Here is a 54666-nt window from a genome sequence, read left to right on the forward strand (position 1 = left end):
CGGCAACACCGGGTTTGCGCGGCAGGATCACCGTCAGGGGCCCGGGCCAGAAGGCCTGCATCAGTCGGCTGGCGAAAGGCGGCACGCTGGCGGCGTAGTCACTCACCTGCGCGGGTTCGGCCACATGGACGATCAGGGGGTGGTCAGTGGGCCGGCCCTTGGCGGCGAAGATGCCGGCCACAGCCTGGTCGCTGGAGGCGTCGGCACCCAGGCCGTACACCGTTTCAGTGGCAAAGCCGACCAGGCCGCCGGACTGGATCACCCGGGCAGCCTCGGCAATCGCCGCAGGGTCATGGCCGTTGCGAATCATTCCAGCTGGTCCAGGCCGGGCAGCGCCAGGATCTGTGCGGCCTGGCGCGCAACCGCTTTCACGCCTGCGATGTCCGCGCCGGTGATGGTGAGGTGGCCCATCTTGCGGCCGGCGCGCGCTTCGAGCTTGCCGTACAGGTGCAGGTGTATGCCCGGCAAGGCCAGCACGGCCTGCCAGTCGGGCGTGCGCAACTGGCCTGCAGCGTCAAACCACACATCGCCCAGCAGATTGAGCATGATGGCCGGCGAATGCTGGCGTGGCGCAGGCAGCGGCAGGCCTGCCATGGCATGCACCTGCAGGTCGAACTGCGACACATCGCAGGCGTCCATCGTGTAGTGGCCGCTGTTATGCGGGCGCGGCGCCATTTCATTGACCACCAGCGCGCCGTCGGCGCTGCCGTCGTCGATCACAAAAAACTCCACGCACAGCACGCCCACATAGCCAATGTGACTTGCTATCGATTCAGTAGCTGATCGCGCCCGTAGCGCAAGGGCTGAAGGCATATTTCCTTCATAAGCCGCGGTGACGGCGAGGATGCCGCCCACATGCACGTTGTATTGCGGCGTGAAGCCGGTGATGGCGCCGTCCCAGCCGCGCGCGACGATGACAGAGCACTCGGCCTTCAGCGGCAGCAGCTTTTCCAGCACGCAGGGCACGCCCTTCAAATCAGCCCACGCCGCCGTGAGCTCGGCCATGTTGGCAACGCGCACCTGGCCTTTGCCGTCGTAACCCATGCGCGCGGTTTTCAGGATGCCGGGCAGCAGGTCGGCCGGCACGGCCGCGAGCTGTGTCGGCGTTTCGATGACGGCGTAGGGCGCGCAGGTGACACCTGCCACACCGGCGCTGGCCGTGAAATGGGCTTTTTCCTCGATGCGGTTTTGCGCAATGGCCACGGCCGCCGCATCGGGTGCGACCGGCCGGCTGACGGCCAGCGCCTGCAGGGCATCGGCCGGCACGTTTTCAAATTCGGTGGTGACGGCGGCGCACAGCGACACCAGTTGCTTCAGGCCCTTGCCGTCGCTGTAGCCGGTCTGGATGTGGTGGTGGCTGACGCAGCCCGCGGGGCTTTGCGGGTCCGGGTCCAGCACCGCGGTGAAGTAGCCGAGGCGCTGCGCGGCATGCACGAACATGCGGCCGAGCTGGCCGCCGCCCATCACACCCAGGGTGGCGGGCTGGCCAGATGCATCGACAGAGCCCGGAAAAATCGGCGAAAAGCTCATGCAGGTGGCAAAGTCATTGCACGAGCCGCGGCGGTCTGCTCGGCACGGAAGGCCTGCAGCTTGTCGGCCAGTGTTTTGTCATGGGTGGCCAGCATGGCGACGGCAAACAGGGCGGCGTTGGCGGCGCCGGCGTTGCCGATGGCAAAGGTGGCGACGGGCACGCCTTTGGGCATCTGCACGATGCTGTGCAGCGAATCGACGCCCTGCAGGTGGTTGCTGGCCACCGGCACACCCAGAATGGGCACCGCGGTTTTGGCGGCCAGCATGCCCGGCAGGTGCGCAGCGCCGCCGGCACCGGCGATGATGGCCCGCAGCCCGCGCCCGGCAGCCTGTTCGGCATAAGCAAACAGCTCGTCGGGCATGCGGTGGGCCGAGACCACACGCGCTTCATGCGCCACGCCGAACTGCTGGAGGATCTGCACGGCGTGCTGCATGGTGGTCCAGTCGCTGCTGGAGCCCATCACCACGCCTATCAGCGGCGCCTGTTGGTCTTGTGTTGTTGTCATGTGTTGCCTTCCGGGCTCATCTGTGCCGTCTATGCCGCCAATCGTTCAATGCCAGCGGCGATTTTACGGTCTGGGGGCCTGCGCCCCGGCACCAGGCCCCGCGCCGCGTGCTATCGTCCCTGCGCGGCACACGCCTGCCGGTTGAAAACACCCCGACCCACCCCTATTTGCCCAGCATCATGATCGACGTCACCATTGCCAATTTTGAAGAGGAAGTCGTTGCGGCCTCCATGACCACCCCCGTGCTGATTGATTTCTGGGCGCCCTGGTGCGGGCCCTGCAAGTCCTTGGGCCCGATTCTGGAGAAGGTGGAAATCGCCTACGGCGGACGCTTCAAGCTGGTGAAAATCGACTCCGACCAGGAGCAGCAACTGGGCGCCGCTTTCGGCATTCGCAGCATCCCGACCTGCATACTGATGATCAACGGCCAGCCGGTCGATGGTTTTGCCGGCGCGCTGCCCGAGGGCAAGGTCAAGGAGTTCCTCGACAAACACCTGCCGCCGGCCGAAGAGCTGCCACTTGCCGAGGAAGAAATGGCCGAGCCGGAAGACACCAGCCCGGCGGCGGTCCTGGAAAAACTGCAGGCGGCCGTCGCCACCGACCCGGCCAATGACAACGCCCGCTTCGATTACATCCGCCTGCTGCTGCAGCACGGCCAGGTCGAGCACGCCAGAACCGCTTTTGCACCGGTGGTCAGCAAGGCGCCGGCGGTGCGCAAGTTCGAGGCCCTGCAGCACTGGTTCAATGCTATCGAATCAGGAGCTGCTCGTGCAGATCCGGAAAGGGCCCAGGCCGAATTTGATGCAAAACTTGCAGCCAACAAGCGGGATTTCGACGCACGCTACGCGCTGGCCCAGCTGCACATGAGCCAGCAGCGCTGGGTGCCGGCGATGGACGAGTTGCTGGAAATTTTGATGCGCGACAAGTCCTGGAACGAGGAACTGGCACGCAAGACCTTTGTCTCCATCCTCGAGATCATCGAGCCGCCCAAAGTCAAGGTGGCGGACGGGCAGATTCCACCGGATGATCCGGTAGTGGCTACTTACCGGCGGCGGTTGAGCAGTGTTGTGTTGAGCTGATTTCTTTGCGGCATCACGCTGCGCCTGCGGTGCATCCGCGCGCACACATGACGGTCCCGTTATGCCGACATGACGCGCTGCGCGCGTCATGTCTCCCCGCACCCGAACCCGCATTCGTTTCCCCGCCCGTCGGGCTGGGCCGAGGAGCACAGCCGAAAACGGATCAGGGCGAGCGATTGTCTGAGCCGAAGGCGGGTTCGAGCTCGACCCCGCTTTCGGCGAGCACCGGAGGTTGCCCCGGAACGCAGCGCAGGGGACCCAGACCATCGGGTCGCCTTTTTCTTTGCTTACTTTCTTTTTGGCGACGCAAAAAGAAAGTGAGTTGCCGCCGGGCAACCCCCGGCTTGTATGAAGATCCACAGCCGCGGGAAGCTTGCACAGGCTTCGACAGGCTCAGCCCTAACGGGAGTGATGTGCAGACATGGATCAAGCCCGGGATGACAGCATCTCAGGCCGCTTCTTTATAAAAGAACCCACGCTGAATACTCCGAGGCGCCAGCGGCTCAACCGCCTGGTGAATCGCCCCGATGTGCTCCGGCGTAGTCCCGCAGCAACCGCCCACGATATTGACCAACCCTTCGTCGGCAAACTCGCGCAAAAGGCGAGAAGTCACGTCGGGCGTTTCGTCGAAACCGGTGTCGCTCATCGGGTTGGGCAGGCCGGCGTTCGGGTAGCAGCTGATGAACGTGTCGCCGGCCGCCCGCGCCAGTTCCTGGATGTAGGGGCGCATCAGCGCCGCACCCAAGGCGCAGTTGAGGCCCACGGCCAGCGGTTGGGCGTGGCGCACGCTGTGCCAGAAGGCGGTGACGGTCTGGCCGCTCAGGATGCGGCCCGAGGCATCGGTGACCGTTCCGCTGATGATGAGCGGCAGGCGCTCGCCGCTGTTGTCGAAATATTCGTCAATCGCAAACAGCGCGGCCTTGGCGTTGAGGGTGTCGAAAATGGTTTCCACCAGCAGCACGTCGGCGCCGCCCTTGACCAGCGCTTCGGTCTGCTCGTAGTACGCCTTGCGCAGCTCCTCAAAACTGGTGTTGCGCGCGCCGGGGTCATTCACATCCGGGCTGATGCTGGCGGTTTTGGGCGTGGGGCCGAGGGCGCCGACCACAAACCGGGGTTTCTCCGGCGTGGAGAACTTGTCGCAGGCGGCGCGCGCAATGCGGGCGGACTGGTAGTTCATCTCGACCGCGAGCTCGGCCATGTCGTAATCGGCCTGGGCCACAGTGGTCGCGCCGAAGGTGTTGGTTTCGATCATGTCGGCGCCGGCGGCCAGGTAGCCTTCGTGGATGTCCTGGATGACGTCGGGGCGCGTCAGGCTCAGCAGTTCGTTGTTGCCCTTGACGTCCTTGGGGAAGTCCTTGAAGCGCTCGCCACGGTACTGCGCTTCATTGAGCTTGAAGCGCTGGATCATGGTGCCCATCGCGCCGTCGAGGATGGCGATGCGTTTTTCCAGGATGGCAGGGAGCGCGGCTCCGCGGGTGTAGATGGCTTGCTTCATGATTGCATTTTAGGACGGCGGCCCTGCACGTACAAACTCTGCGGGCATTGGGCCGTTCGCCCGGCTCCGGCTTTGCCTGACAATAGCGAATAGCGTGTCCGTCTGAATCCTCACCATGAAACACCTCCAACCCAAAGAAGCCTGGGACTACCTGCAGCAGCACCCCGACGCCCTGTTTGTCGACGTGCGCATGGAAATCGAGTCGCTTTACGTGGGCCGCCCGCCCGGCGTGGTGAATGTGCCCTGGTACGAGTACCCCGACCTGACGCCTGACGCGCAAAAGTTTGCGGCAGCGGTGGAAAGCGAAGCCAGCAGCAAGACGCAGCCGGTCCTGCTGATCTGCCGCTCGGGCCAGCGCACGCTGGCGGCGGGCCAGGCGCTGGAAGCCGCGGGCTTCAGCGAGGTGATCAACGTGGTGCACGGCTTTGAGGGAGAGCTGGACGAGCAGTTCCAGCGCTCTACCCTGAGCGGCTGGCGCTTTGACGGTTTGCCCTGGGAGCAGATGTAGCCGATTTCCTGAACGAAATCGGGCCTCAGCCCTTATTGCACGGGCGCAAGCAGCTACTTTTTTCATAGCACCTCACCGCCCACCTTAACACCCCTACCTTGCCGCACCCCACGCCACACCCCTCTCCGCTGGACATCCTGGGCCAGGTTTTCGGTTATTCGGACTTTCGCGGCCCGCAGCAGGCCATCGTCGACCATGTGGTGCAGGGCGGCGACGCGCTGGTGCTGATGCCCACCGGCGGCGGCAAGTCGCTGTGTTACCAGATTCCCGCGATTGCGCGGCAAAACGCCGGCCATGGCGTGACGGTGGTGATCTCGCCGCTGATCGCGCTGATGCATGACCAGGTCGGCGCGCTGCACGAAGCCGGTGTGTCCGCCGCCTTCCTCAACTCGACGCAGACGCAGGAAGAAAGCAGCGCCCTCGAAAAGCTGCTGCTGCGCAATGAGCTGACCCTGCTGTACGCCGCGCCCGAGCGCATCAACACGCCGCGCATGAAAGGCCTGCTGGGTTCGCTGCACGAGCGCGGCCTGCTGAGCCTGTTCGCGATCGACGAGGCGCATTGCGTGAGCCAGTGGGGCCACGACTTCCGGCCGGAGTACCGGTCGCTGAGCCTGCTGCACGAGACCTTTCCCGACGTGCCGCGCATTGCGCTGACGGCCACCGCCGATGCACTGACGCGCCAGGACATGATCGAGCGGCTCAAGCTGGAGGACGCGCGCGAGTTCGTCAGCAGCTTCGACCGGCCCAACATCCGCTACACCATCGTCGAAAAGACCGACGCCACGCGCCAGCTGCTGCGCTTCATCGAAAGCGAACACGCGGGCGAGGCCGGCATCGTCTACTGCCAGTCGCGCAAGCGGGTCGAGGAAGTGGCCGATATGCTGCAGGACGCCGGCTTGAAAGCCATGGCCTACCACGCGGGCTTGGACAGCGCGCTGCGCCAGCAGCGGCAGGACCGCTTCCTGCGCGAAGAAGGCATGGTGATGGTGGCGACGATTGCCTTCGGCATGGGCATCGACAAACCCGATGTGCGTTTTGTCGCGCACCTGGACATGCCGAAAAACATTGAAGGTTATTACCAGGAAACCGGACGCGCCGGACGCGACGGCCTGCCGGCCAATGCGTGGATGACCTACGGCCTGCAGGACGTCGTCAACCAGCGCCGCATGATAGACACCAGCGATGCGTCCAGCGAAGAGTTCAAGCAGGTCATGCGCGGCAAGCTCGACGCGCTCCTGACCCTGGCCGAAGACACGCGCTGTCGGCGTGTCAGCCTGCTGCATTATTTCGGCGAAGACAGCCAGCCCTGCGGTAATTGCGACAACTGCCTGCAGCCGCCGGTGGTGTGGGACGCGACCGAAGCGGCGCGCAAGATGCTCAGCTGCATCTATCGCGTGCAACAGGCCAGCGGCATCAGCTTCGGCGCCGGCCACCTGATGGACATCCTGCGCGGCAAGGCCACCGAAAAAGTGCTGCAGCACAGCCACGACAAGCTCAGCACCTTCGGCATAGGCGCGGACCTGGCCGAAGTGCAGTGGCGTGGCGTGCTGCGCCAGCTGATCGCCAAAGGCATGGTGCGGGTCGATCCCGACGCCTTCAACACGCTGCAGCTGCTGCCCGATGCGCGCCAGGTGCTCAAGGGCGAAGTCAGCGTGATGCTGCGCGAGCAGTCTGCCGGCGGCGCAGGCGAGCGGCGCAAGAGCAGCAAGAAGAGCACCAAGACATCGGCCAGGGGCCTGGCGGAAGCGTCGCTCAATGCAGGTGCCCTGGAGCGTCTGGCCCGCCTGAAAGCTTGGCGCGCCGATGTGGCCCGCGAGCACAACCTGCCGGCCTTCGTGATCTTTCACGACGCGACCCTGCGCGCCATCGCCGAGCGCGACCCGCAGGGCATGGGCGACCTCGAAGGCATCAGCGGCATCGGCGTCAAAAAGCTCGAAGCGTATGGGGCCGAGGTGCTGCGCGTCTGTGCCGAAACAGCCTGAAAACCCGCCCGTCAGAATGCGCGGCGATTACCTCAAAGCGTATTCCGGATCTCGATGCTGTCTATGGCAGCGCGCGCGGGGCGCTGCGGCGTCAGCAGTCCGCGCACCAGGCCCGCAGCGTTGAAGCACCACGACACGACGGAAAACACGGCTTTTCCGGCACTGCGCTTTCGCCACGCCATCAGCACCACCGGTGCCGCCGCGATGCCCGCAAAGGCAGCCACGCGCAGCGTCCAGGGCATGGGCAGCACCAACACGGTGAGCAACACAGCCCACCACCCCAGTACGGCGACATACAGGCGCAGCTCGCGCACCCGGGTCAGCACCAGACCCAGGTGCGACTCGCCCCAGGCCGCGCGCAGCACTTCGCCCAGGCCACAGATGTAGCGGCTGCGCCAGCGACGCACCAGCAGCTGGTAGGGCGGCGCATCGTGGCCGTGATGGCGCACGGAGTCCAGGGCCAGACGCCACAGTTTCCAGCCCCGGGCATGCAGGCGCATGGCCAGGTCAAACTCTTCATAACTGTGCAGGTTGCGATCCGAAAAATACCCGGCCTGCTCCACCGCCGCCCGCCGGTACAGGCCGCCCATGTCCAGCCGGTCCACCTGGCCGGCCCGCATGTGGCCCAGACCGCGCTCCACGCGGGCGACATATTCCAGGCTGCTGGTGTTCATTTCAACCACCTGCCCGCCCACTCCGGCCACGTCAGGATGCGCCTGCATGAAGGCCAGCGCCTCAGGCAGGAAGCCGGGCAGCATTTCCATGTCGCCGTCCAGGATGTACACAAACTCGCCCGCCGAATGCTGGTACCCCAGCTGGGGACCGACGCCGCAGCAGCGTTCATCGGCACGTGCCAGCTGCACGATACGGATGGGATAGGCAAAAGCCAGGGCCACCGTGCGGTCGCTGGAGCAGGAGTCTGCCAGCACCACCTCGCCGCCGACCCTCCGGACCGCAGCCAGCGCACTTTCTATCGCAGCCACGATGCGCTTTTCCTCGTTCAGGGCCTTGATGACAATGCTCACCCGGCACAGGACAGTTGAAATGTCAGACGTGTCAGGGGGCAGCATCGCTTCCCCCGCGCAGGATGATGCGGGCCGGCACACCCACGGCGAGGGCGCCTGCAGGCACGTCGGTGAGGACCACCGCGTTGGCGCCAATGTCGGCATCGTCGCCGATGTGCACGGCACCCAGGATCTTGGCGCCGGCACCGATGTTCACGCGGTTGCCGATATGCGGCGCCTCCAGCGGCCTGTCCATGCGCCGGTTACCGATGGTCACGCCCTGGCGGATGATGCAGTCGTCTCCAATCACTGCCTTGCCATGCACCACAATCGCCCCGGAATGTTCTATCACGAGGCGCCTCCCGATCCGGGCCGAGACACCGATCGTGACGCCGCAGAAGATTTCAGCCAGCTTGGCGAGTACCAGGTGCAATGCCGCCAGCGGGTAGCGCACCAGCCTGGACTGGAAGCGGTAGCGCAGATGCCCCAGCCGGTACACCTGCAGGGCCCAGAAGCCGAGAGACAAAGCGCCCTCTTGCGCCGCACGCATGTCCTCGAAAAAAGCCATGGCTGTTGAGCTTTCATTCACGTGGTACCGGTACTGACAGGTGACAAGGCACTCGCGCGGTGCGGGCTCCAGCAGCTTGGGCTATCCGGAGTTCCCGGGAGAAGTCCGCGGCGGGTGCGTCGGAATCATGGCCGGATCGGAGGGCACCAAAAGGACACCCGATTTCAGGCCTGGACGGATAAACGCAAAATCCGTACCACCGAAACCGGTGCATGGCAGCCGCTCAAACGCCATCGCACACCGCTGGTCCAGCCCAGGCAGCGCAAAGGCCGGGCGTTCAAAGTGGCTGCGGCACAATAGCCGCGTGGAAGTCACCAAAAAGTTTGCTGCCGGAGGAGGGCTAACGGCTTTTGTACGAGCAGTGCTGGCGCTGCTCTGCCTGCAGGCCGCGCTGTCTGCCAGCCCCGCCTGGGCGAAGGCCGACCTGTTGACCCTGGGCAACGATGGCGGGCCGGTCGCGATGACTTCCTCGCTGGAGTTCTGGCTCGACGCCAAGGACCAAAGCCCGGTGGAAAAAGTCGAGGCCGGTGCTGACAGCCTGCCTTTTGCGGCGGTCAAACCCGGCCAGGCGCACCTGCTGGACAACGCCGCACTTTGGCTGCGTTTTGATGCCGTGGTCGAGAGCCCGCAGATCCAGTGGAAACTGGAGCTGCCCATGTCCGGCGTCGACAAGATCACGCTGTATTACCGGAACAGCCTGGGCCGGTGGGTGGTGCAGCAAGCCGGCGACAGCCTGCCCATCAGCGCATGGCCGCAACCCGGCCGTTACCCGATCCTGTCGCTCAGCCATGAGGTCGGGCAAACGGTTCGCTATTACCTTCGCGTCGAGCATGCCCGGATCCCCTTCTCGGCGCTGCCGCGCGCGGTGAGCGACGCCCAAGTCACCACGGCGCGCCAGCTCGATCACCTGCTGCTGGGTGTCTACTTCGGACTGGCGGCGCTGGTGACGGTGCTGGCCCTGATCAACGCCATGGCTTATCGGGACTGGGGGTTTGCCACGTATGCCTTCTACATGGCTACTTTTGCGGGCTCGCAGGCTGCGTTCTCCGGCGTGGCTGGCCTGTACCTGTGGCCGGAGCTGCCGAAGCTGAACAATATTTCCATTGTCCTGCTGCCCTTGACGGCTGCCGCTGCCGCCCTCTGGTTTGTCCGGACCGTCACCACCCCCAAGCGCTTTTCCCGGGCGCTGGACTGGTTCATCGTGGCACTGATGGGATTGCTGCCGGTGATCGCGCTCATCGATGCGGCCTTTCCGACCATCGAAAGCTTTGCCCTCATCAATGTCTTGATCAGCGCCGGCATGGTGGTTTTGTTGATGGTCGTCGGAGTGTCGCTGTTTGAAGGCGACCGCCATGCACGCTGGATGGCCATGGGGTTTTTGCCCATCATTTTGGCCACCCTCTTTCCCCTGCTGCGCAATTTCGGTGTGCTCGCGTCCAGTTTTCTCACCCAGAACGCGCTGATGCTGGGCTCGGCCGTAGAGGCGCCCATCTTGTTTTACGGTTTGTTGCGCCGTGTGACGCAGCGCCGCGAGTCCGCGACGCGGGCAACCACCCTGGGCACCACCGACCCGCTGACAGGACTGGGATCAGCCAGGCTGATGCTGGCCAAACTGCGTCAGGCCTTGCGCACGGCCGAGCGTTACCAGCAACCCTGCGCCCTGCTGGTTGTCAACCTGAGCAACCTGGCCGAGCTGCAGCAGCAGCATGGCCGGGAGACCGGCGACCGTGCCATGGTGCTGGCCGCGGCGCGGATTCGCACCGCGGCCCAAACCACGGACACGGTGGCCCGGGTCGGCGACAGCCATTTCGCCTTGCTCATGGAGGGGCCGATGACCAGCGACGGGGTCAACCAGGTGGCCACCAAGATCCTGGCCAGCGGCTTGCGGCCCTCCCGGGAGCTGCCCGATGCGGACCCGCTGCTTTTTCACATCGCGATCGGCTACATGGGCGAGCCCGCCAAGCTGGCCTCGACCCAGCCCCAGTCCTGCCTGGACCGGCTGATGAAGGTGGTGAAGGACATGAACGACGGTTCGCGCAAGGCGATCCGCATGGTTTATCTGTAGTTTTTTATTGAAAACTGCCATGAGCCCTTATCAGCAGGGCGTGAGCAGCTACCAATTCAGGAGCAGTTCAAGGTTTCTACTGGATGAAGCCCATGCCCCGAATGTCGCGCACATCCGGCTTGATGCGGTGCTCGGCCTCGAGCTGGCTTAAAAATTCATCCGCCGTGAACTCGGCTGCGAGGATGTCGGTCTGGCGCTTGACGGCGGCAAAGTCACCCGGGCAGAGCTGGTGCAGACGGCCCAGGCGCTCACGCAGGGCGGCGGTCAGCGCCGTGCCGTCGCCCGCCAGTGCTTCGGTGACAAACATCTGCTCGCGCTGCACCGACGTCAGGGGCATGAACTTGATCTTGAAGGTAAACCGCCGCAGCGCCGCCTGGTCCAGGCTTTCCAGCAGGTTGGTGGTGCAGACAAAAATCCCGCTGAAGCGCTCCATGCCCTGCAGCATCTCGTTGACCTCGGTCACCTCATAGGTCCGCTGTGCGCCGCGCCTGTCCTGCAGGAAGCTGTCGGCTTCGTCGAGCAGCAGCACGGCTTTCTCCGTTTCAGCCTCGGCAAACATGGCGGCCATGTTCTGCTCTGTTTCGCCCACGTATTTGCTCATCAGGTCGCTGGCCTGCTTGATGATCAACGGGCGGTCCAGCGCCCTGGCCAGGTGTTCTGCCAGTGCTGTCTTGCCGGTGCCCGGCGCGCCATAAAAACACAGCGTGCCGTGGTCCCGGGTCTTGAGCGCCTCCACGATACGCGGCACCTCGAACCGGGACTCCACATTCAGCATGGACAGATCGTAGGTCGTGACGTTGCGCCGCCCGCCGGGCGCGTCTGCCTTGTTGCCCAGGGCCTGGTCCGCATTCCTGAGCTGCCGCTCGATCAGCGACTCCATCAGCGCCGCGTGGCCGCCAGACAGCACGGCCTCCATGCCCGCGGCATCGGTGCTGGCGCCCGGCGTGCTTGCCAGCTTGGCAAAACGCACCGCCGTCCGGATTTGCGCCGGCGTCAGGCCCTTGCGCGCCGTGAGCCTGGCCATGAAGGCATCGCTGACCGGCACACCCTCCAGCGTCTTTCGCACCAGCGTCTCGCGCGCACCGGGTGGCGGCGACTTGAGCTCCAGGTGATAGGCAAAACGGCGCCGGAAAGCCGGGTCGATCTGCTCGATGCGGTTGGTCACCCACAAGGTAGGCACCGTGTTCGATTCCAGGATCTGGTTGACCCAGGCCTTGCCGTTGACCGAACTGTTGCCGGGAACTGCCATCTGGTCGGAGCGCGCCAGCAGCTGCGCCGCTTCGCTGGACAGGGCCGGGAAAACATCCTCCACCTCGTCAAACAGCAGCGCGGCATGAGCACTGCCCTTGAGGAAGACCTGCGCAATCTGCAGCGAGCGGTAGCGGTCGCGGCCGCTGAGGGAGTTGCCGTCGCGGTCGGCATACTCGACTTCGAACAGGTCGAGCCCGGCGGCCTGCGCCACCACCTTGGCCAGCTCGGTCTTGCCCGTGCCCGGCGGGCCATAAAGCAGCACGTTGACGCCCTGCTCCCTGGCGGCAACGGCATTGAGCAGCAGCGACACCAGCACCTGAACGTCCTCACGCGCAAAGGCGAAATCGGCCAGGCCCAGGCTGCTGCGATCCACCGGCCGGGTAAACACCGCCATCAGTTCGTTCTGGTCGCGGTATTCGCGCATCAGCACCGGCGGCAGTTTTTCACTGACCTTCATGAGGTCGGCCAGGTCGGTGATGTTGTGCTCGGAAATCAGGTTTTCGACCATGCCGATGCGCTCGAGCCGGGATCCCGCACGCAACGCTTCGGCGACCTCATTGGCCTTGACACCGGCGACCTCGGCAATCGCGGCATAGGCTTCGGGCGCGTTGCTGACCTTGAACTCCACCAGCATGGAACGCAGGTCACGCTGGTAGCGCGCCAGCGTTCCGTACAGCAGCAAGGCGCGTTCGGCCTGGTTGAGCTGCAGCAGGTTGGCCAGGGCATCGATGTTTTTTTCCACCAGCGTCGACTGCTTTTTCAGCGCGCTCGTCAGCCAGTCGCCGGTGGCGGACAGCACGGAGAGCAGGTCCTTGGGCTGGTCCTTGGCGTATTCATCGAGGTAGAAGAACAGGGTGCCTTCTTCATAGGGGCCGCGCCAGGCGCCGTGGCGGCCCATGAAGCCGGTGTCGCTCAGGGCCTCATGGCCTTGCCAGAATTCATTGTCCCGACAACGGCGGCCCAGGAATTCCCGCAGCCGCTGCAGGGCGGGTACAGGCCACACCAGATGGCGGCCCGAGAGCGACAGCAGGCTGTTCAGATCGCGCCGCACATTGAACTTGGCCCCCTGCCGGGCCGCCAGCGTCAGCACAAAATGCGAGCACATCAGGTCCAGCACCGGCGCCTCTTTCAGGCCGGGAGAAAGCAGCAGCGGACCATGCCTGTCAGCACTACCCGAACGCTTGCTCATTGAGACACCTCCGGCCCGGATGAAGGCCACAGCAGTTACATATGCACCCCAGATGACGTACGCCTAACCATAACGCAGCTTCATGCCCGATGGAAGACGCTAATTGAATACCCCCGTGTGAATTGCGCCACAAAACCGCGCCACAATCGGCACTTCTCCCGGAGGCCTTTTTCAATGCTTGCTTTGACCGATATTGAGGCTGCAGCGCTTCGCCTGCAAGGCCAGCTGCTCGACACGCCCTGCGTGGCATCCAAAACCCTGTCGCAAATTACCGGGGCGGACGTTTTTCTGAAATTCGAAAACCTGCAATACACCGCCTCGTTCAAGGAACGCGGCGCCTGCAACAAGCTGGCGCAGCTCTCGGCCGAAGAGGGCCGGCGCGGCGTGGTCGCCATGAGCGCGGGCAACCACGCGCAGGGCGTGGCCTACCACGCGCAGCGCCTGGGCTTGCGCGCCGTAATCGTGATGCCGCGATTTACTCCCGGCGTCAAGATCGAGCGCACGCGCGGCTTTGGCGCAGAGGTGGTGCTGCACGGTGACACGCTGGATGAGTCACGCAGTCACGCCCTGGACCTGGCCGAACGCGAAGGCCTGGTATTCATCCATCCTTATGACGATGAAGCCATTGTGGCCGGCCAGGGCACGGTCGGCCTCGAAATGCTGCACGCCGTGCCGGACCTGGACACGCTGATCGTGGCCATAGGCGGAGGCGGCCTGATCGCGGGCATGGCCACGGCAGCCAAGGCCATCAAACCCGGCATCGAAATCATCGGAGTGCAGACCTCGCGTTTTCCAGCCATGGTCAATGCGATCAAGGGCACGCACCATCCCCAAGGCAGCAGCACGATCGCCGAGGGCATTGCGGTGGGCACGCCCGGCGTGATTCCGCAGGCCATCATTGCGCGCCTGGTAGATGACTTGGTGCTGGTCGAGGAAGGCGACATTGAGCAGGCCATGGTCATGTTGCTCGAAATCGAGAAGACCCTGGTTGAGGGCGCAGGTGCCGCCGGACTGGCCGCGCTGCTGAAATACCCCGAACGTTTCAAGGGCAAGAAAGTCGGGCTGGTACTGTGCGGGGGGAATATTGACCCGTTGTTACTGGCGGCGATCATCGAGCGCGGCATGGTGCGCGCCGGGCGCCTGGCGCGCATCCGCGTGAGCGCGCGCGACGTGCCGGGTTCGTTGGCCAGAATCACCGCCACGGTGGCCGAGGCCGGCGCCAATATTGACGAGGTCCATCACCAGCGGGCCTTTACCATGCTGGCTGCGCAGAACGTGGATATTGAGCTCGTCATCCAGACGCGCGGGCGCGAGCATATTGCGCAGGTGCTGGCTGTCCTGAAGGCGGCCGGCTTCGAAGCCATGGAGCAGCAATAGTGAGCGCCGACATGAACATCAACACCCTGCAAGCCGCCCTGCCGGAGTACTTCGCACCCTGGGTGCAGGCACTCGGCCTGCAGGTCGAAGGCTTCGACCTGGAAAGCGTGACTTTGCGCCTGCCGCAGAACGCACAACTTTCGCGCGTCGGCGGCATGTTGTGCGGCCAGGCCATGATGGCAGCCGCAGACACCGCCATGGTGCTGGCGCTGATCAACCATTTTGGCGAATTCAAACCCTGCACCACGGTGCAAATGAACAACAGCTTTCTCAAACCCCTGTCCATGCAGGATGCACTGGTCGAAGCACGTGTAATCCGCGCCGGAAAATCCCTGGCCTTTGGGGAGATCGATATTCGCGGCGCAGCCGACGGCAAAAGTGTTTGTCGGGCTACCACCACCTACGCGCTGCTTTAATTGCAGGGGCTGGTTCTCAACCAGCAGGCGGTGCTCGGCTTGCACCCGCCGATGGCAATGACAGGGAAGCTCAGTTCCAGCCAATCACATCAAAGCCCTTCTCGCCCAGGCAGCGCTGCACAAACGTGCGGTAGGTGCTGCTGGGCCGGTCATTGCGAAACGCCCCCTGTACCGCTCCGGCCGAACCTCCGACGGCCGCACCTCCCACACCGGCGCGAACCACGCCTTCGCCGCCGCGCCCGGTGATCAGCGCACCCACGGCAGCAGCCACCCCACCGGTGGCCGCACCCACACCGGCCCCCCGTGCGACGGCGTTGGTGTTCTCGGCTGGCGTCAAACCGGCTGACGCCGCCCTGGCCATGCAGGCATCGGCTTCGGCGCGGCCCTGCGCTTCACCAACACGGTTCAGCGTGGCGTTCGGGTACAGCACCGGCCGAGCAGAAGGGCTGGCCGAGCCCGTGCTGGCGCAACCTGGCAACACGCCGAGCACCAGCGCCGCAGTACAAAGCCCGCTCCATTTGATTGAAAAATCATGCATGCCCGACTCCATGACTAAAAAAATACCGGCCAAACAACCAGGAAGGGCAGACCGGCGAAGGCCGATAAGCGCAGATTGACAGCGGCCCGCGCATGGTTTGCCGTCCCCCGGCCAAGAAGGTAAAATCGCCCAAGTCCCACCTCAGTTTTCAGGAACCACCATGTCAAGCCCCGCAGACCGCTCCACCAACGCCGCTCACAACAGCCCTACCCACGCCCACGAACAGGACGCCGTGGAAGCCATTGTGCCGCTGATGCCACTGGTGCTGCCTGCGGCAGGCGGCGTGCTGATGTTCCTGCTTGCATTTATCGCCATTTACATGGCTTGAGCCTGCCAAGTGGTCGCCGCTTTGAGCGGCTGACCAGAGTGTTTCAGAAATTCCATCGGCTTGGCCTCCCTTTCGGGGCACGTGATATGTGCATTCACACTGTCCGGGACGTAGACAGGTCACTCATTTTTTGGGCTACCACCTGAATCTGGGCAAGAACATTCCCATGCGTCTGGTCGATGGGCACCCCTTTCAGGAACAAGCGACGGCGCAAGGCCTTCACCAATGGCTTGTCGTAGCCTAGTTTTTTCTCCAACTTCAGATAAATTCTGGTCAACAGTCTGCTGCTACCGACGCGGTCGCCAAATTTGAACTGAAGGGAAAAATCATAGTTATCGCTCTGCAATTCGGCGGAAATAATACGCGCTCCGGACAACCGCGAAACCATGCTTTCAAGATCATGCGAAACCGGGCTCCAGGATTCCGGTTTTCGAAACCGGAAGGTCGCCTTGTGATCCGAATTGAACCTGCTCGGAAAAAAGCCCTGCTCGTACAGGTCCTCATCGGGCACCGTCAATAGAAGGTAGCCGCCCGGCTTGACCAGGGCCCACCATTCCGCGAGCGCGTCGTTGGCATTGAACATGTGCTCGAGGCAATGTGAACTGCAAACAGCGTCATAAGCACCGATCGGCCTGAATTTCGTAATATAGTTCGCATCGCCCTGCGAAACATCGAAGCCCTCGGCCGAGGCGCAGATCAAATCGTTGCCCGCGCCAATATCAATCACGCGACCCTTCAGGAATTGCTGAAGGGTCACGAACCCGCGAATAGTTATAGTTTTGCTCGACTCTTTCATCCGCGCGAAGGATACCAGACCCGCTCATGGAGCAGGGCCTGCGTCCGACGCCGGCGTGTACCCTCCCATCCAACCGGCTAGAGCCGCTGAACTCCAACAATGAAGCAGATCCTTCAAAGGGTTTCCGACTTTGCCTATCCCGCGGCAGGCTGGTTTGGCCTGATCATGGTGTTTGGCGTTCCCTGGTCACACGCTTTTTTTTACATCGGACTGGTGGGAATGCTTGCCTGCCTGCTTGCTTCGCCGACTTACTACAGGCTGCTCATTACGGTCTGCCAGGAGAACATAGCGTTGCTGGCAATTTTGCTTTTTGCATACATCGCGATGGGACTGCTCTATACGCATGCACCGATGGACCTGGCCATCCATGACGTCAAGAAGTATCGGAAGCTCCTGCTGATCCCGGTATTTTTGATGCTCTATCGCGACAGCAAATGGGCGTACCGATTGGTTGTAGCCTATGGTTGTGGTGCCCTGGTTCTCATGATGCCCACACTACTCGATGGAACCGGATTGGCAAGAGTCTTGTCTCTCGACCTAACCCGGTTTGCCAATCCGAGCTACAACGCGCAGAGCCTCGTTTATTGGCGCAACCACATAGTTCATGGCTTTCATGCCTCCATGCTCTTTGCGATCTGCCTGTTATCCACTCTACAACACCGAAAGCTGGCTTGGTTGTTCTTTGCGGGTGCTGCAATTTGTTTAACAAACGTCTTGTTTTTCATTAACGGGCGGATTGCGTTGGTGACCTTACTGGTTGTGTTTTTGCTGATGGCCATTAGCTACACTCCCAGTAAAAGCCTCCGGTTCGGGTTGATCACTGCAGTTCTTGCCACCAGTGTCCTTGCCTATCAATTTTCCGGAAAAATTCATGCCCGGGTAGATTCTGTTATGCAGGAAACGCGCACCTATGTGGCGAATCCTGGTGTCATGACAAGCGGTGGGGCCCGACTTCACTACTGGCAAATGAGCCTTGACATATTTGCCAAGGCGCCCGTATTTGGCGGAGGTCCGGGGACCTTCCGCGAAAATCTTGTCCAGCCCGACAATCCGTTGCGTGCCCAAACACACAAACATGCCCACAATGAGTACCTGACCCTGTTGTCTCAACACGGCCTGGTGGGCCTCATACTGTTCCTGCTTCTGGTCTACCAGGTCCATCGGCAGGCCGGGCAGCACGACCCCTGGCTGAGAGGTGTCGTGAGGTTTGGATTGGTCATTTTCCTGATCAACGCGATGACCGATTCATCGTTGAATAACGAGTCGGAAGGCTGGACTTTTGTGCTGTTGGCATGCCTTGCCAACATCCGCCCGGCAAGCGCGAACACCGCTTGAGTTCATGTTCAAGAAGCTCTTCTCCGCGTTGGACCGACAGCTGAAGCAGGCTGCCCTTGCAACAACAACGCCACAATTGAGGAACCCTGTCAGCACCGCCTCTTCGCAGGAATATATCGCCGAAGCGGGCTACCGCAAGCTCGGATGGCGTGCCTTAAGAAGACGCCTGGTGTTCAGGATGTCGGGTCAGGCGAAATTAAAAATCAACTCGCTGAAGAATGCGGGAAACCGTGGGCTGTGGCTTTATTTTGGTGAGGGGCAAATCGGCGACGCCCTGATGGATCTGGCGCCGCGCTCCCTTTTGCACGCGCAAGGTTTCAGCATGGATCTGCTGACCGACACCACCATTGCACGGCTGTTTGATGACGATCCCTGGTTCACCGGCGTCACCAGTGACGTTTCGGCGGTGGCCGAGGTCGCCTACGATTTTGTAATTGTCCTGAGCCACAAGCGGCGTTCCCTTCAACCCAAGATCCGACACTTCCGGGCCTTGCCCTGGGTGTCGATACTGGAAGACTTCACGGGGCCCAATTTTGATCGGGCCGCCTATGCCACCCAGCGTCTTGCCGACTTGCTGGAACTGGAGCTGAGCCCAGCAGAGTTTGCTCGCCATGCCTGCCAGAAACTCAAGCCCAGCACGGCGTCCCCGGGCCTGGCGCAGAATGCCGCGCAGATGGACCAGGCTATTGCCCTTTCGGTCGGCGGCGTGGACCCGCTCCGCACATACAAGCACTGGCCGGCAGTCATGGCGCAGTTGGTGCGTCAGGGCAAAACCGCATTCATTCTCATCGGTAGCGACAATGGCCTGGTCGAAGCCCGGCGGATAGTGCTGGAACTGGGCAACTCGGCGCTTGTGCACAACTACGTGGGCAAATGCTCCCTGGCGCAAAGCCATTACCTGCTGGCCGCGGCCCGCATCATTGTTTGTGTCGATGGCGGGCTGATGCACTTGGCCGCGACCACCCAGACGCCCCTGATCGGCCTTTTCAGCTCAGCGATCCGGCCAGAGTGGAGGCTTCCTCCTTCGCGACCACTCACGCTGTTTGCCTGCTCCATCTCGGCGGACGTCAACGATATACCTCCGGCGGACATCACGGAGAGGATCCTGTCCCTGTACGAAGCGCCTGGTGCCGAGAGTGCCTCAGTTTCGGCATTCCCTGCCTCCTCGTCATGACTGCCTGAACTCGGTTATCAGTGATGCATAACTTCATGCAAGTTTTGCATGAATTTCGACTGTAACCAGCAGGTAACCCGCACGTATGTTCTTAGAATGAACTTCTGGCCGACCCGTGGGACCCCGAAAAGCACGCTACAAACCGCTTTTCAGACCCCGCCCCCCACAGCACATCCCGGCTGTGGGCGCCCGCCCGCCGACCAGGCGTAATGCGCACTTTCAAGCCTTATTCCGGCAAACGTCCCGACGCCGCAGTCCTGCTGTCCGTCGCCCGACGTTTTTCGAAATGATGCTTTTTAACTTTGGAGTATTTCGATGAACCACCCCGCGATGCAAGGGCTTAACCTTCACACGCCCAGCTACGTCAAGAATGCCAAATTGATTGCCTGGGTTGCCGACATGGCAGCACTGTGCAAACCCGACGCGGTGTACTGGTGCGACGGCAGCGAAGCCGAATACCAGCGCCTGTGTCAGCAACTGGTCGACGCCGGCACTTTCACGAAGCTCAACGAAGCCAAACGCCCCAACAGTTTTCTCGCGCTCAGCGACCCGAGCGATGTTGCGCGGGTGGAAGACCGGACCTTCATCTGCTCCGCCAGGAAAGAGGACGCCGGCCCGACCAACAACTGGATGGCGCCTGCCGAGATGCGCGCCACGCTGCAGCCCCTGTTTGACGGCTGCATGAAGGGCCGCACCATGTATGTGGTTCCCTTCAGCATGGGTCCGCTCGGCTCACCGATTGCACATATCGGCATCGAGCTGTCTGACAGCCCCTATGTAGCAGTCAACATGAAGATCATGACGCGCATGGGCAAGGCAGTGTTCGACGTGCTCGGCGTGAATGGCGACTTCGTGCCCTGCGTGCATACCGTGGGCGCACCGCTGGCCGAAGGCCAGAAGGATGTGCAGTGGCCGTGCAACAAGACCAAATACATCGTGCACTATCCCGAAACGCGCGAGATCTGGTCCTACGGTTCGGGCTACGGCGGCAATGCGTTGCTGGGCAAGAAGTGTTTTGCACTGCGCATCGCCTCCAACATGGGCCGCGACGAAGGCTGGCTGGCCGAACACATGCTGATCCTGGGCGTGACGTCGCCCGAGGGCAAGAAGTACCACGTGGCAGCGGCGTTCCCGTCGGCCTGCGGCAAGACCAATTTCTCGATGCTGGTGCCGCCGGCGGGCTTTGAGGGCTGGAAAGTCACCACCATTGGCGACGACATTGCCTGGATCAAACCAGGCAAGGACGGGCGCCTCTACGCCATCAACCCGGAAGCCGGCTACTTCGGCGTGGCACCGGGCACCAACATGCTAACCAACCCGAACTGCATGCGCAGCCTGGACCGTGACACCATTTTCACCAATGTTGCGCTGACCGACGACGGCGACGTGTGGTGGGAAGGCATGGAGCAGGACGTGCCCGGCAAAACGCTGCCGTCCCACCTGATCGACTGGCAGGGCAAGGACTGGACGCCGCAGATCGCCAAGGAGACCGGCGCCAAGGCCGCGCATCCGAACTCACGTTTTACCGTGGCCGCCACCAACAACCCGGCGCTCGACACCGCCTGGGATGACCCCAAGGGCGTGGCCATCGACGCCTTCATTTTCGGTGGACGCCGCTCAACCACCGTGCCACTGGTGGCAGAGGCGCGCAACTGGGTGGAAGGCGTTTATATGGCGGCAACCATGGGCTCCGAAACCACGGCTGCCATCGTCGGCCAGGTCGGTGTTGTGCGGCGCGACCCGTTCGCGATGCTGCCCTTCACCGGCTACAACATGAGCGACTACTTCCAGCATTGGCTGAATCTCGGCAAGAAGCTCGAAGCCGCCGGCGCCAAGCTGCCAAGAATCTACACCGCCAACTGGTTCCGCAAGGGCGAGGACGGCAAGTTTGTCTGGCCTGGTTACGGTGAAAACATGCGTGTGCTCAAGTGGATGATCGACCGCATCGAAGGCAGTGGCCAGGGTACCGAGCACATCACTGGCATCAGCCCCCGCTATGAAGACATGAACTGGACTGGCCTTGACTTCAGCGCCGAGCAGTTCAAGACCGTCACCAGCATCGACAAGGCCGCCTGGCTGAAGGAGCTGGGGCTGCACGCCGAACTGTTCAAACAACTCCAACATCACCTGCCGAAAGAGCTGGAGGAGACCAAAGCCGCCATCGAGCGCCGCCTGGCTGCCTGACCGGCACACCACGCGCCAGGGCATTTCGCACAACCTGCGGCGTGCCCCTGCTCTAGATGATTGACTTCTCCAGGGCAAAAAAAAGCCACCTGACCAGGTGGCTTTTTTGTGGCCGCTGCACGAAGCGACGCAGCGTATGGACGCTTATACGTAATAGCGATGGTACGCGCGCAGTTCAGCGCCACCCAGGCGCTTGGCGCGCTGTGTCAGGCCGGCGGGTACCGATTCAGCGGCAGCCGGGACAGACGCCGCCTCAGCCATGGCTTCATGACGCGCCATGGCAACCTGCAGGTCGGCCATCACGCGCGGGTCCGATTTGGCGGCTTCCCACAGCCGGACGTCGGCACGGGCCTGGGCAATGGCGCTGGACCATGTGTCCAGTGCCTTGACCGCGCGTGCGGCCAGCAGGCGGGCCGTATCGGCAAACAGGGCGATTGCCGCAAAAGCCACGACCCACAAGGCGACCCAGCCCACCAGCAAATGGCCATCGGCCCAGTTATCGACAAGCTGGTCGGCCACGACCACCATGGCAGCGACGAGGGCTGCAAGCAGCAGGGCTGCCAGGCCTTTGGCGCCGTCGAAGCCGCGGCGCAATTGACGTGCCGTGCCCAAGGCCGACTCGAAGCGGGCCACACCGGGATGTTCGGCTGGATGTTTGACGTTGACAAAGCTGGTCATGATGGTTCCCCTATGAGTGCCACCACCGGTATTGGTTTGGGCACAGGGGAATATTAGGGTTAATACCCATGCTGTTCAACTTTATCTTTATGATTCCAGTTATTCACGACAGTGATAAATTAAGCTCCTGCAAGGAGACCACCCCCTTGAATCCGCCCAATTTCCGCACCCTGGACCTGAACCTGCTTCGCGTTTTTGACGAAGTCATGGCTGAACGCAGCCTCACCCGGGCGGCGCGCAACCTGTCCCTCACCCAGCCGGCCGTCAGCAACGCGCTACGGCGCCTGCGCGAGACGCTGGGTGACGAATTGGTCCAGCGCAGCGGCCAGGGCATGGCACCAACGCCGCGCGCCCTCACGATCTGGCCCGCGGTGCGCGAAGCTTTGCAGCAGCTGCAGGAATCACTGATCCCGAACGAGTTCGTACCCGCCACGGCGAGCACCACCTTCGTACTGGCCATGGCGGATGCCACTGCGGCAGAGCTGATACCGGGACTGGTCGACATCCTGGAGCACGAGGCGCCTGGCGTGACCATTCGGGTGGTGCCGCTGACGACGCGCGATCCGCGCCGTCTTCTCGACGAAGAAAGCTGCGACCTCGCCGTGGGTTACTTCCCGGCGGTGCTGGCCGATCTGACGGCCCGGGCACAAAGCGGCGAACCCCTGCCGTTCAACCACCTGCGGCTTTACGATGGCGAATACGTGTGCGTGATGCGTGCCGGCCACCCGCTGGCCAGCGGCCCGTTCAACTTGAACCGCTTTTGCGCGGCCCGGCACATGCTGGTGAGCTTTTCGGGGCGGCCTTATGGTTTTATTGACGAGTCGCTGGCCTCGCTGGGCCGCGAACGCAAGGTGGTACTGACAGTCAACCAGTTTTTCACGGCAGGCCGGGTGGTGGCCAATTCCAACCTGCTGACCGTGCTGCCGCGCCACTTCGTACGCGTTACCGGGATTGCCGAGCAGCTGGTGCTGCGTCCCCTGCCCTTTGATGTGGCGCCGGTGCATGTGGACGCGGTATGGCACCGCCGCTCACAGCAGCGCAGCGCCCACATCTGGCTGCGCGAGGCGATTGTGCGCGCCTCCGACAAGGCCTTCTCGGCCTGAAGCCTGGGAGCTGTCAAACCCGCCCTGCCTGCTTTTTCGGCGCATATTTCAGATCAAACTGGCCGCCAGCTCTTCTTGAACAACGGCATATTGCTACTTTATTTACAGCAATATTTCAGCTGCCCAGCCGGCCTCAGGCGCCGGAGCGCCCAGTAAAGCCAAGCGCGCTTCAGCGAACAACACTGAGGTAAGCGCGCGCTGCGCCGCGCAATTCCTGCGCCTGGTGCGGGTTGCGGCCGGCACGCGCTTCGGCGCGTTCCATCAGGTTGCGCGCGACCCCATGAATGGGTGCAAGGGCCGGGGAAAAAGGCAGAAAACGGAGAATCCGCGAAACGAGCTTGTTCATGACAGGGGCGTCCGGCAAAGGACGAAAGGTGGCAATGCATCTAGATTAAGGGTTTTCCCTAGTATTGCAACCTTAAAACAGGCCCCGCCCCATGCATAAAGCGCATGACCTGGCCGATAGCCTGCATGAACCCGCGAATCACCCCTTTCCATCAGTGATGACCAGACTGCCGGCACCAGGGCAAAGTCGCCGCGCCGGGCCGGCCGCCGGCTTCTTGCACAATCGACGGGTGAACATCCAGCTCCTGTCAGACCTGCACCTTGAGTCCAACCCGCATTTTCTGGCCCGGCCCACACCCGGCGCCGACCTCCTGGTGCTGGCCGGCGACATTGGCTCCTACCAGCCCGGTTCGCTGCTGGCCGAGCTGCTGCACGACCCGGATTTCGGACTCGCCCGCTTCTCCCCCCTGCCGGTGGCGCAGGGTGGTGCCGGCTGGCCGACGCCTGTATTTTTTCTACCGGGCAACCACGAGTACGACGGTCTTGAATTTGCCGAGGCACACGCCCGGCTGCGCGAAACCTGCGAGCGGCTGGGCCTGGTCTGGCTGGAGCGCGAGGTGGTGGAAATGCAAGGCGTGCGTTTTGTCGGCAGCACCCTGTGGACCGACTTCGACGCGCTGGGCACGGCATCGGCGGCGAGCCCCAGCCCGACCGGCGAGGAGCTGCTCAAGGCACGTGAAAAAGCTTTTCGCGCCGCGAACTTCTACCTGAGCAAACACCACACGTTCCAGAACGGCCAGCCCATGCTGGCCGAGGCGGTGCGCGAGCTGGGCCTGCAAAGCCAGGCCTGGCTGCGGCAGGCACTGGCCGCCCCTTTTGACGGCCCGACCGTCGTCGTCACCCATTTCGCACCCAGCCTGCTCAGCGGCGACCCGCGTTATGGACTGACTCCCGGCACCGCCGGCTTCTGCAATTCACTGGATGATCTGCTGGGCCAGGCGCAGCTGTGGCTGCACGGTCACCTGCATTGCCCCAGCGACTATGTGAAAAACGGCTGCCGCGTGGTGGCCAATCCGCTGGGGTATGCCCGCAAGGGAGAGCAGGAAGGCTTCAAGCCGGATTTATTGATCGAAATCGGCCTCTAGCCCATACACATCGGGCGCAAGCAGCTATAAATTAAATAGCATGTTGTGCAAAAAATCTTCAAGGTCCAGGATGACCCAGCGTGAAGAAAAAGCGGGCGCCTTCGCCCCGGGCCGACTCCGCCCAGATCCGGCCGCCGTGGCGCGCAATGATGCGCTGGATATTGGCCAGGCCCACGCCCGCGCCGGGAAAATCATGGGCGGCGTGCAGGCGCTGGAAACTGCGAAACAACTTGTCGGCATGCGCCATGTCGAAACCCTCGCCGTTGTCCCCGACGACATAAACGGTCTCGGCACGGGCACCCCCGGCTTCTGCAGGAAGCGCGGCAAAGCGGATCTCGGTGCGGCTTTGCCGTGAGGTGAATTTCCAGGCGTTACCAAGCAGTTCCTCCATCACCAGCCCGAGCAGCATCGGATCGCCCTGCACCACCAGGGCGTCCTGGATGTCGATGCCGGCTGCGCGCGCGGTGTCCTCCTGCCGCAGGGTGTCCATCACGCTGCGGGCAATGGCACTGAGATCCACCGGTTGCACGCGCAATTGCACACGCGACAGATTGGCCAGGGCCAGCAGGGCTTCGGTCAGCTCGCCGGCCTGCCTCACGCCCGCCTTGATGCGCTGGATGTAGTGCCTGCCGCGTTCGTCCGTCACCCGCCGCTCCAGCAAACCGCTGAAGCCACCAATGGCAATAAAAGGCTGGCGCAGGTCGTGCGCCACTGAATAGGCAAATTCCTGCAGGTCGCGGTTGGAGGCTTCGAGCTCGGCGGTCCGGCGCCCCACCCGCTGCTCCAGCTCGGTGTTGAGCCGCGTGATGCGTGCCTCCGAACGTTTGCGCGCGGTGATGTCGCGCAAAACAATGTTGGCGCAGGGTGCATTGTTCGAGTCGAGAAAAATGGACGACGCCACTTCGCATTCGAAAACCGTGCCGTCCCCGCGCACCATGCGCAGCTCGCTGCGGGCCCGGCCTTCGCGCTGGCGTTCGTCGAGGAAAGCCTGCAGGCGCGTATCCTGGGGATCCACCAGCCCGCGCCGCCCGCGCTGGCACAGCTCTTCCATCGTCATGCCAAACAGCTCACAGGCGGCCGGGTTGGCATGGGTGATCTGTCCGTCGGGCCGGGACTGCAAAATGCTTTCCAGACTGGTTTCAAACAGCTGGCGAAAATGCTCCTCGCTGTTGCGCAGGGCCAGCTGGGCCGTCTGGCGCTCGGTGATGTCCATCAGGGTACCGGCCATCAAGGCGGCCCGGCGCTCGCCGGTCCAGGCGCAGACCCGGCCGCGCGACAAGACCCAGACCCAGTGGCCGGCCTTGTGGCGCATGCGCATCTCACAGTCGAAATAGGGCGTCTTGCCGGCGAAGTGCTGTATGAGCAGCAGATCAATGCCGACCAGGTCCCCGGGATGCGTGAGCGAATGCCAGGTCTGGATGTCCAGGGGCTGCAGCTCATCGAGCGTGTGGCCGGTAATGGCCGCCCAGCGCTCGTCGAAACGGGTTTCACCGGTTTGTATATTCCACTCCCAGGTGCCGACATTGGTGCCTTCGACAATGCTGAGCAGGCGCTGCTGCTCGCGGGCCAGGTTCAGCGTCATCTGCTGCGCAACCGACAGCGCCCGCGCCCGGCTGCTGCCCAGCAGCCAGATACACAGGGCCAGCAACAGGCTCAACGCCACACCGCCCAGGCCGAGCAGGGCCGGCAGGGGGCTGGCGACCCCCGCTTCAAAAGCAGGCGTGGTGCTGACGCGCAGGCTCAGGGTGCGCCCGCCTACCGCAACCGGACGCGACGAGGAAAAAAGGCGGCCCGTGTAGTGCTCCGGCACGATGTTCCCGCGCGCCGCCGCCAGATGCCCATCCAGGTCATACACCAGCGACTCCGCACTGGCCTGCTCGGCGTCAAACAGTTCAAAATCCGCCTGCCCCTGGGTGGCCAGGGCCGCCCCGTGCAAGGCCTCGCTCACCACCATGGGAGCAAACAGCACCCCCTGCAGGGCGGCCTGGCGCTGCGCGGGTGTGGCAGGGACAGTCCCCGGGCGATAGACCGGCAACAGGTAGAGCCACCCCGGGCGTTGTTGCTGGTCCTGCATCAGGATGGTTTTTTTGCTCAGGGTGGGCTCTCCCGAGGCGACGGCCTGTTCGATGGCTTCGCGGCGCAGGGCGTCGGCGCCTGCATCCAGTCCCAGGATGGCCTGATTGCCGGCTTGCGGCTCCAGGAACTTCACCACATAGAGGTCAGGCGCACTGTCACCCGCGGGCGCACCGGGCATCGTGTGGACGGCAAAAGCCGGCTCGCCGTCGGCACGCACGGCCGCGACAAAGCCGTCGAGTTCATTGCGCGTGACGCGCACCATGAACCCAAAGCCGCGCACCCCCGGAAAATCGCGGGCCAGTTCACTGAACTGCACATACGCGCGGAACTCGGCCCGCGCGACCGCGCTGCTCGCAGCGTACACGCCGGCAGCGCCGTGCAGGCCCAGCAGGGGAGCGTTCAGCTGCTCCTGCACGTCGGCACGCACGCGGTCCACCAGCAGGTCAAAACGTTCCCGCGCCTGGCGCCCAATGGTGCCGTGCACCCAGAAAACGCCCAGCCCGGTAAAAACCAGGCCGATGACCAGTGCCAGCCCCGCCATGGCCACGGCCAGGCGCTGGCTCCGCAGGGACGGCAGGTCCGAGGAGGCCAGGTGCCGGCTCATGGCTTGGACAGCTTCATGTGCAGTACAGACAGTTTCATGGGTTCAGGGGGTGGAGGCGAATTTTCTCTTGCAGAAAACGGCCTCCCGACGGGTGCGGCGGCAGCAAAAGGGTTACGCAATGTAATGCAGATCCCGGCTTCTGCAAAAGCCACGGAATGTGAAGTCCCCTGAAGCAGGCACTGGGCACGCGGTTCGTGATTTCTTCGCTGCCTTGCCGAATGCCCATGCACATCAACCGCCGGCACCACGCTCTGTCGCTCTTTCCATGGCGGCTTCCGGTGCATGGAACGGTTGATTCCGTGAACTTGCGCAGTGCAACAAAACCCTACAGCCGCCAACAATTTGTTCCCAATAGTCGCGCCATTGCCACGGCGGTGCATGTATCTTGCGTGATCGGCTTTTTGTTTCTCCTTGACGGAGCATGCACCATGAAAACCACCTGGCCCAGCACCCTGGCCTGGCTGTTGGCAGTTTCTGCCGCGCTGGCGCTGGCCGTGGCGGCTCCCAATGAAAGAAGCGTCATGGGCCAGCTGCCGTCGATCATGGCGCGAACCCTGGCCGAACAACCCATCGCTGTACCCGGCGGCCTGCCTGCCGAACGCACCCTGGCCCTGATCGCTTTTCGCAGCACCCAGCGCGCGCACATCGACGGCTGGGTCCGGGGCCTGAACCTTGATGCCGACCCGTCCATTGCCTGGGTGCGCATGCCGGTTCTCAACGATCCGGGCGACACCGCGGCGCGCAGCGCCATCGAAACCAAGCTCCTGCGCATCTACCCTGCCGATGCCGAGCGCGCCCGGCTGGTTCCGGTCTTCACGGACCGCTCCCACTTCGTTCGCTCCGCCGGCCTGAACGGCACCGATCAGGTTTATGCCGTGGTGATCAACCGCGAGGGAGACGTGCTGGCCCGTGCGGAAGGCGCGTTTGACGCCGACAAGGCCCACAAGCTGCGTGAGACCCTGTTGCAGCGGGATCTGTAGAGGCGCCGGCTGCCCCGCGCAGCCAGGCGTGGTGCCCATCACAGAAAGTCGCTGGAAGGTGAGCCCCCCAGAGTGAAATAAAACGTCGCCCCGTGGCCCGGAGCGGACGCAGCCCAGACCCGGCCACCATGCCGCGTGACAATCCTGTGCACCGTCGCCAGGCCGATGCCGGTGCCGGCAAATTCCGACGCGGTGTGCAGCCGCTGGAAAGCACCAAACAGCTTTTCTGAATAGGCCATGTCAAAACCGGCCCCGTTGTCCTGGACCGCATACACCATCTCACCGTCAGGGCCGCTTTCCCGCCTGAATGAAATCAGGGCTTGCGCTTGCCGGCTGCTGAATTTCCACGCATTGCCGAGCAGGTTGTCCAGCACCTGCTGCAGCAGCCGCCCATCGCCATGGGCCAGCAACTCCGGCTGGATATCGAGCAAGACCGCCCGATCCGGCTCCGTCTCCCGGTAGCCGTCCAATATCGCTTGCGCCATCGCACTCAGGTCCACCCTGTCCCAGCGCAGGCTGGTGCGCGAGACCTGGGCCAGCGAGAGCAGGGCATCAATCAGTTCACCCATCTGCACCACGCCGGCACGTATGCGGGACAGGTAGTGTTTGCTGCGCTCGCCCGCCATGCCGGCCCCCAGGTCCCTGGCGAGCAGGTTACTGAACCCCTCGATGGTGCTGAGCGGCGTGCGCAAATCGTGTGACACGGAGTACGAGAAGGCTTCCAGCTGCTTGTTGGCAAATTCCAGCTGCTCTGTGCGCTGCTGTACCCGCTCTTCCAGGCTGGTGTTGAGCTGCAGGATTTGCTCGCGCGCCCGCTTGCGCTCGCGAATGTCGGTGTTGATGCCCAGCACGCCATTGACGCGCCCCTGTTCATCGCGCACCACGGTCCAGCGTGCCTCGATGCTGATGGGTGAGCCGTCCCTCGCCACCTGCTCCAGCTCGCCGGTCCAGTCCCCGCCGCTGGCCACCGCCTGGTTGAGGGCATCGATGAGCACCTGCGGGTTGCGGTACATGCACGTGTCCATGGTTTTGCCAAGCACCTCGTCGGCAGTCCAGCCGTAGAGGCGTTCAGCCCCCTTGTTCCAGAACCGGATGGTCCGGTCGAGGTTGCGCACCATGATGGCATCCTGCGCGCGGTCCAGCAGCGACGCCTGTTCACGCACCTGGGCCGCCGCCTGGCGCGCGGCCTCCTGGCTGCGCTGGCGCTCGAGCCGGGTGCGCAGGCTGCCAATGCCGAACGCCAGGTTGTCGGCCATGTCCTGGAGCAGCTTGATTTCGTCTTCCGCCAATTTTTCCAGCGCTCCAGAGTACAGGCCCAGCAGGCCGAAAGTGCGGCTCGCATCGCGCAGGGGCAGGAACACCGCGCTGCGGTAACCGCGCTCTGTGGCTATTTCGTGCCAGTGAAACTGGTTGGCGCCCTGGACGATGTTTTCGCTGATACGAGCCTGGCCGCTGCGTATGGTCTGGCCGGCCGGCCCGCGCCCGGTCTGCTGCTCCGCGTCCCAGGTCAGCTGGATGGCCGACAGGTAACCCGCCTCATGGCCCGCATGCGCCATGGGCAGGATGGTGAGGGCCGCATCATCCTGCGCGTAGCCGACCCAGGCCATGCGGTAGCCGCCCACATCCACCGCCAGGCGGCACACCTGGGTCAGGAGTTCCGTTTCATCGTCGATGCGGGTCAGCGCTTCGTTGCAGCGGCTGAGCATCTGCAGTGCCCGGTTGGTTCGCGCCAGCTCGCGGTCCGCGCGTTTGCGCCCGGTGAAGTCCCGCGCCGTGCCGACAATCCGCTCCACCGATCCGGCTGCATTGAAGACGGGGTAGGAACGGTCGCGAATCCAGCGGATCTCGCCATCGGGGCGAACAATCCGATATTCCAGGTCGGTGACCGTGCCGGCCGCCTGCTGCTGCTTCGTTTCTGCCTCTGCCGCCCGGTCTTCGGGATGGATGGTCTCGCGGTAGGAATCCGGCGCGCTATACAGCTCTTCCCGTGGGCGATGCCACATGGTTTCATAAGCCGGACTGATGTACAGAAACCGCCCGCTGGCAAAGTCGCGGTTGTAAAACACATCCTCGACGTTTTCGGCCAGCTCGCGAAACCGCGCCTCGCTGCCCAGCAGGGCTTCTTCGGCACGCGTACGCTCGATCGCAATACGGGCCAGCCGGACGGCGCTTTCCACCAGGTCCTGGTCTCTGGGCTGCGGCTGGTAGGGATCCCGGTGGTAAATGGCGAAAGTGGCCAGCACTTCACCGCTGTTGGCCAGCACCGGTGTGGACCAGCAGGCGCGCAGGCCAAATTCGTGCAGCAAATCGAGGTAATTGCGCATCAGCGGGTCACCGACCACGTCCACCACAACCACCTGCTTTTTCAGGAATGCCGCTGTTCCGCAGGCACCGATGCCGTCACCGACTTCCAGTCCGTCGATCTGGCGGTTGTAGCTGTCCGGCAGGCTGGGGGCCGCGCCGTGGCGCAGCTGCTGGCCTTCGCGCAGCAAAATGGAGCACATGCTCCCGGGTGAGCGGCTCTCGATCAGCCGCACGATGGCTTCGAGCGCCTGCGTCAGAGGCACGCCGTAGGCAATCAGCTCGAGCACCTGCTCCTGGTCCCGGACAAGATCCTCGGTGAACTTGCGTTCGGTGATGTCGGTAAACACCACCAGGCCGCCGACCAGTTTCCCCGTTTCGTCGTGGAGGGGGCGGACATTGTTGCGCAGCACCCGGTCCTTGGCGCCGTGCCGGCGCAGGAAAACATCCCAGTTGTCGACGCTTTCACCGCGGATGGCGCGGCTCAACGGCCTGTTTTGTGGTTTGCAAACCGTTTTCCCGTCCAGCAACACCACCTCGTGGTCCTGTCGCCAGGCCGCGAGGGTCGACCCCGTCTCATCGGCCGGGAAGACTTTCTTCGCCGCTGCGTTGAACAGCAGGAAGCGGCCCTCGACATCGATGGCGAGCACGCCTTCGCTCATGCTGTTGATGATGAGGTCCAGCAGGCCGCGCTCCTTGCCGATGCGGTCCAGCGACGCATCGAGTTCATCGCGGCGCAATTGCAGCGATTCGGCCATGCGGTTGAAGGTTCGGGCGAGGTGGCCGAGCTCGCCCTGGTAAAGCGGGCCGATCTCGACCCGGGCCGCAAGATTGCCGCCGGCAAGCTCTTCCGCTTCACGCAGCATGGCATTGGCCGGGTTGACAATCAGGCGCCTGCCCATGGCCCAGGCGCAGGCCATGCCGAAGAGGGCGGCGGCCAGCAAAACAGCGAGTTCGAACGCCAGCGCCCTCGCGGGCTCCGCCGAAATCATTTCGCGCGGCATGCTGACCGTGACAAACAGCGCGCCCTGCGCCGCGCCTCCCACCGGCGCGAAAGCATACACGCGCTGCTCCGCGCCAGCGTCCCGTGCCTCCTCGATGCCCACGCGCGGCGCCCGCAGAAAGGCCTGGACGGCCGTGTCGGGGTGCCGGCTTCCGACCACGCCGGCACTGGCAGGATGAGCCGCGAGAACAGTGCCTTGGCTGTCGGTCAGGACCACGCCCATGCCCGCTGGCACCGCCAGTTGCGCCAGCGGAAGGCTGAAGGCCCGCACATCCAGCGCGGCAAACACCACCGCATTCAGCACGCCGGCGTTGTCGTAAACGGGCGCCGCAAAGGCGACCCCTGCCTTGCGGCTGCTTCGACCGGTGCCATATTCGCCCACCGAGAACTGGCGGCTTGCCAGCACACGCCTGAAATAGGGCCGCGTGCTGGCACTGGTGCCGACCAGTGAAGACTCTGAGTGGCACAGCAGCTTGCCGTCGAGCCCTGCCAATCCCAGGTCGCTGTAATGCGGATGCTTGGCCTGCAAATCCTGCAGGTACTCGCCGCATGGGTCCGGCGACCTGCGCCTGATCGAAGGCGCGCTGGCCAGATCGCTGAGCAGCTGTTTCATGACCTCGACCTGCGGCTGCTGGCCGGCTGCGGCCAGCAGGGCCTGCGACTGCAACGTGGAGCGCGCGAGTTTCAGGGCATCCGCCTGCTTGCTGGCTGCCACCCAGGCGAACAGGCCGAAAACCGGCACCAGCGCCACCACGATCAACAACACCAGACGGGCGCGCAGCCCCAGGGAACTCACCATCGCATGACCTTGCCTTGTGCCTTCCATTTGCACAGGGTCGTGCAGCGTCTGTGCAGGACCAAAAAGGTGAGCGCTCACAACGCACACCGCTGAGGACATCGTAGTCCTTTGGCATTGCATTGCCTACACAAGACAACGCCAATAAGAACCGAAAGCGTGACAGTCTTGCGCTTTTCCCGCCCACCGGTGTGCGGCGCGGGTTCGCCCTCCTCCTACATCGCTACCCAGGGCGCGCTGACAGGCGCCTGCTCCCTACGGCAGCCAGACTGAGGTCCTGCAGTCAGGTGGCTGCGAGGACAAACACGCATGGCCATTCCCGCTCCCCCCGCACCTCCGTCATCCGGCACCCCGGCCCGTGAAGCTGGCAGCAGCGAAGGGATGGCGTCGGTCAAACCGGCCAAAGACCGGCCACTGCGCGATGAGGAAAATGTATTGGCGGACCCCGCCGACACCGGCCTGTCCCTGCCGCATGAACGCGACCAGTCCAGCGACATGACCGATGCCAAAGCCGACCCGCAGGTGGAACAGGCGAGCCGTGACCTGCGCCGCGGCCTGCAGGACACGGACAAAGGCAAGCCCATGAACGAAGCCTACAAGAAGCTCAAGCGCTGAAGCGGGGCATTCGTGCCGTGAATTGCTCCTTGTTTGATAGCTGTTTGCGCCCGTCCACAAAGGACTGGAGGCCAATTTGACCAACAATCACGGCATCGGCAAACGCAGCAGCAGCGTGGCGTCCCTGCAGCTCAAGGCGTGCGCGCCAGCCCCCCGGTGCCGCCCGGAGGCAGCCGCTCGGACATCCAGCGCAGCAGGTCCAGCCACATCTGGCGCATCTCGGCATTGAGCGGGGTGCGCATGGCGTTGGGCAGTTCGATGGTAACCACCGGCACACCTTTGTGCACCCCACCGTAATTACCCAGCGAACCCGGGAAGATGCCCACTTGGTCGAGGTAAAGCCGGCCCAGTTTGGAGGGCGGAACCGAAGGGCCGTCAAAATCCAGCACACCATAGGGCGCATGGATGCTGACGATCAGGTGCGGCTTGAAGCGCTGCATTTCTTCGTGCAGGAAACGCGACTCCGGCTCCGACAGCGGCTTGGGTCCCGGCCAGCGGCGCGGGTCTTTGCCGGTGCGCTTTTCCCAGTACACCTTGGCATCCCGCTCCCAGAAGGGCGTGGGGAAATTGCGGTTCAGGTCCACCCCGTTGGCATTGACGCGGCGCGGCGGCGTGGCCAGCAGCCCGTCGGGATTGAGCGCCGGGATAAAACGCCAGTGAATCGCCTGCGACCAGGGCGCTGTTGTTTCCCTGGCCAACCCTATCCAGTGCAGGGCCACCGAGGCTGACGACAGCTCGTCGCCATGGATGGCACCCAGCACCAGGACACGCTGGCGCGCCTCGTCCGGCTTGACGTCGCGCATCCACAAGGTCTGGCCCTGGACCGAGCGGGCCGCCGTGGCCTGCAACTGCGCTGCTTCGCACAGGCTCCGCTTGAGGTTCGGAAGTTTTCGAACAAAATCATCGCAAGGCCCTGCTGCCTGTGCGCTGTGAGCTATCAAAACAGAAGCAAAAAGAACGGCGATGGAACAAGGCAAACGCATGGGCCGATTTTACGCGCCACACCGGCCGGGCGCGTCTGCAAATGCCGGTTCAGGTAAATTACATCCATGACGCCCTCCAAGCCTTTGCGCCAGGCCAGCCGCCCGGATTTTTCACCGAACGAGTTCCGCGCAGCACTTGGCATGTTTGCCACCGGCGTCACGATCGTCACCGCGCGCACAACCGATGGAGAACTGGTCGGGCTGACGGCCAACTCCTTCAACTCGGTCTCGCTGGCGCCACCCCTGGTGCTCTGGAGCCTGGCGCAGGCGGCGGGCTCCATGCCGGCGCTGAGCACCGGCTCCCATTACGCCATCAACATCCTGGCGGCCGACCAGAAAGAGCTGGCCGAACGTTTTGCGGCGAAACGCGAAGGCCGGTGGACGGGTGTCGCCTGGACCGAGGGCATCAGCGGCTCGCCCCTGCTGACCGGGGCGGCTGCCACCTTCGAGTGTTTCAACCGCAGCCGCTACGAAGAAGGCGACCACGTGATTTTTGTCGGCGAAGTCGAGCGCTGCGCCCACCGCAAAGGCGCTGCGCCGCTGCTGTTTCACGGCGGCAGGTTTTACACCGAGCATCCGCTGTAGGCGAAGCCACGGCCCCAGAGACATGACCACACGCAAGACCCATCTCGACACCCTGTCCATTTCGCTGTTGCTCGCCTGCTGCCTGTTCTGGGGCTTCCAGCAGGTACTGGTCAAGGCCACGCTGGCGGAGGTGCCTCCGGTGTTCCAGGCTTCCCTCCGTTTTGCCGGCGCCACACTGCTGCTGTGGATGTGGTGCGCCTGGCGCGGCGTCAAGCTTTTTTCCACCGACGGCACGCTGGGTGCCGGCCTGCTGGCCGGGGGGCTGTTTGCCGTCGAATTCGCCTGCCTGTATGTGGGCCTGCAGTACACCAGCGCCTCGCGGTTGACGGTGTTTCTCTACACCTCGCCGTTCTGGGTGGCGGTGCTGCTGCCGCTGTGGGTTGCCTCCGAAAAACTGCGCAGCGTGCAGTGGGCTGGCCTGGCCTGCGCCTTCGCAGCCGTGGTGTTTGCCCTGCGCGAAGGTTTCAGCCCCGGTGCGGCTTCCACCTGGTCGGGGGACCTGCTTGCGCTTGCCGCCGGCATGTTCTGGGGCCTCACGACGGTGGTGATACGCGCGTCCTCACTGGCCCGGGTGTCGGCTGAAAAGCTGCTGTTTTACCAGGTGGCGGTGAGCACGGTCGCGCTGCCCTTCCTGTCACTGGCACTCGGTGAACAATGGGTCTGGGCCTTCAGCCCCTTTGCCATCACCTCGCTGCTTCTGCAGACAGTGGTGGGCGCCTTTGCCAGCTACCTGGCCTGGATGTGGATGCTGGGCCGCTACCCCGCAACCAAAATTTCTGTATTCGTGTTTCTCACACCCTTGTTTGCGCTGCTGTTCGGCGCGCTGTGGCTCAAGGAGGCCGTCACGCCCAGCCTGCTGGCTGCGCTGGTTCTGGTAGCTGTGGGCATTGTGCTGGTGAACCGCAAACCTGCGGCCTGAAGCGCCACCGCTTTACTGTGAGGCAGTGATACCACCGTCGAGGTAAAGAACCTGACCGGTCACAAAAGATGCTGCAGGCGCCGCAAAAAAGACTGCAGCACCAGCGACGTCCTGCGGGTCGGCAATGCGCCCCAGAGGAATGCGCTCCAGAACCTGGCGATGGGTGTCCGGATTTTCCAGCCAATGGCGCGCCATCTCGGTATGCACCACCGTCGGAGCGATGCCATTGACCGTGATGCCGTGTGGTGCCAGTTCACTGGCGTGCTGACGGATCAGCATGACCAGGCCACCCTTGCTGCTGGTGTAGGCCGAATAGCCACGCCCGCGCAAACCCAGCTGTGCCCGCACCGACAAAAGGTGAACCTGTGCCCCACCACGCCCACCCGCTATCTGTTGTTTTGCAACGGCCTGCGCCAGAAACATCGCTGCCTTCAGGTTGACCTGCAGCACTTCGTCAAACGCTTCCTCCGTGACCTCAAGCAGCGCTTGCTCGCGCTGCATGCCCACGCAATTGACCAGAATGTCGAGCTGGCCAAAATGCCGCGCCACTGCATCCACCGATTCCTGCATATGCGCCACTGAATGAGCGTCCATTGCCAGTCCGGTGGCATCGTGCCCTGCCGCGCACAGGGCAGACGCCACATCCCGCGCTTTGCCCTCGTTCCGTCCGGAAACAGCAACCTTGGCGCCCGCCATCGCCATGGCCCAGGCGACGGCTTCGCCGATGCCTCCGTACCCGCCGGGCACATACGCAACCTTGCCGCTCAAGTCGAACAAGCCCTTCAGGGCCGAAGTGAAATCAATGCGAGGTGTGAGGCTCATGAATGACCGGATTGTGTAGGCAAATTCTTTCCGCAACGAAAGGGCTTTCCCCGCCTCAGTCCATCAGCAGGCCACCGTTGAGGTCGATGATTTCTCCGGTAATGAAGCCTGCCAGGGGCGAAGCCAGGAAACGCACCACATGTGCAAACTCCTCGGGCTCACAAAACCGCCCCACCGGAATGTCCCTGAGCAGCTTCTGCCGCTGCTCTTCGTTGAGTTGCTCCGTGATCATGGGCGTCTTCACATAGGCCGGCGCAATCGCATTGGCCGTGACGCCGGACGACGCCAGTTCACGCGCCAGGGAGAAGGTCAGTGCACTCATTGCACCCTTGGACACCGAGTAAGCCGTACCGGCTGTGAGCCCACCGGTTTTTGCAGCGAGCGAGCTGGTGTTGATGATGCGTCCGAAGCCGCGGCTCTTCATGGCCGGCACGACCTGCTGCGAGAGGTAAAAAGCGCCGTCGAGGTTGGCGCCCAGCACGCGCCGCCATTCCGCGGGGGTGGTCGCTTCCACCTTGTTGTTTGAAAGAATGCCGGCGTTGTTGACCAGAATGTCGACGGGGCCCAGCGCCTGCACGATCTGCGCATGGCCGTCCCGCACCGCGTCCACATCGCTGATGTCAAAGCAAAAGGGCAAGGCGTTCGCACCGAATTCTGCCGCCAGCGCACGGTTTCGTTCTTCGCTGAAATCAACCATGGCCACTTTGCAGCCATCTTCCAGCAACACCCGCGTGGCGGCGGCGCCCATGGTGCCTGCAGCGCCGGTCACCAGTGCGACTTTTCCCCGCAATGGTTTACGTTGATCAAACATCAAGAACACTCTTCTTTCCGAACAGGCCGCGCGAACGAAAAGTCACCACGGCAATAAACAGAAGGTACATGGACATCAGGGACCATTCGGAAGCATAAGAGCCGGTCAGCCCCACCACCATGCCGACCATGAGCCCCGCAATCACCGCACCCCACAGCGAGCCCACGCCGCCCAGAACAATGATCAGGAACGCCGGCACCACGGCATCGACGCCGACATGGGGCCGGATTCCCCAGATGGGCGCCATGACAACCCCCGCAATTGCCGCCAGCGCCACGCCGAGGCCGAAGACGAACAGCCGCAGACGTGAAAGGTTGATGCCCAACGCCCGCACCATCTCGCTGTCATGCGCTCCGGCCTTGATGATCGCGCCGTAAGGCGTTTTTTGCAGGAACAGCCACAGCATCACAATCATCAGGACAGCAAATCCGCTGGCAAAAAAACGGTACTTTGAATACACCAGATCGCCCAGAAGCACGGCCCCGGAAATCGCCTGGGGCAGTTGCAGCTGTTTCTCCGAGGAACCCCACACAATGCGTATGGCTTCCTCGATCACGAGAGCAGCACCAAAGGTCAGCAGCAAACCGTAGAGAGGGTCACGCCCATAGGTGCGGCGCATGCACAGTTCCAGCAGCATGCCAAAAAGTCCCACGAAGACCGGGGCCAGAACCAAGGCAAGCAGATACCGTGTTTCGATCGGAAAAGCCATGTACCAGGCCTGCACCCCGGGGAACATGCCCAGTTGCGGGGCCACCAGGAACAACGCGAAATACATGCCCAGGGCAAACAAGGAACCATGCGCCAGATTGATGACTTCCATCACACCAACAATCAACATGAAGCCCAAAGCAATGAGCGCAAACAGCAGGCCAAGCGACACGCCATTGACGAGGTGCGGAATCAGCTGAAACAGGACGTCCATAAGGTCTTTGTTAACGGCAGCATGGCAGCTTCGTCCGGTGCTCGGCGCTCGCCACCTGGCGCGGCAACCGGTGGGCAAGACCCGCCTTGTCAGTGATGATCATGGCGAGAGACCTAGACTTCGTAGCTCGGCGTGGCCTCGTAACTCTCAAGCTTGCAGGCGCCCAGGGAGTCCTTGTCCTGCACATCTTTCGGATCGGCCTGCGTCAGGATCTTGAAGATGTCGTCCTTTTCCACCGGCGCGTCGTTGAAGGTCGCCATGTAGATGGTTTGCTGGCACTGGTGCGTGACCGGGTCCATCCAGGCGTCGTAATGCTGCAGGCGATCGACCGCTGTCATCTTGCGGCCTTCCAGCTTTTTGATGACGGCGATGTTGTTGGTGGTGCCGGCCTCTTCCACGCAACGCAGCAGCTCCCGCGTGGCCATGTAGCCGTTGTGATAAACATTGCCAGGCACGCGGATGGCCATGCCAGGGAACTGCTTCTGGTAGGCGGCGACAAACTCCTTCACGCCAGGGAGATTCAGTCGCCAGTACCATGTGGTGCCAAAGACGCCGAAGATTGCGTCCGGCCCCAGGCCATACACGTCTGGCCAGTCCTGCTGGTTATTGATCCAGGCCATGGACTGGTTCATCTTGAGCTGCACCACCTGCTGGCGCAACGCCTTGATGTCGTCACCGCCCACAGCTGTCGCCACCACGTTGGGTTTGAGCTGCTGCAGTTTGAGCAGATAGGCGGAGAAGTCACGGGTGTTTTGCGGCACCAGGAGTTCTTCAACAATCCGCCCGCCGTTGGCTTCGACAATCGCCCGCGTGGCCTTGGAGGTGGTGTGGCCCCAGACATAGTCATTGGTCAGCAAGACCCAGTTACGGCCACTGGCCTTGATGGCATTTTTGACCGTCGCGTTAGAGAAGTTTGTTCCGTTGCCGTCCCAGACAAACTTGGTCCGGTGGCAATCCTTGCCCGCCTCGGTCGGGGAACTTGAATTGGTGTTGAGAAAAATGGTGCCGTATTTCTGTGCGATTTGGGAAATGGCATTGGACACGCCGGAGTGCACCGCACCGATCAGAAAAGCGGCCTCATTGCGGGTGATCATCCGTTCGGCAACACGCGAGCCCGTCGCCGGCGTGGTCTCCGTGTCAATGTGAATGGCCTCGATGCGCCGGCCCAGCACGCCACCCTTGTCGTTGAATTCCTTGATGGCCATCATCGCACCCAGGCGCTCCTCGGTTCCGGAAGCCGCATACTGGCCCGAAGCATCCATGGTCAAACCGATGGTCAGCGGTTTTTTCTGGGCGGTTTGCGCCCAGGCATGGTTGTGCTTCCAGGGGCCCATGAACGGTGCCGCGCCGTACAGACCAGCGCCGACCAGCGCCAAGCTGGACTTCTTCAGAAGGTTGCGGCGTGACGCTGATGCGGCGTCGTGTGCCGGTTCGGGGGTAGTGTTTTTTCTGATGTCGCTCATGGTTGTCTCCTGCAGTGGTTGGATTACCGATTAACGGGGAACGATCTTGACGTCGTTGAGTTTTTCCTGGGCTTCAAAAAGGGAGGCGATCAGCTTGCCGCCAAAGCCGGCGTTGCTGGCCTGGATCAGGCTTTGGTGTGCGGCTTCGCCCATGAAGCTGGTCACGGGCAGCATTTCCGCCAGATGGGTGTAATAACGCAGGTCTTTCTGCGCATTGGCGATGCCGAACTTGAAGCCGGTCACGTCGCCCTCCTTGAGAGTTTTGGTGGCCATCATCTGGAAGATGCCGCAATTCACACCACCGGCAGAAATCACGTCATACAGCCGGTTCAGGTCCAGCCCGCTTTTGGCCGCAACGGCGAAAGCTTCGGCAATCGACGCCGCAAAACTCATGGCCATCATGTTGTTGACGAGTTTGAGTACATGTCCATGACCGGGCGGACCCACATGGAAGGTGTTTTCGCAGAAGGCTTTCAGCACCGGCTCGACGAGCCGGAAGTCTGCCGGGTCTGCGCCCACCATGGTATTGAGCCGGCCTTCTTCCGCCTCCTTGGGCGTGCGTGCCAGCGGCGCATCCACCAGCTTGATGCCCTTGGCAGCCAGGTCATTGCGGATGCGGGCGCTCGATGCGGGCTCGGCGGTGGAGGTATCCACGACGATCAGCCCCTTGTGTCCGCACTCCAGCAGGCCGTCTTTTCCGTAAACAATTTCCTCCACTTGCGGTGAGCCGGTCACGCAGATGAACACAATGTCCGAGGCCTGTGCGCAGGCTGCATTGGTCGCCGCTTCCTGCGCGCCTGCGGCGATCAAGTCAGCCAGGTTGTCGCGGTTGCGGTTGACCTTGAAGGTCAGGGCAAAACCCTTCGCCAACAGGTTTTTGGCCATGCCATGACCCATCATGCCGATACCGATGAATCCGATTTTTTGTGTCATGTGTATGTCTCCTTGTTGGTTGATCAACTCACGGCCTCGGCGGCGCCGGCTCGCGCTTCGTCCCACAGCCGGATGAGCCTGGCGTACCGCTGCGCGATGTCTTCAATCACCTGCGCGTCATCCATGCGGCCCTCAAACCATCCGGATGCTGCCTCGGAAAAGATGGACCGCCCGACGGCAAAACCGCGGCAAATGGCATGTGGCGCTGCAATGCGAAAGCTCTGTTCCAGCCGGTCTTCACTGGCCTCAAGACCAAGCAGCAACACGCCGCGGCAATGCGGATCGTTCTGCTCGATCACGGCAACAATGGCCTCCCATTCCTGTGCCGATTCGGCGGGAGGAAGCTTCCACCAGTCGGGGGAAATACCGGCGCGATAGATTTGCTCAAGCGCCTGCGCCAGGGTGCTGCTGTCTCTCGGCATTTCCTTCGGAGGAATCACCTCCACCAGAAATTCGTGGAAGGTATCCGTGCTGGCACGCTGCAATTCCATCAACCGTACCAATTGCTGCTCGCGCAATGAAAGCGGATCTTGCGGGTGGTAACTCACCAGGCACTTGGCCACGTGTTCACCCGGCCAGGACCGCATGGCCTGCGACAGGTGAGGACCTGCCTCGAACTGCAAGGGCCGCGAGCCAGGCAATTCAACGGGTCGCGCAACCCACCAGCCTTTGCCTGTCATGGCGGGCAACACTTCGTCCCCAAATCGGTCATCCACAATGATGCCAACACCTGCCCGCCCACGGGCGCCCCGCCTCGCACCCTCCGCAATCAGCGATTTGAAAAGACGGATCCGCTCATGGTTCGCGTTGTGCCGTGCGGCCAGCTCTTCGAGTTGCACGCGATGATCAAACGCAAGGATGACCAGCTCGGCCCAGCGTCGCGTGCGAGTGGTGACCCGATGCAGGTGCTCAAGCCGCGCATCTTCCCTGAGCCGCCGGGTGCTTGATCCGTGGAGCAGGAAAAACTGCAGCTCTTCCCAGCTGGGCATGGCGGGGGCACAGCCATGGCGCGAGACCACCAGCGCACCACAGGCATTGGCGTAAGCACAACATTGCGTCAAAGGTTCGCTGCGGATCCAGCCTCGCAGAAAGCCGGACATGAAGGCATCTCCCGCACCCAGGACGTTGTAGACCTCCACAGGAAAGCCCGGGCCCTTGAGGCCCTTTTCCAGTTCATCCGGAATCGGCCCCTCGAACACCACACAACCCATGGGTCCGCGCTTGACCACAAGCGTGGCTGTAGTGAGCGCCCTCAAGCAGCGCAATGCGGCCAGCGTATCCGTGCTGCCTCCGGCGATGTGGATTTCCTCTTCGGTGCCGACCACCAGGTCACATTGGCCAATCACCGTTTGCAGATGGGCGCTGACTTCGCCTGAAGGCACAAAGCGCTGCTCCCCCATGCCGGGGCTTGTCAGGCCCCACAGCACAGGCCGATAGTCGATGTCCAGCACCACGCGGGTACCCGCCTGCCGGGCCAGCGAGATGGCCTTGCGGCAGGCGTCGCAGGTGGTCGGCTGCGACAGATGCGTCCCGGAAAGGAGCAAGGCCGAGCTCGAGGCGATGAAGGCTGCGTCGAAGTCGTCCTGGCTGACGGCCATGTCGGCGCAGTTATCGCGGTAGAAAACCAGCGGAAAAGTCTGCTGGTCCTGGATACCGAGGAAAACCAGCGCCGTGAGCCGCCTGGGATCGGTCTTGACGTGGCTGACATCCACACCCTCTGCGCTCAGGGTTTCACGTACAAAGCGCCCATTGTGTTCATCTCCCACACGAGTCAGCATGGCCGGCCTGAGCCCCAGGCGCGCCATCCCGACTGCCGTGTTGGCGGGCGAACCACCCAGGTACTTGGTGAAGCTCAGCATGTCTTCCAGGCGGCCGCCAATCTGCTCGCCATAAAGGTCGACGGCCGCACGGCCCATGCATATCACGTCAACAGGGTGTGTCATACGGTCCCCTTGCGCCTGGCAGGTTTGGCGACTGTTTTGCTCGCCCCCTGCTCTGCGAGGTGGTGGCCGGTGCTGACGACAAGTGCCTGCGCAAGGCACAGCGGAGCGACCAGGGAGCGAAACGGTTTGGACGAATCGTCGGCCAGCTCAAAACAAACCCTGGCGGGGGCCTTGAGAGGCGACACCGGACCGTCGGTGATGGCAATCACGATTGCCCCGAGTTTTTCGGCGGCAACAGCCGCATCGATCACTTCCGGAGAATAGTTGCGGAAGCTTGCGACGATCAGGACGTCGCCGGGCGCAATCGAACGAAGGCTTTCGCGCAGCATGCCGCCAGTGCCGTCCAGCAGATGGGTGCGCAGTTCCAGCTGGCTCAATGCGTACGCGAGATAACCCGCGACCGGAAACGCGCGCCGCTGGGCCAGCACATGGATTCGCGGCGCGGCGGACATGAGTTTCACCGCCGCCTTTAAGTCGGCCTGCTGAATTTTTTCCTCAAGATGGCTGAGCTCTGCCACCGATTCGCCGACCAGCTCATGCAATACGCCAGCAGGTGCGCCGCTGCCCTTGACCTGCTTGCGCCGCATCTGGGCAATACGCTCGCGATAGCTGTCCGAGCGCTCCAGCAGATGGCCGCGAAACACCTGCTGCATTTCGGAGAACCCGCCGTAACCCAATGCATTGGCAAACCGGATCATGGCCGAAGGCTGCACCTGCGTGGCCTCCGCCACCGTGGCCACGGTGCCCAGAGCCAGTTCATTGGGTTGCTCCATGGCAAAACGCGCAATACGCTGCAGCTGCTTGGACATGTCCGGATAAGCCCTGGCCATCAGCGCCTTGAGGTCGTCGTAGGTAGTCACAGGGTCCATGGGTAACCGCTGCTTCGAAAAAATACGCCGGCCGTCGACTGACGCCCCGCGCAGAAATAGAATGAATATTCTTGCATGTCTAAATATTAGAATGTATATTCTGTTTTGTCCACGCTTTTTTTGGTCCGTAAATTCAATCGAGACAGAACGCTCATGCAACTTGCCTCTGGCCGCGCGCCCCTGTTTCCCGTGCCAATGTTGATTACCCTGGTGGTGCTGCTATCCACACCCCTGTGGGTGGCGCGCGTCGGCCTTTACCAATACCTGGCCCTGGAAATCATGATCTGGGTGCTTTTCGCCCTGGGTTACAACCTGCTGCTGGGTTTCACCGGTTTGCCGTCGTTCGGCCATGGCGCTTTCTTCGGCGTCGGCGCCTACGCCTTTGGCCTGCTGCAACTGCGCGTCTGGCCGAATCTGTGGTTTGACCTGGCTGGTGCGGTTCTGATAACTGCAACCCTGGGCGCCGCCGTTGCGGCATTCATTTCGCATCGGCGCGGCATTTACTATGCCTTGCTGACCATTGCCTTCGGGCAGGTGTTCTGGTTTGTCGCCAACAAGTGGCATACCGTGACCGGAGGCGAGGACGGCCTGCTCAACATCAAGCGTTTGCCGGCCGATTTTGGTTTTGTCTCTTTTGACCTGGCCAGCAACAACGCGCTGTTCTTTTTCTGCCTGGCCCTTTTTGCAGCTGTGCTGGTCGGGCTTTGGCGGCTGATTCACTCACCCTTGGGCCGCATCCTGAGCGCCATCAAACAGAATGAAACCCGCGCAGCGTTTGTGGGTTACAACGTCTGGCTCTACAAATGGCTGGCCTTCACGGTTTCCACGGCGGTGGCGGGGCTGGCCGGCGCACTGTTTGCCATGGCGCAGCAATCGGCCTACCCGAATGTCATGAGTCTGCATACCTCCGGCTTTGTGGTCATGATGGTGCTGATAGGCGGGGGCCTGGTGAGCTTCTGGGGCCCGGTCATTGGCGCCACGTTTTTTATCCTTGCGCGTGACCTGCTGGGCGCCTACACAGAGACCTGGCTGCTCTGGTACGGACTGATCTTCATGGCCATGGTGCTGTTCAAGCCGGAGGGAGTCGCGGGAGTCTGGCAGGCCTGGAGAGGCAGGCCGCGCAAAGCTCCCGTTGCAACCGCAACACGCGCGGGAGATGTGCTGTGAAGCTGTTTGAAGCCCATGGCCTCTCCAAACGCTTCGGCGCACAGATGGTGTTGCAGGACATCACCCTCGGGTTCGAGGAAGGCCAGCTGACCGGCATCATGGGCCCCAACGGCGCAGGCAAAACGACCTGCTTCAATGTTTTGACGGGGCGTTACAAGCCTGACCGTGGCCGCGTGACTTTTGCCGGCGAGGACATCACCGGCCTGTCGCCGCGGGAAATTGCCCACAAGGGAATATCCCGCTCCTTTCAGATCATGAACCTGTTTGACAGCTATACCGCGCTGGACAACGTGCTGGTGGCCATGCCGCATGTGCGCAAGCAGGGATTCAACGCCTGGCGCGATCTCGGAGCGGACATCACTGCCCAGCAGATGGCCGCGGCGGTGCTGGAGCGGGTAGGGCTCAAGGGAAAGGAACGCGTGATGGCCAGCAGTCTGTCGTACGGCCAGCGCCGCGCGCTGGAAATCGGCGTTGCGCTGGCCGCCGAGCCACGCATGCTGTTTCTCGATGAGCCTACCGCGGGATTGGGCGCTGAAGGCACCGCGCGCTTGATGGACCTGGTGAGGGAGCTCAAGCGGCAGCTGACGATTGTGATCATTGAGCACGACATGAACTTCCTATTCAGCCTCGCAGACCGGATTTCGGTGATTCACTGGGGGCAGGTCATCATGCAGGGCACACCCGCCGAGCTGCGGCAGAACGAATGGGTCCAGCGCTCCAACCTGGGAACATTGGCATGAACGCTGTCCTGAAACCTGTAGCGGCTCCCGCCAACACGCTGGTCATTGATCACATCGACACCTTTTACGGTGAAACACAGGTCCTGTTTGATGTATCCCTGCGTGTCGGCACCGGTGAGGTGGTGGCGCTGTTGGGCCCCAACGGCGCCGGCAAGACCACCGCGCTGCGTTCCATCCTGGGCTTGACCGCGCCGCGCAAAGGTTGCATTTCATTCGATGGTCGCGACATCACACGCATGCCCACCCACGAGATAGCGAAAGCAGGCCTGGGCTGGGTTCCCGATGACAGGCGGATTTTCTCCACCCTCACGGTGGCGCGCAACCTGGCTATTGCCCGCAAGGCCACCCGCTTTCGCAAATGGAGCGAGAAGGAGTGCTTTGAAATTTTCAGCGCCATGGAATACCTGATGGACCGGGAGTGCGAAAACCTTTCCGGCGGGGAAATGCAGATGGTGGCCATCTCCCGCGCACTGCTGGGTTCGCCCGGCCTGGTGTTGTTTGACGAGCCCAGCCAGGGCCTGGCGCCCAAGGTGGTTCAGGACGTGATGAAGACCATCACCCGGCTGAAGTCCGAAGGCATCGCCGTACTGGTGGTCGAGCAAAACGTGCAAAGCGCACTGGCAGTGGCAGACCGTACTTACGTGATGAACCAGGGCCAGATCGTTCATGAAGGCCCCGCGGCGGAGCTGCGTAACAACGCCGCCTTGCGCCGGCGACTTCTTGGAGTCTAGTCAGCATGAACCCCCCTCTTTTACGCGTTGAAAACCTTGCCAAGCAGTACCAACGCGGCCTGATCCGGAAAACAACCACCTTCTCACTGAACGCCAACTTTGAGGTTGACAAGCCGTGCGTCATCGGCGTCATGGGACCCAACGGCTCCGGCAAGACCACGCTGTTTGAAATGATCACAGGAAGCAACCTTCCGAGTTCTGGACGCGTGCTGGTCAATGGCCAGGATATCCACCAGGTGCGAACTAGGGAGCGCGACCGGCTGGCAGTGCACTATCACCAGTCCTACCAGGTGCGGTCTTTCCAGAAAAGCAAACCCGACTTCATGCTGAACCACGCTGCGGGCAACTCGCCACTGGTGCATTTGTTTGACGAACCGCAGTTCAATACACAAGACGGCTACATCGGCTTCATGCTCGATTTCTTTGCACGGCTCAAAAGCAACGGGCGCCTCGTCTTCCTGTGCCTTCACCCCAATGAGCCGTACCACATCGATATCCTGCGCAAGAGTTGTGAACGATTCATCTTTGTACAAAAAGGAGTTGTCACGCAGGCCGCCGACTTCGCCGGCCTGACGGCCGATCCGCGCGTGCGCGCCTACCTCGGTGCGCTGGCTCCGGCCCTTGAACCGCCACATTCCAATTCATCGCTGCAGTTTCAGCCAGCCTGACCTTCGGCGTGATCACCGGCTCGCCAATTGCGCCTGGGCGTGATCGGCACTCTCGCTTGTCTTTTCTGTGGGTAGTCCGGCGCTGCCTGTTTTCTCACCCGGCTTTGGCGCGCTGTCGGGCCATGGCCACATACCAGTCAAGGCAAGCCGGGTTGGCCATGGCATCTTTGTTGACCACCTTGTCGATGGGCTGACCCAGCAACAGTTTCTTGATCGGCAACTCCTGTTTTTTACCGGACAGCGTTCGCGGAATTTCGGGCACCTGAAAGATTTCATCGGGCACAAAACGCGGTGACAGGGCCTGCTTGACGGCATTGTTGAGCCGGGCCTTCATGGCATCGTCTAGCGCCACCCCTTCGCGCAGCACCACAAAAAGCGGCATGTAACTTTCGCGGCCGAGGTACTCCAGGTCCACCACCATGGAGTCCATGACCTCGGGCAGGGCCTCGACCGCGCTGTACAGCTCGCTGGTTCCCATGCGCAGGCCCTGCCGGTTGATGGTGGCATCGGAGCGGCCGTAAATGATGCAACCGCCATCCGGCGTGACCTTCAGCCAGTCGCCATGTCGCCAGACGTTGGGATACATGTCGAAATAGCTGGAGATATAGCGGACATTGCCGGAGTCACCCCAGAAGAAAAGCGGCATGGACGGAAGCGGCCGCGTGCACACCAGCTCACCCACTTCGCCGATGACAGGCCGGCCTTCTTCGTCCCACGCTTCGACGGCGCAACCCAGCAGGCGGCACTGCATCTGACCCGGCACCTGGGGCAACTCGCGGTTGCCGCCAATAAATCCTCCAGCGAAGTCGGTGCCCCCCGAAATGTTGCACCACCAGATGTCAGAGGTACCGATCTTTTCAAACTGCTCCGTGCCCCAGATCTGCACCTCGGGTGAAAGCGGAGATCCCGTGGTGCCCAACGCGCGCACCTTTGAAAGATCCCCGCAGGCCGCCAGATTCACGCCGGCCTTCATGCAGTTGGCAAAGAACGCCGCACCTGCGCCGAAGAAGGTCACGCCCAGTTGCGCAGCGAAGCGCCACAGGGTCATCCAATCGGGCTTGTCCTTGCTGCCGCCCGGGTTGCCGTCGAAGATGCAGCAGGTCGTGCCGTTGAGCAGGCCGCTCATCTGCGCGTTCCACATGACCCAGCCGGTCGAGCTGTACCAGTGATAGCGTTCGCCCCAGGAGTTGGCGTCGTAACTGCAGCCCACGTCGTTGTGCAGGGTCTTGAGCGCCAACGCCACGATGACGGTACCGCCGTGCCCGTGCACGATGGGCTTGGGCAGGCCGGTGGTGCCGCTGGAATAGACAATCCACAACGGATGGTCAAACGGCAGCCACACCGGTTCGAACGCCTGGGTTTGCGCATCATTTCGGGCTATAGCCCTTTCCAGTCGGGCGCAACCAGCTATTGATTTCGTAGCATCCAGGTTGCCATGAACTATCACGTGCTGCACGCTGGGCAGGGCAGCACGCAGCTCCTCCAGCACAGCGGTGCGGTCGAAGTCGCGCCCGCCGTAACTCACGCCGTCACAGGCGATCAGCACCTTGGGTTCAATCTGTCTGAAGCGGTCCAGCACGGCGTTGGTCCCCATGTCGGGCGCGCAGATGCTCCAGACGCCGCCTATGCTGACCACCGCCAGAAAGGCGACCATCGCCTCGGGAATATTGGGCAGGTAGGCGGCCACACGGTCACCGGGCTGCACCCCTTGCGCCTGCAGGTGCAGGGCCAGCGAAGCGACCTGGCGGCGCAGCTCCGGCCAGCTTAGCTCCTTCGGCGGCTCACCGCCGGCCAGGCTTTTTTCGTTGTGGCTGATGACTGCTGGGAAGCCCGCGGCGTGCGCCTTGTCCACATGGCGGAAGACCTGCCGCGCATAGTTGAACTGCGCACCCGGAAACCAGCGCGCGCCCGGCATCCGGTTCTCCGCCAGCACGGCGCTGTGCGGCGTTGGTGACTGCAGTTCAAAGTAATCCCAGATGCTTTGCCAGAATGCGTCGAGGTCGTTGACCGACCATTGCCGCAAGGCCTCGTAACTGTCAAAGGACAGGCCGCGCGTCTTTCGCAGCCAATTCTGGTACAGGCGTATTTGGGGAAGGTAGGGCGCGCTCATGGGAGGAAAGCTTAGCAGCTCGCTTCCGTCTGGGTTTCACGCTCGCCCTCGCACCGCCCCCGCCACGCATACGCGTGGCGAGGGCCACGGTACCTACTTAGTTAGGTCCGCCCTTTATCTGGGCTTCTGCTTCGGCCATCGGAACCATGCCGTTTTTGCCCTGCATCCTGTTCCACATGGCGGAGTGATACCGGTTCCATTCCTTCTTGGAAACCATGCCGTCGCCATTCATGTCCATGGAACCTGTCGCAGCGGCGCCGGTTTTTGCGCCTACCTTCATGTCCGCTTTTGCTGCAGCCTTGCCACCCGATGCAGACGGATTGATTTTTTCCGACGCCGCAGCACCACCCGTGCCTGCAACGGGATCGGGAGCGGACAAGGTCGAGCCAACCGCTTTCCTGGTCTCGACTTTTGTTTCGGCCTTGGCGGCCGGCATACCCCCGGCGGTATTGGGATTGCTCTGCGCTGAGGGGGTGGTCACCACGCCCGCGGGCGCCTGGGCAAATGCGGCGCTGCAGGCCAAGGCGGCCAGTGTCAGGACAAGTGATTGCTTTTTCATGGGTGTCTCCAAGTTATCAGAGCGGCTTGCTCCCAACCATCTTGGCCGTGCAGAACATCCCGGCTTGTAGGATGAGCACGACGCCCCCCGTCAGCACGGGTCCGCGCTGCACGGAAGAATCCGGGACGGTGCCCGCTTTCCATGCCTCCGGCGTAGCGCCCACAACCACCGGCGCAAATGTCAGGGTTTGTACGAATGTCTAATTAATTTGTACGTTCGTACAATTTGTACACTCACCTCGAATCAACGCAAGGCGACACCTCATGATCAACCGTCGACACTTCATGCACGCCACTGGCGGCGCGGCCGTCCTGGCAGGCTCGGGACTGCCGCTCACGGGCCATGCCCAATCCTCGCTGGAACTGGCCCGTATCATTTCCGGCTTTCCGCCCGGCGGCACGGTGGATGTGCTGGCCCGTCGCGTGGCCGACAAGCTGCGCGGCAACTACGCCACCAACATGGTGGTGGAAAACAAGCCGGGGGCGGCCGGCCAGATTGGTGTCATCACGGTCAAGGACAGCAACACTGATGGCAGCGCGATGCTGCTGACGCCTTCGTCCATGTTGTCGATCTACCCCTACACCTACCCCAAGCTGCAATACAGGCTTGAAGACCTCGCACCGGTATCGGTGGGCGCCTACATCAACCACGGGCTGGCCATTGGCCCGGGCGTGCCTTCATCGGTCAAGACCCTCAAGGAATTCCTGACCTGGGCCAAAACCAATGACAGCGGCGCCAATTTCGGCAGCCCGGGCGCCGGTTCGATGCCCCACATGATCGGTGTCCTGCTCGGCAAGTTCACCGGCGTGGACCTGCGGCACATCCCCTACCGCGGTACGGTGCCGGGCGTGCAGGACTTGCTGGGCGGCCAGATTTCCTCATTCTGCGGCCCGATCGGGGACTACATCCCGCATGTGAAAACCGGCAAGCTGCGCGTGCTGATGATCTCCGGGAAAGCCCGTTCGCCTTTCCTGCCCGAGGTCCCCAGCCTGCGCGAACTGGGCTACCCGCTGACCGTGCGCGAATGGTATGGCTTCTTCCTGCCGGGCAAGGCGAAGCCAGAAGTGGTGCGGCGCGCATCAGCGTATCTGCAAGCGGCGCTGGGTCAGGCGGACCTGATCGAGTACGGCAAGCAGTTTGGCCTGGAAATCCAGTCGTCTTCCGCACCCGCCTTGGCCGAATTGCTGCAGGCTGATGCCACTGAATGGCGCCGCCTGATCAAGCAGGTCGGCTTCACGGCCGAGTCCTGAATCCGGTTCCATGCATCTTTGTACATTTCTTGTTGACGATCGCCAGGAGCTCTGCGCGTTGGTCGATGGCACTCTGCGCAACACAATCACCCAAGGATGAGCCTCCGCATGAGCATTGCTACCCGCCCTCCAGCCAAGCCTCGCGCCGCCGCCCCGGTCCGGCCCGACCGCCGGCAGAACATCCTGCTCGCCGCCGAGAAACTGTTTGCCAAGTACGGCTACCACGCGGTGTCGATTCGCCACATCGCCGACGAGGCGCAGGTGCCACTTGCCCTGGTGGGCTACTACTTCGGCGCCAAGCACGAGCTCTACCATGCGATTTTCGAGCACTGGCGCACAACCATCGACGAGCGCCTGGCCTCGCTGACGCTGGCCATGGCCGACGAAAGCGGCGACCGCCTGACCCGTATCGTCGAAGCCTTCATCGCACCGGTCATCCGTCTGCGGGCAAGTGCCGAAGGCGAGTACTACGCGCTGCTCATGACGCGTGGCCTGGCGCTGCAAAGCGAAGAAGAAGACGCGATCATCCGGGAATTTTTTGACCCGATGGCCAAGGCCTTCATCGAGGCCTTTCACACCACGCTGGCGGCCGAGTTTCCCGGCACCACGCAAGCCCAGGTCGCCTGGTGCTACCAGTTCTCGCTGGGTGCGCTGCTGCACCACATCGGCGACCAGCGCGTGCATCGCCTGTCACAAGGCGAAAACCAGCCGAACGACCCGGCGATCATGCCGCAGCTTGTCGCCTTTATTGCCCACGGCATGCGCGGTGCGATGCTGCAATCCCATCCATCCGTTCCTGCCAGGAAGAAGCCATGACCCGCAGATTTGTTGATCTTTCGATCTACCTGGAAAACGACGTGTTGTCGGACCCGCCGGCTTTCGCGCCCAAGATCGAATACTTCACCCATGAAAACACCTTCGAGCAGATAGCACCATTTTTCCCTGGCCTTCAACGCGAAGACCTGCCCGACGGCGAAGGCTGGGCGGTGGAGCTGGTGAACCTGTCCACCCACAACGGCACCCACCTGGATGCGCCCTATCACTTTCACAGCACCATGAACAAGGCGCTGGGCAAGCAGGAACGCTCCATCGCGATTCATGAAGTGCCGCTTGAGTGGTGCTTCCAGCCCGGCGTGAAGCTGGACTTCCGGCATTTTCCCGACGGTTATGTGGTGCAGGCCCACGACGTGGAAGCCGAGCTCAAGCGCATAGGCCACACCATCAAGCCGCTGGAGATCGTGGCGGTGAACACCCGCGCGGGCTCACGCTACGGCCACCCCGACTATGTATCGGCTGGTTGCGGTATGGGTTATGAGGCGACGATGTATCTGCTCGAGCGCGGCGTGCGCCTGACCGGCACGGACGCCTGGAGCTGGGACGCGCCTTTTGTGCACACCGCCAAAAAGTACGGCGAAACGCACGACCCGTCCCTCATCTGGGAAGGTCACAAGGCCGGGCGCGACATCGGCTACTGTCATATCGAAAAGATGCACAACCTGGAGTCCTTGCCTGCCGACGGTTTTTTCATCAGCTGCTTCCCTCACAAGATCCGCGGTGCTTCAGCCGGCTGGACGCGCGCGGTTGCGATCTTCGACGACGCACTGATGGCCAGTGCCTGAAAACCCGGCTCAGCAAATCCTTCAAGTCAAATTGGCACTTGGCCCTTATGGAACGGGCGCAAGTTGCTATTAAATTCATAGTGGACTCATGGACACCCTCAACCACACCCACGCGCCCGGCGCCCGCAGCTGGCTGGCGTCTGCCAACACGGCTGGCGCTGACTTTCCGATACAGAACCTGCCTTTCTCGGTGTTCCGCCGCGCCGGCAGCCAGGAGGCCTTCCGCGGAGGCGTGGCCATCGGCGACCAGGTGGTCGACCTTGCGGCGCTAAGCCGGGCTGGCTTGCTCAAGGGCTCTGCTGCAAGCGCTGCACAGGCCTGCAGCGGGCCAGCACTGAACGAATTTTTTGCGCTCGGTCCGGCCGCCTGGCAGGCCCTGCGCTACGGCCTGTTCGCGCTGCTCGAAAGTACGGCATCCCAGACAACTTCAGAAGCCGTGCGCAATTGTCTGGTGCCGCAACGCGACGTGGAATACACCGTGCCCGCGCGTATCGGCGACTACACCGACTTCTACACCTCCATCCACCACGCGCTGAATGTCGGCAAGCTGTTCCGGCCGGAAGATCCCATCACACCCAACTTCCGCTGGATTCCCACGGCCTACCATGGCCGCGCTTCCAGCATACGCATCAGCGGCCAGGTCTACCGGCGCCCGATGGGCCAGAGCATGGCACCAGGCGCCACGGCCCCGGCCTATGGCCCCTGTGCCCGGCTGGATTACGAGCTTGAGCTGGGCATGTTCATCGGCCCCGGCAATGCGCAAGGCGAACAGATCCGCATGGACGACGCCGAGGCGCACATCTTCGGTATCTGCCTGCTCAACGACTGGTCCGCCCGCGACATCCAGTTCTGGGAAATGGCGCCGCTGGGACCCTTCCTCGGCAAAAATTTTGCGACCACCATTTCTCCGTGGATCGTGACGCTGGAGGCGCTGGCACCGTATCGGCAAGCCTGGGACCGACCTGCGGATGAGCCGCAACCGCTGGCCTACCTGGAATCTGCCGCCAACCGCGCAAGCGGCGCGCTGGACATCCAGCTCGAAGTCTGGCTGGAGACGGCCGCGCTGCGCGACCACGTCCTGGCTGCGGAACGCCTGAGCCGCACCAGTTTCAGGCACCAGTACTGGACCGTCGCGCAGATGGTGGCGCAGCACACGGTAGGTGGCTGCAATCTGCAGCCTGGCGACCTGCTGGGCAGCGGCACCATCTCCGGCCCGACGGAAACCGAGGCGGGCGCCATCATCGAGCTCACCCGCGGCGGCCGCGAACCGCTGACGCTTTCGAACGGCGAGAAGCGCGCCTTTCTTGAAGATGGCGACGCCGTGATCTTTCGCGGCTGGTGCGAAGAACCCGGCCATGCACGCATCGGCTTTGGCGAAAACCGGGGGCTGGTATTGCCCGCCATCGGCCGCTGAAACACGCCCCCATCCTGGGCAGCGCGGATTCGCCGGTCACTGTTGGGGGTTTGCACGTTTCCGCACAAGTGTGCTAATATTGTTTTATGCATGCCATGGACGCCAAGACCCAGAAAAGCGAAATGACCCGTGCGGCGATAGTCGGCGCGGCGCTGGACCTCGCCTCGGCCGAGGGGCTTGAAGCCATTACCCTGCAGGCTGTCGCCGACAGGCTGGGTTTGTCCAAGAGCGGGGTGTTTTCGCGCATCGGTTCACGCGAGGCGCTGCAAAAAGCCGTGATCGGGGAATTCGGCCGGCGCTTCATTGCGGAAGTATTTGTGCCCGCCATGCAAAAGCCCAAGGGCCTGCCACGGCTGGACGACATCGTGCAACGCTGGATTGTGCGCATGCGTGATGTGGAAGTTCATACCGGCTGCATCTACACCGCAGGGGCATTCGAGCTGGACGACCGTGAAGGCGAGCTGCGCGAAACCCTGCTGCAGGAAGTGACACGCTGGCGCGCCGCACTGCGGCGCACGGTGCAGCAGGCCATTGAGGCCGGGCACCTGAAGGCCGACACCGACCCGGAACAGCTGGTCGGCGAGATCAGCGCCATTTCCATCGGGCTCTTGCATGACGCCCGGTTTTTACGTGATACACGCGCCGCCGAGCGGGCTCAGTCCAGCTGGCAGCGCCTGATGAAAAGTTACCAGGCTTGAGTTGTTGTGCCCCACAAGGGCTTTTTTGTTGGTCCATATTTCGCACGACCGTGCGGAGAAAGGAAATACCATGTTGTTCCTCTTTGTCGCCATCGCCGTGTTTGCCGGTGTTCATGCGGTCCGCGCCGTCCTTGCCTCGCTGCGTTCCCTGCCGCGCAGCAATGAAGACTGGATCTGGTACTGATCCGCCAAACCAGGAGTTCCTTTCATGACCCGCACTTCCCTTGAAGCGACCGCGGCGTACTACAGCGCCAGCCCCACCACCAAACTGTTTCGCTGGGGCTTGGGCGCCTCGCAGCGGCTGTGGCCGGCGCTGGCGGTTCGCGCGGCTTACCGCCTGTTTGGCACCCCCCTGCCACCCAAATGGCTGAGCCGCCGCAGGCCCTGGGGGCCGGACTGGCGCATCAGCCGCTGGGCCTTTGAAAATGCCAGCCTGACGCTGTACACGCGGCCGGTGGCACCCCACGGGCCGGTCGTGCTGCTGGCCCACGGCTGGGGAGGCCACGCCGGCCAGATGCTGGCGCTGGCCGACACCCTGCAGGCGCAGGG

48 protein-coding genes and 1 pseudogene are annotated in these 54666 nt (G+C 62.7%); 26 read left to right on the plus strand and 23 right to left on the minus strand.

What is annotated here, in order from left to right; all coding sequences use genetic code 11:
• The 3 genes from WA904_RS06490 to purE all read right to left on the minus strand — a co-directional run.
• Positions 1-310: L-threonylcarbamoyladenylate synthase (locus tag WA904_RS06490; protein ID WP_425196312.1), on the minus strand; the 310-nt coding region annotated here is incomplete at its 3' end.
• Positions 307-1530, minus strand: coding sequence for a 5-(carboxyamino)imidazole ribonucleotide synthase (locus WA904_RS06495; RefSeq protein ID WP_425196313.1), 1224 nt, complete (start codon positions 1528-1530; stop codon positions 307-309). The genes WA904_RS06495 and WA904_RS06490, both read right to left, overlap by 4 nt.
• Positions 1527-2036: a 5-(carboxyamino)imidazole ribonucleotide mutase gene (gene purE, locus WA904_RS06500; protein ID WP_425196314.1), complete on the minus strand. Its 510-nt coding sequence runs from the start codon at positions 2034-2036 to the stop codon at positions 1527-1529. Before purE ends, WA904_RS06495 begins: the two co-directional genes overlap by 4 nt.
• 179 nt (positions 2037-2215) lie before the next feature.
• Here purE and trxA point away from each other — a divergent pair, with 179 nt between their 5' ends.
• Entirely contained in the window at positions 2216-3115 is a 900-nt protein-coding gene (gene trxA / locus WA904_RS06505; RefSeq protein WP_425196358.1) for a thioredoxin, read from the plus strand.
• A gap of 448 nt (positions 3116-3563) precedes the next feature.
• Here trxA and WA904_RS06510 read toward each other — a convergent pair whose 3' ends face one another.
• Positions 3564-4610 (minus strand): homocysteine S-methyltransferase family protein, encoded by a 1047-nt coding sequence (locus WA904_RS06510; protein WP_425196315.1) that lies wholly within the window; start codon positions 4608-4610, stop codon positions 3564-3566.
• Positions 4611-4725: 115 nt separating this feature from the next.
• On the opposite strand from WA904_RS06510, the gene WA904_RS06515 reads away from it, so the two are divergent.
• Together WA904_RS06515 and recQ are read left to right on the plus strand one after the other, a co-directional pair.
• Positions 4726-5118, plus strand: coding sequence for a rhodanese-like domain-containing protein (locus tag WA904_RS06515; protein WP_425196316.1), 393 nt, complete (start codon positions 4726-4728; stop codon positions 5116-5118).
• A 98-nt stretch (positions 5119-5216) separates the two neighbouring features.
• On the plus strand, positions 5217-7100 hold the full coding sequence (gene recQ / locus WA904_RS06520; protein ID WP_425196317.1) for a DNA helicase RecQ: 1884 nt from the start codon (positions 5217-5219) through the stop codon (positions 7098-7100).
• Between the two features lie 32 nt (positions 7101-7132).
• On the opposite strand, the gene WA904_RS06525 is transcribed toward recQ, so the two are convergent.
• Both WA904_RS06525 and WA904_RS06530 read right to left on the minus strand, forming a co-directional pair.
• Entirely contained in the window at positions 7133-8125 is a 993-nt protein-coding gene (locus tag WA904_RS06525) for a glycosyltransferase family 2 protein (RefSeq protein ID WP_425196318.1), read from the minus strand.
• 31 nt (positions 8126-8156) lie between these two features.
• Positions 8157-8672, minus strand: a complete 516-nt coding sequence (locus WA904_RS06530; RefSeq protein WP_425196319.1) for a serine O-acetyltransferase — start codon at positions 8670-8672, stop codon at positions 8157-8159.
• A 304-nt stretch (positions 8673-8976) separates the two neighbouring features.
• Between WA904_RS06530 and WA904_RS06535 the strand changes: the two genes are divergently transcribed.
• Positions 8977-10737, plus strand: a complete 1761-nt coding sequence (locus WA904_RS06535; protein ID WP_425196320.1) for a sensor domain-containing diguanylate cyclase — start codon at positions 8977-8979, stop codon at positions 10735-10737.
• Between the two features lie 76 nt (positions 10738-10813).
• On the opposite strand, the gene WA904_RS06540 is transcribed toward WA904_RS06535, so the two are convergent.
• The gene (locus WA904_RS06540; protein WP_425196321.1) at positions 10814-13177 is read right to left on the minus strand and encodes an ATP-binding protein; all 2364 of its coding nucleotides are present in this window, start codon (positions 13175-13177) and stop codon (positions 10814-10816) included.
• A gap of 174 nt (positions 13178-13351) precedes the next feature.
• Between WA904_RS06540 and WA904_RS06545 the strand changes: the two genes are divergently transcribed.
• Entirely contained in the window at positions 13352-14554 is a 1203-nt protein-coding gene (locus WA904_RS06545) for a threonine ammonia-lyase (RefSeq protein WP_425196322.1), read from the plus strand.
• Between the two features lie 11 nt (positions 14555-14565).
• On the plus strand, positions 14566-14970 hold the full coding sequence (locus WA904_RS06550) for a PaaI family thioesterase (protein ID WP_425196323.1): 405 nt from the start codon (positions 14566-14568) through the stop codon (positions 14968-14970).
• A gap of 70 nt (positions 14971-15040) precedes the next feature.
• On the opposite strand, the gene WA904_RS06555 is transcribed toward WA904_RS06550, so the two are convergent.
• A complete protein-coding gene (locus tag WA904_RS06555) occupies positions 15041-15508 on the minus strand; it encodes a glycine zipper family protein (RefSeq protein ID WP_425196324.1) in 468 nt (155 codons plus the stop codon).
• A gap of 160 nt (positions 15509-15668) precedes the next feature.
• Between WA904_RS06555 and WA904_RS06560 the strand changes: the two genes are divergently transcribed.
• Entirely contained in the window at positions 15669-15836 is a 168-nt protein-coding gene (locus WA904_RS06560) for a hypothetical protein (RefSeq protein WP_425196325.1), read from the plus strand.
• A gap of 94 nt (positions 15837-15930) precedes the next feature.
• On the opposite strand, the gene WA904_RS06565 is transcribed toward WA904_RS06560, so the two are convergent.
• A complete protein-coding gene (locus WA904_RS06565) occupies positions 15931-16632 on the minus strand; it encodes a class I SAM-dependent methyltransferase (protein WP_425196326.1) in 702 nt (233 codons plus the stop codon).
• 99 nt (positions 16633-16731) lie between these two features.
• Here WA904_RS06565 and WA904_RS06570 point away from each other — a divergent pair, with 99 nt between their 5' ends.
• The 3 genes from WA904_RS06570 to WA904_RS06580 all read left to right on the plus strand — a co-directional run bounded on the left by WA904_RS06570 (position 16732) and on the right by WA904_RS06580 (position 21325).
• The gene (locus WA904_RS06570; RefSeq protein ID WP_425196327.1) at positions 16732-17967 is read left to right on the plus strand and encodes an O-antigen ligase family protein; all 1236 of its coding nucleotides are present in this window, start codon (positions 16732-16734) and stop codon (positions 17965-17967) included.
• A 4-nt stretch (positions 17968-17971) separates the two neighbouring features.
• On the plus strand, positions 17972-19141 hold the full coding sequence (locus WA904_RS06575; RefSeq protein WP_425196328.1) for a glycosyltransferase family 9 protein: 1170 nt from the start codon (positions 17972-17974) through the stop codon (positions 19139-19141).
• Between the two features lie 315 nt (positions 19142-19456).
• Complete coding sequence (locus tag WA904_RS06580; protein WP_425196329.1) at positions 19457-21325, plus strand: phosphoenolpyruvate carboxykinase (GTP); 1869 nt, start codon at positions 19457-19459, stop codon at positions 21323-21325.
• Positions 21326-21469: 144 nt separating this feature from the next.
• Here the strand turns inward: WA904_RS06580 and WA904_RS06585 are convergent, their stop codons facing one another.
• Entirely contained in the window at positions 21470-22003 is a 534-nt protein-coding gene (locus tag WA904_RS06585) for a hypothetical protein (protein WP_425196330.1), read from the minus strand.
• A gap of 146 nt (positions 22004-22149) precedes the next feature.
• Here WA904_RS06585 and WA904_RS06590 point away from each other — a divergent pair, with 146 nt between their 5' ends.
• Positions 22150-23106 (plus strand): LysR family transcriptional regulator, encoded by a 957-nt coding sequence (locus WA904_RS06590; RefSeq protein ID WP_425196331.1) that lies wholly within the window; start codon positions 22150-22152, stop codon positions 23104-23106.
• Positions 23107-23275: 169 nt separating this feature from the next.
• Here WA904_RS06590 and WA904_RS06595 read toward each other — a convergent pair whose 3' ends face one another.
• A complete protein-coding gene (locus tag WA904_RS06595; RefSeq protein WP_425196332.1) occupies positions 23276-23452 on the minus strand; it encodes a hypothetical protein in 177 nt (58 codons plus the stop codon).
• 229 nt (positions 23453-23681) lie between these two features.
• Between WA904_RS06595 and WA904_RS06600 the strand changes: the two genes are divergently transcribed.
• Positions 23682-24536, plus strand: a complete 855-nt coding sequence (locus tag WA904_RS06600) for a metallophosphoesterase (protein ID WP_425196333.1) — start codon at positions 23682-23684, stop codon at positions 24534-24536.
• 58 nt (positions 24537-24594) lie between these two features.
• Here the strand turns inward: WA904_RS06600 and WA904_RS06605 are convergent, their stop codons facing one another.
• A complete protein-coding gene (locus tag WA904_RS06605; protein WP_425196334.1) occupies positions 24595-27216 on the minus strand; it encodes a CHASE domain-containing protein in 2622 nt (873 codons plus the stop codon).
• 428 nt (positions 27217-27644) lie between these two features.
• On the opposite strand from WA904_RS06605, the gene WA904_RS06610 reads away from it, so the two are divergent.
• Positions 27645-28196 (plus strand): hypothetical protein, encoded by a 552-nt coding sequence (locus WA904_RS06610; protein ID WP_425196335.1) that lies wholly within the window; start codon positions 27645-27647, stop codon positions 28194-28196.
• Positions 28197-28234: 38 nt separating this feature from the next.
• Here the strand turns inward: WA904_RS06610 and WA904_RS06615 are convergent, their stop codons facing one another.
• A complete protein-coding gene (locus tag WA904_RS06615) occupies positions 28235-32299 on the minus strand; it encodes a PAS domain S-box protein (protein ID WP_425196336.1) in 4065 nt (1354 codons plus the stop codon).
• Between the two features lie 306 nt (positions 32300-32605).
• Between WA904_RS06615 and WA904_RS06620 the strand changes: the two genes are divergently transcribed.
• The gene (locus tag WA904_RS06620) at positions 32606-32911 is read left to right on the plus strand and encodes a hypothetical protein (RefSeq protein ID WP_425196337.1); all 306 of its coding nucleotides are present in this window, start codon (positions 32606-32608) and stop codon (positions 32909-32911) included.
• Positions 32912-33042: 131 nt separating this feature from the next.
• On the opposite strand, the gene WA904_RS06625 is transcribed toward WA904_RS06620, so the two are convergent.
• The gene (locus WA904_RS06625; protein WP_425196338.1) at positions 33043-33894 is read right to left on the minus strand and encodes a M14 family murein peptide amidase A; all 852 of its coding nucleotides are present in this window, start codon (positions 33892-33894) and stop codon (positions 33043-33045) included.
• Positions 33895-33960: 66 nt separating this feature from the next.
• Here WA904_RS06625 and WA904_RS06630 point away from each other — a divergent pair, with 66 nt between their 5' ends.
• Both WA904_RS06630 and WA904_RS06635 read left to right on the plus strand, forming a co-directional pair.
• A complete protein-coding gene (locus tag WA904_RS06630) occupies positions 33961-34479 on the plus strand; it encodes a flavin reductase family protein (RefSeq protein WP_425196339.1) in 519 nt (172 codons plus the stop codon).
• 22 nt (positions 34480-34501) lie between these two features.
• Entirely contained in the window at positions 34502-35398 is an 897-nt protein-coding gene (locus WA904_RS06635; RefSeq protein WP_425196340.1) for a DMT family transporter, read from the plus strand.
• A gap of 12 nt (positions 35399-35410) precedes the next feature.
• Here WA904_RS06635 and WA904_RS06640 read toward each other — a convergent pair whose 3' ends face one another.
• The 7 genes from WA904_RS06640 to WA904_RS06670 form a co-directional block, all read right to left on the minus strand.
• Positions 35411-36220 carry an SDR family NAD(P)-dependent oxidoreductase gene (locus tag WA904_RS06640; RefSeq protein WP_425196341.1) on the minus strand — a complete coding sequence of 270 codons (810 nt, stop codon included), beginning with the start codon at positions 36218-36220 and terminating at the stop codon, positions 35411-35413.
• Positions 36221-36275: 55 nt separating this feature from the next.
• Positions 36276-37031, minus strand: a complete 756-nt coding sequence (locus WA904_RS06645; protein ID WP_425196342.1) for an SDR family NAD(P)-dependent oxidoreductase — start codon at positions 37029-37031, stop codon at positions 36276-36278.
• Entirely contained in the window at positions 37024-37953 is a 930-nt protein-coding gene (locus WA904_RS06650; protein ID WP_425196343.1) for a branched-chain amino acid ABC transporter permease, read from the minus strand. The genes WA904_RS06645 and WA904_RS06650 overlap by 8 nt, the downstream gene beginning before the upstream one ends.
• A gap of 113 nt (positions 37954-38066) precedes the next feature.
• Positions 38067-39416, minus strand: coding sequence for an ABC transporter substrate-binding protein (locus WA904_RS06655; RefSeq protein ID WP_425196344.1), 1350 nt, complete (start codon positions 39414-39416; stop codon positions 38067-38069).
• Between the two features lie 30 nt (positions 39417-39446).
• Complete coding sequence (locus WA904_RS06660; protein WP_425196345.1) at positions 39447-40415, minus strand: NAD(P)-dependent oxidoreductase; 969 nt, start codon at positions 40413-40415, stop codon at positions 39447-39449.
• Positions 40373-42292 (minus strand): bifunctional 5-dehydro-2-deoxygluconokinase/5-dehydro-2-deoxyphosphogluconate aldolase, encoded by a 1920-nt coding sequence (locus WA904_RS06665; RefSeq protein WP_425196346.1) that lies wholly within the window; start codon positions 42290-42292, stop codon positions 40373-40375. Before WA904_RS06665 ends, WA904_RS06660 begins: the two co-directional genes overlap by 43 nt.
• Positions 42289-43161, minus strand: a complete 873-nt coding sequence (locus WA904_RS06670; RefSeq protein WP_425196347.1) for a MurR/RpiR family transcriptional regulator — start codon at positions 43159-43161, stop codon at positions 42289-42291. Before WA904_RS06670 ends, WA904_RS06665 begins: the two co-directional genes overlap by 4 nt.
• Before the next feature lie 153 nt (positions 43162-43314).
• On the opposite strand from WA904_RS06670, the gene WA904_RS06675 reads away from it, so the two are divergent.
• Genes WA904_RS06675 through WA904_RS06690 form a run of 4 tightly spaced genes read left to right on the plus strand, consistent with a single transcriptional unit; the run spans position 43315 to position 46467 of the window.
• Positions 43315-44328: a branched-chain amino acid ABC transporter permease gene (locus WA904_RS06675; RefSeq protein ID WP_425196348.1), complete on the plus strand. Its 1014-nt coding sequence runs from the start codon at positions 43315-43317 to the stop codon at positions 44326-44328.
• Positions 44325-45068, plus strand: coding sequence for an ABC transporter ATP-binding protein (locus WA904_RS06680; RefSeq protein ID WP_425196349.1), 744 nt, complete (start codon positions 44325-44327; stop codon positions 45066-45068). Before WA904_RS06675 ends, WA904_RS06680 begins: the two co-directional genes overlap by 4 nt.
• Positions 45065-45799 (plus strand): ABC transporter ATP-binding protein, encoded by a 735-nt coding sequence (locus WA904_RS06685; RefSeq protein WP_425196350.1) that lies wholly within the window; start codon positions 45065-45067, stop codon positions 45797-45799. Before WA904_RS06680 ends, WA904_RS06685 begins: the two co-directional genes overlap by 4 nt.
• Positions 45800-45804: 5 nt before the next feature.
• Complete coding sequence (locus tag WA904_RS06690; RefSeq protein WP_425196351.1) at positions 45805-46467, plus strand: ATP-binding cassette domain-containing protein; 663 nt, start codon at positions 45805-45807, stop codon at positions 46465-46467.
• A gap of 94 nt (positions 46468-46561) precedes the next feature.
• On the opposite strand, the gene WA904_RS06695 is transcribed toward WA904_RS06690, so the two are convergent.
• Together WA904_RS06695 and WA904_RS06700 are read right to left on the minus strand one after the other, a co-directional pair.
• Positions 46562-48595: an acetoacetate--CoA ligase gene (locus WA904_RS06695; RefSeq protein WP_425196359.1), complete on the minus strand. Its 2034-nt coding sequence runs from the start codon at positions 48593-48595 to the stop codon at positions 46562-46564.
• 79 nt (positions 48596-48674) lie between these two features.
• The gene (locus WA904_RS06700) at positions 48675-49148 is read right to left on the minus strand and encodes a hypothetical protein (RefSeq protein ID WP_425196352.1); all 474 of its coding nucleotides are present in this window, start codon (positions 49146-49148) and stop codon (positions 48675-48677) included.
• A 251-nt stretch (positions 49149-49399) separates the two neighbouring features.
• On the opposite strand from WA904_RS06700, the gene WA904_RS06705 reads away from it, so the two are divergent.
• From WA904_RS06705 to WA904_RS06730, 6 genes and pseudogenes are all read left to right on the plus strand, one after another.
• The gene (locus WA904_RS06705; protein ID WP_425196353.1) at positions 49400-50386 is read left to right on the plus strand and encodes a tripartite tricarboxylate transporter substrate-binding protein; all 987 of its coding nucleotides are present in this window, start codon (positions 49400-49402) and stop codon (positions 50384-50386) included.
• A gap of 108 nt (positions 50387-50494) precedes the next feature.
• Entirely contained in the window at positions 50495-51202 is a 708-nt protein-coding gene (locus WA904_RS06710; RefSeq protein WP_425196354.1) for a TetR/AcrR family transcriptional regulator, read from the plus strand.
• Positions 51199-52005 carry a cyclase family protein gene (locus WA904_RS06715; RefSeq protein ID WP_425196355.1) on the plus strand — a complete coding sequence of 269 codons (807 nt, stop codon included), beginning with the start codon at positions 51199-51201 and terminating at the stop codon, positions 52003-52005. The genes WA904_RS06710 and WA904_RS06715 overlap by 4 nt, the downstream gene beginning before the upstream one ends.
• Before the next feature lie 88 nt (positions 52006-52093).
• A complete protein-coding gene (fahA, locus tag WA904_RS06720) occupies positions 52094-53419 on the plus strand; it encodes a fumarylacetoacetase (RefSeq protein WP_425196356.1) in 1326 nt (441 codons plus the stop codon).
• Positions 53420-53514: 95 nt separating this feature from the next.
• The gene (locus tag WA904_RS06725) at positions 53515-54117 is read left to right on the plus strand and encodes a TetR/AcrR family transcriptional regulator (RefSeq protein WP_425196357.1); all 603 of its coding nucleotides are present in this window, start codon (positions 53515-53517) and stop codon (positions 54115-54117) included.
• Between the two features lie 208 nt (positions 54118-54325).
• Positions 54326-54666: pseudogene (locus WA904_RS06730) on the plus strand (alpha/beta hydrolase); the annotation flags it as partial.

Source organism: Polaromonas sp. (assembly GCF_049790275.1).
Lineage (GTDB): Bacteria > Pseudomonadota > Gammaproteobacteria > Burkholderiales > Burkholderiaceae_C > Polaromonas.

Bases quoted from the DNA above. Each gene is read 5' to 3' on its own strand.
- WA904_RS06495 (WP_425196313.1), bottom strand. From the start codon at position 1,530: ATGAGCTTTTCGCCGATTTTTCCGGGCTCTGTCGATGCATCTGGCCAG.
- purE (WP_425196314.1), bottom strand. From the start codon at position 2,036: ATGACAACAACACAAGACCAACAGGCGCCGCTGATAGGCGTGGTGATG.
- trxA (WP_425196358.1), top strand. From the start codon at position 2,216: ATGATCGACGTCACCATTGCCAATTTTGAAGAGGAAGTCGTTGCGGCC.
- WA904_RS06510 (WP_425196315.1), bottom strand. From the start codon at position 4,610: ATGAAGCAAGCCATCTACACCCGCGGAGCCGCGCTCCCTGCCATCCTG.
- WA904_RS06515 (WP_425196316.1), top strand. From the start codon at position 4,726: ATGAAACACCTCCAACCCAAAGAAGCCTGGGACTACCTGCAGCAGCAC.
- WA904_RS06530 (WP_425196319.1), bottom strand. From the start codon at position 8,672: ATGGCTTTTTTCGAGGACATGCGTGCGGCGCAAGAGGGCGCTTTGTCT.
- WA904_RS06540 (WP_425196321.1), bottom strand. From the start codon at position 13,177: ATGAGCAAGCGTTCGGGTAGTGCTGACAGGCATGGTCCGCTGCTGCTT.
- WA904_RS06545 (WP_425196322.1), top strand. From the start codon at position 13,352: ATGCTTGCTTTGACCGATATTGAGGCTGCAGCGCTTCGCCTGCAAGGC.
- WA904_RS06550 (WP_425196323.1), top strand. From the start codon at position 14,566: ATGAACATCAACACCCTGCAAGCCGCCCTGCCGGAGTACTTCGCACCC.
- WA904_RS06555 (WP_425196324.1), bottom strand. From the start codon at position 15,508: ATGCATGATTTTTCAATCAAATGGAGCGGGCTTTGTACTGCGGCGCTG.
- WA904_RS06560 (WP_425196325.1), top strand. From the start codon at position 15,669: ATGTCAAGCCCCGCAGACCGCTCCACCAACGCCGCTCACAACAGCCCT.
- WA904_RS06565 (WP_425196326.1), bottom strand. From the start codon at position 16,632: ATGAAAGAGTCGAGCAAAACTATAACTATTCGCGGGTTCGTGACCCTT.
- WA904_RS06570 (WP_425196327.1), top strand. From the start codon at position 16,732: ATGAAGCAGATCCTTCAAAGGGTTTCCGACTTTGCCTATCCCGCGGCA.
- WA904_RS06575 (WP_425196328.1), top strand. From the start codon at position 17,972: ATGTTCAAGAAGCTCTTCTCCGCGTTGGACCGACAGCTGAAGCAGGCT.
- WA904_RS06580 (WP_425196329.1), top strand. From the start codon at position 19,457: ATGAACCACCCCGCGATGCAAGGGCTTAACCTTCACACGCCCAGCTAC.
- WA904_RS06585 (WP_425196330.1), bottom strand. From the start codon at position 22,003: ATGACCAGCTTTGTCAACGTCAAACATCCAGCCGAACATCCCGGTGTG.
- WA904_RS06595 (WP_425196332.1), bottom strand. From the start codon at position 23,452: ATGAACAAGCTCGTTTCGCGGATTCTCCGTTTTCTGCCTTTTTCCCCG.
- WA904_RS06605 (WP_425196334.1), bottom strand. From the start codon at position 27,216: ATGAGCCGGCACCTGGCCTCCTCGGACCTGCCGTCCCTGCGGAGCCAG.
- WA904_RS06610 (WP_425196335.1), top strand. From the start codon at position 27,645: ATGAAAACCACCTGGCCCAGCACCCTGGCCTGGCTGTTGGCAGTTTCT.
- WA904_RS06615 (WP_425196336.1), bottom strand. From the start codon at position 32,299: ATGGTGAGTTCCCTGGGGCTGCGCGCCCGTCTGGTGTTGTTGATCGTG.
- WA904_RS06620 (WP_425196337.1), top strand. From the start codon at position 32,606: ATGGCCATTCCCGCTCCCCCCGCACCTCCGTCATCCGGCACCCCGGCC.
- WA904_RS06625 (WP_425196338.1), bottom strand. From the start codon at position 33,894: ATGCGTTTGCCTTGTTCCATCGCCGTTCTTTTTGCTTCTGTTTTGATA.
- WA904_RS06630 (WP_425196339.1), top strand. From the start codon at position 33,961: ATGACGCCCTCCAAGCCTTTGCGCCAGGCCAGCCGCCCGGATTTTTCA.
- WA904_RS06635 (WP_425196340.1), top strand. From the start codon at position 34,502: ATGACCACACGCAAGACCCATCTCGACACCCTGTCCATTTCGCTGTTG.
- WA904_RS06640 (WP_425196341.1), bottom strand. From the start codon at position 36,220: ATGAGCCTCACACCTCGCATTGATTTCACTTCGGCCCTGAAGGGCTTG.
- WA904_RS06645 (WP_425196342.1), bottom strand. From the start codon at position 37,031: ATGTTTGATCAACGTAAACCATTGCGGGGAAAAGTCGCACTGGTGACC.
- WA904_RS06650 (WP_425196343.1), bottom strand. From the start codon at position 37,953: ATGGACGTCCTGTTTCAGCTGATTCCGCACCTCGTCAATGGCGTGTCG.
- WA904_RS06655 (WP_425196344.1), bottom strand. From the start codon at position 39,416: ATGAGCGACATCAGAAAAAACACTACCCCCGAACCGGCACACGACGCC.
- WA904_RS06665 (WP_425196346.1), bottom strand. From the start codon at position 42,292: ATGACACACCCTGTTGACGTGATATGCATGGGCCGTGCGGCCGTCGAC.
- WA904_RS06670 (WP_425196347.1), bottom strand. From the start codon at position 43,161: ATGGACCCTGTGACTACCTACGACGACCTCAAGGCGCTGATGGCCAGG.
- WA904_RS06675 (WP_425196348.1), top strand. From the start codon at position 43,315: ATGCAACTTGCCTCTGGCCGCGCGCCCCTGTTTCCCGTGCCAATGTTG.
- WA904_RS06685 (WP_425196350.1), top strand. From the start codon at position 45,065: ATGAACGCTGTCCTGAAACCTGTAGCGGCTCCCGCCAACACGCTGGTC.
- WA904_RS06690 (WP_425196351.1), top strand. From the start codon at position 45,805: ATGAACCCCCCTCTTTTACGCGTTGAAAACCTTGCCAAGCAGTACCAA.
- WA904_RS06705 (WP_425196353.1), top strand. From the start codon at position 49,400: ATGATCAACCGTCGACACTTCATGCACGCCACTGGCGGCGCGGCCGTC.
- WA904_RS06710 (WP_425196354.1), top strand. From the start codon at position 50,495: ATGAGCATTGCTACCCGCCCTCCAGCCAAGCCTCGCGCCGCCGCCCCG.
- WA904_RS06715 (WP_425196355.1), top strand. From the start codon at position 51,199: ATGACCCGCAGATTTGTTGATCTTTCGATCTACCTGGAAAACGACGTG.
- fahA (WP_425196356.1), top strand. From the start codon at position 52,094: ATGGACACCCTCAACCACACCCACGCGCCCGGCGCCCGCAGCTGGCTG.
- WA904_RS06725 (WP_425196357.1), top strand. From the start codon at position 53,515: ATGGACGCCAAGACCCAGAAAAGCGAAATGACCCGTGCGGCGATAGTC.